This is a genomic window from Amycolatopsis sp. TRM77291, from assembly GCF_054166285.1.
The window spans coordinates 2,312,402-2,367,581 of the sequence record NZ_JBSZHF010000001.1; the positions used below are offsets into that span (position 1 = coordinate 2,312,402).

The window sequence follows — 55,180 nt, forward strand, 5'->3', positions numbered from 1 at the left end:
CATGTCGCGAAAGCCACTTTCGAGACATCAGACGTCTCGAAAGTGGCTTTCGCGACCCCGGCCCCAGACCTCTCGGGCCCTCACAGACCGGGCCCGGGATCAGGGCGGCCGGAAGCCGGTAGGTACCCGAGACCCCCTCGGCCCGAACCGTCCTCGTCACTTGCGAACGGTTCGTGCGGGCGGATGGATCGAGGGGTCCGGATTCGTCGCGCGGTACGAACGGACGCCCGCCGAAACCTCCTAGTGTCGCCATGAACGAGGCGATCCTAGGAGGCGAAGCATGCGGACACTCTTGCGTGGCGGTCGTGTCATCGATCCGGCGACGGGGTTCGACGGCACGGCCGACGTGCTGGTATCCGACGGGGTGGTCACCGCCGTCGGCGAGGGGCTGACCGCGGAGCCCGGCGACGTGGAGATCGACGTCGCCGGGCTCGTCGTCGGGCCGGGTTTCATCGACCTGCACAGCCACGTGCACACCATCGCCGGCCAGCGGCTCCAGGCGATGGACGGGGTGACGACCGCGCTCGACCTCGAGGCCGGGTTGATGCCGATCGAGCGGGCCTACGCCGAAGCGGCGGCCGCGGGACGCCCGCTGCACTACGGTTTTTCCGCGTCCTGGGGTGCCGCGCGGGCGCAGGTGCTCGCCGGAATCGAGCCGGACGCGAATATCGACAGTGGCCTCGCCGTGCTCGGGAACCCGGTGTGGCAACGGTCTTCGTCACCGACGGAGCTCGCCGCCTGGCTGTCCCTTGTGGACGGTGAACTGGCCGCGGGCGCGCTCGGCGTCGGCGTGTTGCTCGGCTACGCGCCCGACACCGACCCCGGCGAGTTCCTCGCGCTGGCCCGGCTGGCGAAGGAGGCCGGGGCACCGACGTACACGCACGTCCGTGAACTGGTCGAGGTGAACCCGGAGACACCGATCGACGGCTCGGCCGAGATCGCGATCGTCGCGGCCGAGACCGGTGCCGCGATGCACCACTGTCACGTGAACAGCACGTCCGGCCACCAGATCGAGCGGGTGCTCGCGGCGCTCGAAGCGGGACGGGCGGCCGGGTCGCGGGTGACCGTCGAGGCCTATCCGTATGGGGCGGGCAGTACAGGGATCGGCGCCGCCTTCCTTTCGCCCGAGCGGTTGAAGATGAAGGGGCTGTCCCCGTCCAGCGTGATCATGCTGGAGTCGGGGGAGCGCATCGCCGACGAAGGCCGCTTGCTCCAGGTGCGGGCCGAGGATCCCGGCGCGCCGTGCATCCTGGAGTTCCTCGACGAGAGCAGCCCGCACGACCTCGGCCTCCTGCGGCAGGCGCTCGCGTTCCCGGACGCCATCGTCGCCAGCGACGCGCTGCCCGTGTACTGGAAGAACGGCACCAGCGAGAGCACCGAATGGCCGCTTCCGCCCGGCGGCGCGACCCATCCGCGCACGGCCGGGACCTACGCCAAGACGCTGCGCCTGATGGTGCGCGAGAGCAAGGCCTGGACCTGGCTGGAGGCGTTCCGGCGCTGCTCCTACCTGCCCGCGCGGGTACTCGACGAGGTCGCCCCCGCGGCGCTGGCCAAGGGACGGCTCAACGTCGGTGCCGACGCCGACATCGTCGTGATCGACCCGCACGCGATCACCGACGCGGCCACCTACTTCGATTCGACCAGGCCTTCCGTCGGCGTCCGGCACCTGTTCGTCTCGGGTGTCCCGGTCGTCACCGACGGGAATCTGCGTACGGACGCCTTCCCCGGCAAGCCGCTGCGGGGTGAGCCGCGATGAGCGACCTGCTCGCGGACATCGAGACGCTCGTCCGCTGCGAATCGCCGTCGTCGGACCACGAAGCGGTGGCCCGCAGCGCTGAAGTGGTGGCCGGACTCGGCCGGAGACTGTTCGGCGTGGATCCGGAGAGGATCGTCGTCGACGGCGTCACCCATCTCCGCTGGAGCTTCGGCGCGGGACCGCCGCGTGTCCTGCTGCTCGGTCACCACGACACGGTGTGGCCGCACGGTTCTCTGGAGACCCATCCGTTTTCCGTGCGGGACGGAGTGTTGCGCGGACCCGGATGCTTCGACATGAAGGCGGGAGTCGTGATGGCTCTGCACGCCGCCGCGACCGTGCCCGATCGCGACGGACTGTCCATTCTGGTCACCGGCGACGAGGAGATCGGCTCGCCGTCCTCCCGCGCGCTGATCGAGGAGACCGCCGCGGGGTGCGACGCGGCCTTCGTGCTGGAGGCCTCGGCGGACGGCGGCGCGCTGAAGTGCCGCCGTAAGGGCGTTTCCCACTACCGGGTGGAGGTGACCGGCCGCGCCGCGCACGCCGGGCTCGAACCGGAGAAAGGCGTCAACGCGGGAATCGAGATCTCCCACCAGATTCTCGCGGTGGCCGCGCTCGCCGACCCCGATGCCGGGACCAGCGTGACCCCCACCGTCGTGTCGGCGGGTACGACGGTCAACACCGTTCCCGCCGCGGCGAGGGTGGCCGTGGACGTCCGTGTCTGGAACGAGGCGGAACAACTCCGTGTCGACCGGGCCATCCGGGAACTTCGCCCGGTCTTGGCGGACGCCGAGGTCCGGGTGACCGGCGGGATCAACCGGCCGCCGCTCGAAGCGGGCTCGTCGGCGGGATTGTTCGCCCTGGCTCAGGACCTGGCGGAGGAACTGGGTCTCGGAGAACTGATCTCCGCGTCGGTCGGTGGTGCTTCGGACGGCAACTACACCGCCGGGATGGGGGTCCCGACCCTGGACGGCCTTGGCGCCGTCGGTGGCGGGGCGCACGCGGATCACGAACACGTCGTCGTGGCCGAACTGCCGCGCCGGACCGCTTTGCTGGCCGCGCTCGTGGAGAACGTCCTCGCGAAGCGGGGTCCGTCCGGCGCGACGAATCCCGCGGGCGAATCTGGTAGGGCACGACGGTGACTCGGCCGACGCGCCGGGAAAGGATTGCCCCGTGACGAATCTTGCTACGAACGCGGACAGCCCGGCGCCGGCGGTGGTGCGTGACGAGGCTGTCGCCGCCGCGCGGGCCGCGGCCGTGGCTTCGGGCGTCGAAATCCGCGAACTGACCGAAATCGCCGATCTGGCCGCGGTGGTCGGCCTGTTCGAGTCGATCTGGCGGTCCGGGCCGGGCGGCAGACCGGTGAGCACGGAACTGCTCCGCGCGATGTCCACGGCCGGGAACTACGTCGCGGGCGCGTTCGCGAACGGTGAACTGCTTGGTGCCTGCTTCGGTTTCTTCGGGAGCCCTGGAAAGGCGAGCCTGCACAGCCATATCGCCGGTGTCGCCAAGGCGGGCGCGGGCCGCGGGATCGGGCACGCGCTCAAACTGCACCAGCGCGGGTGGGCACTGCTGCAGGACGTTTCGGTGATCACCTGGACGTTCGACCCGCTGGTGCGGCGCAACGCCTACTTCAACCTCGGCAAACTCGGCGCGCGACCGATCGGTTACCTACGCGACTTCTACGGTCCGATGGAGGACGACATCAACGGTTCGGGCGACACCGACCGGCTGATGGTCGGCTGGGACCTCCGGAGCCCGGAGGTCCGCGCCGCCGCCTTCGGCGAACCGGTCCTGATCGACGCGGAAGCGCTGGGCGCGGCGAAGGCGCTCACGGTCGGCCCCGACGGCGGCCCGAGCATCGGATCCACCGACGGGCCGACCGTCCTCGTCGCCGTCCCGCCCGACATCGAACGGTTACGCCGCACCGATCCCGGTCGCGGCAACGCGTGGCGCGCCGCCCTACGCGAAGTCCTCGGCGGACTGATGGCGGACAACGCCCGGGTCGCCGGTTTCGATCGTGCCGGCTGGTACGTGATCTCCAAGGAGCAGTCGTGAAACTCAGCGGTGTGGAACTGCGCCGGGTCCGGATGCCGCTCGTGGCCCCGTTCCGGACGTCGTTCGGAACGCAGGCCGAACGGGAGCTGCTGCTCGTCCGCGCGGTGACCCCGGCGGGCGAGGGCTGGGGCGAATGCGTGGCGATGGAGGCGCCGCTCTACTCGTCGGAGTACAACGACGCCGCCGAGCACGTGCTGCGCCACCACCTCATCCCGGCTCTGCTGGCCGCCGAGGACGTCACCGCGCACAAGGTGACGCCGTTGCTGGCGAAGTTCAAAGGCCACCGGATGGCGAAGGGCGCGTTGGAGATGGCGGTCCTCGACGCCGAACTCCGCGCGCACGAACGGTCCTTCGCGGCCGAACTGGGGTCCACCCGGGACTCCGTGGCCTGCGGGGTGTCGGTCGGCATCATGGACTCGATCCCGCACCTGCTCGACGTCGTCGGCGGCTACCTCGACGAGGGCTACGTCCGGATCAAGCTCAAGATCGAACCCGGCTGGGACGTCGAGCCGGTCCGCCGGGTGCGTGAGCGCTTCGGTGACGACGTGCTGCTGCAGGTCGACGCGAACACCGCGTACACCCTGGGCGACGCGCCGCTGCTGTCCCGGCTCGACCCGTTCGACCTGCTGCTGATCGAGCAGCCGCTCGAAGAGGAGGACGTGCTCGGCCACGCCGAACTGGCGAAACGCATCCGGACACCGATCTGCCTCGACGAGTCGATCGTCTCGGCCAAGGCCGCCGCGGACGCGATCAAGCTCGGCGCCTGCCAGATCGTCAACATCAAACCGGGCCGGGTCGGCGGGTACCTCGAAGCCCGCCGGGTGCACGACGTCTGCGCGGCGCACGGGGTCGCGGTGTGGTGCGGCGGGATGATCGAGACCGGGCTCGGCCGGGCGGCCAACGTCGCGCTGGCCTCGCTGCCCGGGTTCACGCTGCCGGGTGACACCTCGGCGTCCGGCCGGTTCTACCGCACCGACATCACCGAACCGTTCGTGCTCGACGCCGGGCACCTGCCGGTGCCGACCGGACCGGGACTCGGGGTGACTCCGATTCCCGATCTTCTGGACGAGGTCACCATGGAGAAAGCGTGGATCGGTTCGTAGCGGACTACGAAATCCGAGGCTAGATTTGGTCGGATCGGACCAGTCGGTTCGGCGAGGCCGGGTTTAACTTCGGGGGGTGCTGACACCGGTGCCCAGCAAGCCGCACACGAGCTTGGGACGCGTCCTCGAAGACCTCGGGGACGTGCTCCTGGAGCCGGTCGTGGTCGGCCGGACCACCCGCAAGCAGCTCGGCGGGGTGGTCATCCACGATCCGCACGACGAATCCGAAATCCCTGGCGGGGCCGTCGTGCTCGGCGTCGGGGTGCGGGACCGGGACGAGGTCGTCCGCCTCTTGCACGACGTGGGTGCGCGAGGAGCGGCGGCGCTCGTCGTCCGGTCTCCCGTCACCCCGGCGCCGGAACTCCGGCGAGCCGCGGAGTCGTCCGGCGTCGCCCTGCTCGGGCTCGCGCGCGGCGCGTCCTGGGCGCAGCTCGCCGCCATGCTGAGGACCTTGCTCGCCGAAGAGGACGTCGGCGAGGTCTCGCCGCAAACCCTCGGCGGAATGCCTTCGGGTGATCTGTTCGCGCTGGCCAACGCGATCGCCGCGCTCATCGACGCGCCGGTCACCATCGAGGATCGCAACAACCGGATTCTCGCGTTCTCCGGGCGCCAGGACGAAGCGGACCCGTCGCGGGTGGAAACCATCCTCGGCAGGCAGGTGCCGGAGCGGTTCGCCCGCGGCCTCGAACAGGACGGCGTCTTCGAAAAGCTGTACCGGGACCACGCGCCCGTGTACGTCGATCCCCAGCGGTACGACGACAACGCCATCGCGCTTCCCCGCGTCGCGCTCGCCGTCCGCGCCGGCGACGAGGTACTCGGCTCGATCTGGGCGGCGGTCCGGGAACCGCTCAGCGCGGAGCGCACGCAGGCCTTGATCGACGCCGCCAAACTCGTCGCGTTGCACCTGCTCCGGTTGCGCGCGGGCGCCGACGTCGAACGGCGGCTGCGCGCGGATCTGGTGAGCACGGCACTCGAAGGAGGCTCCGGTGCGCCGGAGGCCATCGCCCGGCTCGGATTGCTCGGCCAGCCGTCGATCGTGCTCGCGATGGGCCTGCTCGGCGCACCCGACCCCGAGGACGATCTCCGGCTGGTCGCGGACCGTCAGCGGGTCGCAGACGCGCTGGCCATGCACCTGAGCGCCGTCCAGCCTCGTTCGGCCGTCGCGCTGGTCGGCGACGTCGCTTACGGCATCCTCCCGATGCCCGGCGGTCAGACCGACTGCCAGGAGCGTTCGGTGCGGGTCGCGTCGACCTTCCTGGAGCGCACGGGCCGCCGGGCGGCCGCCGCGATCGGCATCGGACCGCTGGCGCTCGACGCGTCCGGACTCCACGCCTCCCGCGACGGCGCGGACCGGGCGTTGCGCGTGCTCCTCACCAACGGTGGCGCCAAACGCGTCGCGACCGCCGAAGACGTCCACGTCGACGCGCTCATGCTGGAGCTGGCCGACCTCGCCGCGGCCAGAGGGGACGTCGCGACCGGACCGGTCGCGCGGTTGCTCGCCTACGACGCCCAGCACCAGTCACAACTGGTGCACACCCTTCGGTGCTGGCTCGACGCCTTCGGTGACATCGGTGCCGCGTCCGCGTCGGCCTACGTCCATCCGAACACCTTCCGCTACCGGCTGCGGCGCCTCGCCGAAGTCGGCGAGATCGACCTCGACGACGCGGGGGAGCGGTTCGCCGCGATGCTGCAATTGCGGCTGCTGCCACGTGACGCGCGGACCGGGCCGCCGGGCGCCGAAGACTGACCTTGGTCTCCCGTCCCGAAAGGACGGCCGATGTTCGTGTGATCGCACGAACTCCGTCCGGCGACCGCGTTTCAGAATGAGTGATCGGCGCCACGCTCGCGCCGTTCTCCCTTCCTCTCCCGAAGATCCCGCGGAGGCGCCATGACGGCAGTGGTCAACGAGGACACCTGGACAGCACGGCGGATCAACCGGACGGCGCTCATCACGATGGTGGTGATGGTGTGCGCGTGGGCGGTCGACTACATCGACCGGTTCTCGATCGGGATGGCGCTGCCGATGATCGGCGCCGAATTCGAGCTCAGCAAGACCGAACAAGGCTGGCTCGTCACCGTGTTCGCGCTGGTGTACATGGTCTGCCAGATCCCGGCGGGTTTCCTCGCCGACCGGTACGGTTCACGCGGGCCGATGCTGGTCACGCTGCTGCTCTGGTCGGCGTTCACCGCGATGACCGGGATGGCGGGCACCTTCGGCATGCTGCTCGTCGTCCGTGGCCTTTTCGGTGTGTGCCAAGGACTCTTCCCGGCGGCGTCGTTCAAGGCGATCGCCGAACGGACCACCCCCGGCAATCGCGCGACGGTGACCGGCGTGATGCTGTCGGCGGGCGGTATCGGCGCCGGCCTGGCGCCGCTGATCGTCGGCCCGCTGCTGATGGCGGTCGGCTGGCGGCACACGTTCTTCTGGATGGCCGGGGTCGGCGCGCTCATCGGCGTGGCCGTGTGGACGATCCTGCCCAAGGCACTGCCCGAAAGGCTGAGCAGCCTCCCGCGCGACGAGGTCAAAACCCCCGAGGTGTCCCGGAAACAGGTCCTGAAGTCGCCGGTGATCTGGAAGTTCACCCTGCTGTTCTGCGTCACCAACATGCTCAACTACGGGATGATCACCTGGGTGCCCAGCTACCTGCTGGAGTCGAGGGGTCTGTCGTTGAGCCAGACCGGGATCCTGGCCGCGATCCCGATGCTGGTCAGCATCGGCACGACCATTCTCGGCGGCTGGCTGTTCGACCGGTACTTCCACGATCACGGCCGCTGGTACCTCGGCTCGATCTCGCTGGTGACCGTGGTGCTGCTGACGTTGATGGTGAACGCGGACAGCACCGCGGAGTTCACCCTCTACGAGACGCTCGCCCTCGCGGTGTTCGGTATGGCGACGATGGCCGTCTTCGGCCTGCCGCTGCGGGTTCTCCCCACCGCGGTCACCGGGATCGGCATGGGAGTGATGAACTTCGGCGGCCAGGTGGCGGGCGCTGTCGCCCCGGTCGCGATGGGGTGGCTCGCCGACACCTTCTCCTACACGGCCGCGTTCGGATTCCTCATCGGTACCACGTTCCTCACCGCCGTGATGGCGTTCTGGGTGCCGCAGAACCCAGGGCAGTTCTCCTTCGCTCCAGCGAAATCCAGCTCGTCCTCATGAGTGATCGGTAGCTCGACGCGTGTCGCGAAAGCCACTTTCGGGACACCTGACGTCCCGAAAGTGGCTTTCGCGACACGGCGCGCCCCCTGCCCACCTCGCCTCGAACAGACAGGAGTCCCATGCCCACCGAGTCCGAAGTCGTCGAAACGATCACCGAACGAGCGAAGGAGGCCGGNCCCCCCCCCCCCCCCCCCCCCCCCCCCCCCCCCCCCACGGCGCGCCCCCTGCCCACCTCGCCTCGAACAGACAGGAGTCCCATGCCCACCGAGTCCGAAGTCGTCGAAACGATCACCGAACGAGCGAAGGAGGCCGGTGTCCGCGTCCGGTTGCACGCGGCCGAAATCGACGGCACCCGGCGGATCGGCGTCGACGAGCACGCCCCCGTCGTCACGGCGTCGGTCTTCAAGGTCCCGATCGCGCTGGAACTGGCGAAGCAGGGCGCCGAGGGCGGGCTCGACCTCGGCGAGCGGGTCACCGTCCCACCCGGACACCCCACGCCGAGCCCGTACGGCCTCGCCACCTTCCGGCACGAGATCTCGATGTCCTGGTACGACCTCGCGATCCTGATGATCGGGATCAGTGACAACGTCGCCACCGACCTGATCCTCGACCGCGTCGGCAAGGAAGCGACGGAGAAGACGTTGCGCGGCCTCGGTTTCGAGTACACCACCGTGGCACAGGACTGCGGGGAGGTGCTCCGCGGTATCGGCGACGACCTCGGGATCTCCTACGAGGACGACGAAAAGGTGCTGACCGAGCTCCCGATGGAGCGCATCGCGGCGTTGCGTGCGCTCCAGCCGGAGCACACCTGTGCCACGACGGCCGAGGAGATCACCCGGTTGCTCGGGATGATCTGGCGTGACGAGGCCGCGTCGCCGTCCGCGTGCGCGGACGTCCGGCGCTGGATGGAACTCCAGGTGTGGCCGCACCGGCTCCGCTCCGGATTCCCGGACGACGGGATCCGCGTCAGCGGCAAGACCGGGACGCTTCCGTCGGTGCGCAACGAGGTCGGCGTGGTCGAATATCCCGATGGCGGCCGTTACGCGGTCGGAGTCTTCACCGACGCCGTCGACGCACGGTCCCGGGTGCCGGAGCGGGACGCGTTCATCGGGTTCGCCGCGGCGCGGGCCGTCGAATGGCTCAGGCTTTCCGGCGAGCCAGATGGCGAATGATCAGCAGCACGATGCACACGATCGCGATGCCGCCGGCGATCATGCGTAAGGTCCAGTCCATCCCGACGAACTGGCCGATCGCGTTGGTGGCCGCGCTGACGAGGAGGACGAGCCAGAGGGAGGCGGCGACCAGTGCGCCGCCGGACTTTTCGGTGTCGTTCATGAGAAAGACGCTACGGTCGGGCAGCGCGGGCGAACAGGGGAGTGGCCCCCGTCGCGAGGTGGTGCTGGCGCTACCACCGCGCCGAGCGAAGGAGACCCAGCGTGGCGATCCAGCGGATGGACAACGTGCTCATCGTCGTCGAAGACCTTGACGCGGTCATCGCGTTCTTCGTCGAACTGGGAATGGAACTGGAGGGCAAGGGGCCACTCGATTGGCCGGGGGCGGAACGGGTGGTCGGGCTCGAAGACGTCCGCCAGGACGTCGCGATGCTGCGGGTCCCGGACGGTCCCGGCCGGATCGAGCTGGCGAAGTTCCATCGGCCCAAGGCCATCACGCCCGAACCGAAGGACGCTCCGGCGAACACGCTGGGGATCCGCCGTATCATGTTCGCGGTGGACGACATCGAGGACGTCGTCCACCGCCTGCGTGGCCACGGCGCGGAACTCGTGGGCGCGGTGGAACGGTACGAGGACATCTATCGGCTCTGCTACGTCCGGGGTCCCGAGGGCATCGTCGTCGGGCTGGCGGAAGAACTCCGACGACCTCAGCCCTTGCCGCCCAGGTAGGCCAGCACCGCCAGGACCCGCCGGTGCCCGCTGTCCTCCGGCAGCCCGAGTTTCGCGAAGATGTTCCGGATGTGCTTGTGCACCGCGCCGTCGCTCACCACGAGCAGTTCGGCGATGGTCGTGTTGTTGTAGCCCTCCGCCATCAGCCCGAGCACTTCGCGCTCCCGCGCGGTCAGTCCTTCGAGCGGGTCGGTCGCCCGGCGGTGCGCCATCAGCTGGGTGATGACCTCGGGGTCCATGGCCGTCCCGCCCTTGACGACGCGGTCCAGCGCGTCGAGGAACTTCTCCACCTTCCCGACCCGCTCCTTGAGCAGATACCCGACGGCGCCCTTGCCGTCGGCGAGGAGTTCCGCCGCGTAGCCGGTTTCGACGTGCGCGGACAGCACGAGCACGGGCAGCCCGGGGTACATCTTCCGTGCTTTGACCGCGGCCCGGAGGCCTTCGTCGGTGTGGGTCGGCGGCAGCCGGACGTCGGTGATCACCGCGTCGGGCCGATCCTTGGCGACCAGTTCGAGGAACTCTTCCACGTCGTCCACCGCCGCGGCGACGTCGATGCCCGAGGTGTTCAGCAGCATCACCAGGCCTTCGCGCAGCAGCGCGTCGTCCTCGACGATCACGACCCGCATGGCAACTCCACTTTCAGTACGGTCGGCCCACCGGCGGGGCTGGACAGTTTCAAGGTCCCGTCGAACGCCTCGGCCCGTTTGCGGATCCCGGACAGACCACTGCCCGCGGCTTCGTCCGCGCCGCCGTGGCCGTCGTCGCGGATCTCGATGAGCAGGGTGTCGGCGGTGCCGTCGAGGGTGATCCAGGCGTGTTCGGCGCCGGAATGCTTGGTGATGTTGGCCAGCATCTCGGCGACCACGAAGTAGGCGGCCGCTTCGACGGCGGCGGGACGGCGGCTGCGGCCGCGCACGTCCACGCTGCACGGCACCGGGCAGCGATCGGCCAGCGCGGTGACGGCGCCGTCGAGACCGCGGTCGGACAGCAACGGCGGGTGGATGCTGCGCACGACGGTCCGGAGTTCGGCCAGCGCTCCGGTCGCGGTGTCCTGCGCCTTGCCGAGCAGCTCCCGGGCCCGCTGAGGGTCCTTGTCGAACAGCGAATCGGCGATCCCCAGCTGCAGGACCACCGCGGCGATCCTCGCCTGCGTCCCGTCGTGCAGGTCTCGTTCGAGGCGGCGGAGTTCGGCGCCGTGCGCCTCCAGCGCGGCGGCACGCGACGCGGCCAGTTCGACGACGCGGTCGGTCAGCACCACGCCGGGAGCGGGTGCGAGCAGCCTGCGCGCGACGAAGGCCTGCCATCGAGCCACGCGGGGGTACAGGAAGATCAGCGCGACCATGCCGACACCGGTGATCGCGCTGAGCGCCGCCATGGGCCACGACGTGACCATGAACCCGAGCGAGCTTTCCACCCCGCCGGGCACCATCGGCCAGATGAACGCCGTGACGATCTGCCGGAGCCCGCCGAGCGGCAGGGCGATGGCGAAGATGCCGACGACGAAACCGGTGGCGCCGTGGAAGAGGAGCCAGCCCAGGTCGCGGCGAGACGCCGGATCGGTCACCGGGTTGCCGGACCGGTACGGCTCGGGGATCGGCTCATCCAGCAGGCGGGCGGCCCGGCGGCGTTCGAAGTTGACCGGACGGCGGATCAGCTGGAGCGCGATCGGCAACGCCGGGATCCCGACGCCGAACGGGCACATCAGCAGCACGAACAGCATGCCGACGAGGACGAACCAGGCGATCATGGAGGAGGCCGCGCCGACCGCCAGGTACCGGATCGCGGACCAACAGGACTTGAGCCGCGTGATCACCGGGACAGTCTTTCATCCGGCCTCGGAGCGGAGCGCGCGAAGGCCCGCTTTGCGATACTCGGACCATGATCCTCATCGTCCTCAAAGCACGGATCCGTCCCGAGAAGCGTGCCGAATGGCTGGCGGGTATCGAGCGCTACACGCAGCAGGTGCGCAGCGAACCCGGGAACATCTCGTTCGACTACTACCAGAACGCCGGTGACGAGAACGAGTTCGTCCTGGTCGAGGTCTTCGCCGACAGCGCCGCGGGCGACGCGCACGTCGCCACGCGGCACGCCCAGGAGTTCTTCCCGTTCATGGCGACCGTCGTCGCGGAGAAACCGCGGATCAACTACCAGAACCTCGACGGCGACGCGTGGTCGGAGATGGCCGAGGTCACGCCGGTCGACTAGCGGTGCCCGTGGCGGTGCGGTCGATGATCGCGGCGAGTGCCGTGGCCGCTTCCTCGGGGACCCAGTGGCTGACGCCGGTCAGGATTTCGAGCCGGTAGGCGGCGTCGACGTACTGGCCGGCGAGTTCGGCACTTCGCCGGGAAAGCGCGGTGTCGCCATCGCTCCAGACGTGCGTGGTCGGCACGGTGACCCGGGTGCGAAGGGCGCCCGGGTGCTGGAAGGGCATCGCGCGGTACCAGTTCAGCCCGCCGGTGAGGGCTCCGCCGTGGACGATGTCCCGGCGGACCTGCTCGACCTGGGCGGGCGTCATCCCGGTGCCGGTCAGCGTGCGGTCCAGTACGCGTGGCCGGCGCCGGAGGACGAATTCCGGCAGCCAGGGGAACTGGAACAGGAACATGTAGTACGACCGGACGAGCTGGTCGCTGGTGAGCATCGCGCGGAGGAACGCTCCGGGATGCGGGACCGAAACGGTGGTCAGCGAACTGACCAGGTCCGGTCGTCGTGCCGCCGTCGACCAGGCGGCGACGGCCCCCCAGTCGTGTCCGACGAGGTGGACCGGCCCGGCGCCGAGGGTCTCGATGAGGGCGACGGTGTCGGCCACGAGACGGCCGGACCGGTAGGCGTAGCGGCCTCGTGGGCGCGCGCGAGGTGAGTAGCCGCGCTGGTCGGGCACGATCGTGCGGTATCCCCGCTGGTGGAGCAGGGTGGCGGTCTCTGTCCAGGAGGCACCGGTCTGCGGGAAACCGTGCAGCAGGACGACGAGGGTGCCGTCGATTGGGCCGGTGTCCCGCACGTCGAAGATGAGTCCGTCGTGGTCGAAGGTGGCGATGCGGCGGGGTGCGGTCATGGGCGGTTCCCCTTCTTTCGTGGACTGCTCCTATATGTTACCTTGAGTAACAGTGAATCGCGGTAACAGGTAGCCGCGCACTCTGTCGACGTCGTCAGGGAGGTCCGTATGACCAGCACCGATGTGCCACGCACCGCGGCAACGGCCGGGGCAGGCCGCCACGAGACCGCGCAGCGGCTCCTCGATTCGTCCGCGATGCTGTCCTACGACCCCGCCACCGAGGTGGACTGGGAGACGCCGCTGGACAAGAACTTCCACGGCGCCAGCCCGGAGTGGAGCACGCTCTACGGCACGAGTTACTGGGCCGAGATGAGCACGGAGCAGCAGAAGGAGCTCACGCGCCAGGAAGCCGCTTCGGTCGCGAGCACCGGCATCTGGTTCGAGATGATCCTGCAGCAGATGGTGCTCCGGGATTTCTACGCCAAGGACCCGACCGACCCGGCGTTCCAGTGGGCGCTCACCGAGATCGCCGACGAATGCCGTCACTCGATCATGTTCGCCCGCGGCGCCGAGAAGCTCGGCGCGCCCCCGTACCGCCCGCGCAGGCTCGCCGTCGAACTCGGCCGGATCTTCAAGGCGACGGCCACCGGCGAAGCGGCGTACGCGGCCATCCTCGTGGCCGAAGAGGTCCTCGACGTGATGCAGCGCGACTGGATGCGTGACGAGCGCGTGGTCCCGTTCGTGCGCACCATCAACAACATCCACGTGGTCGAAGAGTCGCGGCACATGAAGTTCGCCCGTGAAGAGACGCGGGAACAGCTGGAGGGCGCGGGTTTCGTGCGCCGCCGGATCAACGCGCTGGTCATCGCGATCGCGTCGTACTTCATCGTCAGCAGCATGATCAACCGCGACGTCTACAAGAACGCTGGGCTCGACACGAAGCGCGCCCTGCGTGAGGCGAAGGCCAACGAGCACCACAAGGCGATGATGCGGTCGAGCTGTGCGGGCCTGATGGAGTTCCTCGGCTCGTGCGGTCTGCTCACCCGCCCCGCACTGGTGTTCTACAAGCGGGCGAACCTGATCTGACATGGCCTTCGCGATCACCCAGACCTGCTGCAACGACGCCACCTGCGTGTCGGTCTGCCCGGTCAACTGCATTCACCCGACGCCGGACGAGCCCGACTTCGGCACCACCGAGATGCTCTACGTCGATCCGGCCTCGTGCATCGACTGCGGAGCCTGCGCGGACGCCTGCCCGGTGGACGCGATCTTCCCGGCGGATCTGCTGACCGGGCCGCTGGAGGTCTACGCGGGGATCAACGCGGCCTTCTACGCCGGCCGTGAGACCGCCCCCTCGGCGGATCCCGCGCCGAACTTCCACCGGTGGGCGCCGCCGACGTTCGACCGGGCCATCCCGAGCGATTTCGCGCCGCCCGACATCGCCGTCGTCGGCACCGGCCCGGCCGGCATGTACGCGGTGGAGGACCTGCTCCTCCACACGAACGCGCGGGTCACCCTGATCGACCGGTTGCCGGTCGCGGGCGGGCTCGTCCGCTACGGCGTCGCCCCGGACCACCCCGCCACGAAGCGGATCGGCGAGACGTTCTCGCGTCTTCACGAGCATCCGCGGCTGCGGATGCGCCTGGGCACCGAGGTCGGCCGTGACGTGTCCGTGGACGAACTGGCCGAGCGCCACGACGCGGTCGTCTACGCGGTCGGTGCCTCATCCGCGCGAGGTCTCGGCATCGAGGGCGAGGAACTGCCCGGCAGCATCGCCGCGACCACCGTCGTCGCCTGGTACAACGGGCATCCGGACGTGCCCGCGAACGCGGTGGACCTGTCCGCGGAACGGGTCGTTCTGGTCGGTACGGGGAACGTCGCGCTCGACGTCGCCCGGATCCTCACCGCCGACCCCGACGACCTCGCCGGGACCACGATCGCCCCGCACGCGCTGGAATGCTTGCGTACCAGCAAGATCCGGGAAGTCGTGCTGCTCGCCCGGCGTGGGCCGGAGGACGCGGCGTACACCTCGCCGGAGCTGCTCGCGCTGGCGGGGCGCGCCGGTGTGCCGCTCGTCGTCGACGACGCGGACCCGCGCACCGCGGCCGCGATCGACGCGGGCACCGGCAAAGCGGCTCTGCTGCGCGAACTCGGCCGCGAGACCGTGGACTGGACCGTTCCGCCGGGCTCAGACGCACGCCGGATCGTCCTGCGCTTCCACTCCGCGCCCACCGGGATCATCGGCGACACCCAGGTGCGGGGCCTTCGCGTCACGGGCCGGGACGAGCCGGTCGAGATCGCGGCGGGTCAGGTCGTCCGCGCGGTCGGCTATCGGGGTGTTCCGGTGCCGGGTCTCCCGTTCGACGACGACCGCGGCACGATCCCGAACACCGCGGGCCGCGTCGACGGGCTCAGCGGCGCCTACGTGGTCGGCTGGATCAAACGTGGTCCCTCGGGCGGTATCGGCGCGAACCGCACTTGTGCGCGGGAGACCGTGGCGACGCTGCTGGAGGACATCACGTCCGGCAGGCTGCCGGTGCGGGCACGGCGGTCGCCGATGGCCGCGCTGGCCGCACGGTTCCGGCGGCGCTGACGCCCTGGCGGCTTCGGGAGCACGTCGCGAAAGCCACTTTCGGGACATCAGACGTCCCGAAAGTGGCTTTCGCGACANCGTTCCTGAACCGCAAGTCGAAGAGGACGTGACGCGGTCCGGTCAACGGCGCCTTCACGTACGGCAAAGATGTCGCGAAAGCCACTTTCGGGACATCAGACGTCCCGAAAGTGGCTTTCGCGACGCGAGCACCAGGACTGAGCTACGAGGCGGCCACCCGGCGGTTCAGCATCACCGGCAGGGCGCGATGCCCGTTGGAGATGAACGAGTCGAGGTGCCGCAACGCGTCCGGGGAGGTCGCGAGGCTCAGGTCCGGGAATCGTGCGAACAAGGCCGGAAGGGCGATCGCCGCTTCCAGCCGCGCCAGCGGAGCGCCGATGCAGTAATGCGCGCCGTAGCCGAACGCGACGTGCGCCTTGTCGTTGCGGGTGACGTCGAAGGCGCCGGCGTCGTGCCCGTGCACCGCCGGGTCGCGTCCCGCGGCGGCGTAGCCGGCCAGAATCGCGTCGCCCTGCCGGATGACGACATCGGCGACGGCGATGTCGTCGACGGCGTAACGCAAGGGCAGGTTGGCCACGGGTGCTTGCCAGCGCAGCGTTTCCTCGATCGCGTCGCTCCACGTGGCCCGGCCGTCGCGGATCATGGCGAGCTGGGCGGGATGGGTCAGCAGAGCGGTGATGGCCTGGTCGAGCAGGTTCACGGTGGTCTCGTGGCCCGCCGAGATGAACAGGATCAAGGTATCGATGAGTTCGGTTTCGTCCAGCCGCGCGCCGTCGTCCCGCGCGGCGATGAGCGCGGTGGTGAGGTCCTCGCCGGGATTCGCCCGCTTCTCGGCGACGAGTTCGGTGAAGATCGAGTGGATGTCCTGATACGCCGCCAGCATCGCCTCCTGGCTCGCCGAGGTCCGGAAGAAGACGTCGACGGAGTGGCGCAGTCTGCCGCGCGCCGAGTCCGGTACGCCGAACAGGTGGCAGATCACTTCGATCGGCACGGGATAGGCGAAATTCTCCCGCAGGTCAACGGGTTCGCCGGCGGGCAGGGCTTCGAGCCCGGTCAGCAACCCGTCGACGATCCGGGTGATCCAGGGCTCCAGCGTGGCGATCCGGCGCGCCGTGAAGGCCTGTGTCACGAGCGAGCGCAGCCTTTTGTGGTCGGCGCCGTAAGCGGTGAACATGTTCCGCACCGAGACCCACACCAGCAACGGCCAGTCCGCGCTGACCTCCGCCAGCGCCGGCCAGTGCTGACGCGCGTCTTTGGACACGCGCGAGTCGCTGAGCAGGTCTCGCAGGAGTTCGTAACCCGTCACCGACCACGCCACCACACCGCCCGGCAGCTCCACCCGGGTGATCGGGCCGAGCTCGCGTAATCGCTCGTTCTCGGCGTGGATGTCGTGGCCGTTCGGGTCCAGCACCAGGGGACGCGTCACCGGGGATCACCCTTTCTCGGCGGAGCGGACCGAATCCACCCTGCCAGCGGACCCCTTCGCCCGGCTATTCGCCATTCGGTGACGAGTTGCGCTCAGTACAGCTCGATGACAAGCCTGTCGGTGAGGGCGCGCGAGACGCAAAGCGCCATCTGGCTCTCACGATCGGCGGCGGTCAGGCAGTTGTCCCGATGGTCCGGGGTGCCCTCCAGCACGCCGGACACGCACGAGCCGCAAATGCCCTCCTCGCAGGACTTGAAGACCTCGATGCCGTTGTCCTCGAGGACCGACAGGATGGATTTCCCTGCCGGTACCTCGAATTCCTCACCGGTGTCGAGTTCGACGGTGAGCGGGCGGTCGGCCGACGTGTCCACCTCCGCGGCTTCGAAACGCTCGACATGCACGTGGTCCGCGCCTACGACCGGCCCGAGCACGTCACCGACCTGCCGCATGAAACCGTCCGGCCCACAGGTGTAGACGTGGGCCGACGGCGTCAGGTCTTCGGCGATCGTCCGCAGGACGGCGGGATGTTCGCCGCGGGGGACGCCGAAATGCGGCCGGATCCGGTCGGCGAACTCCACGCGTTCTTCCAGCAGTTCCACGAACGCCGCGGTTTCCCGCGAGCGCGCGAAATAGTGGAGCTCGAACTCGCTGCCCCAGGTGTAGAGCTCGTAGGCCATCGACAGCAGCGGGGTGATACCGATACCGCCGGCGACGAGGACATGCCGGTCCGCGTCTTCGGCGACGGTCAGCAGATTGCGCGGCTCGCTGATCTTCAGGTGATCACCGACCGAAACCTGATGCATCGCCGCGGATCCGCCCCGCGAATCCGGTTCCCGTTTGACCGCGATCAGGATCGAACGCGGATCGTCGGGGGCGCCGCACAACGAATACTGCCGCAACACCCCCGTCGGGCCGACCACGTCGACGTGCGCCCCCGCCCGGTACCGGACGCGCAGCGGCTCGTCGTCCTGCCGGACCAGCCGCAGGGTACGGATTTCCGGCGTCTCTTCGGTGATTTCTACGACGCGGAAGAGGACGTTCGTCATCCAGGTGCCTCCAGGTCAGCGCATGAACAGGCCGCCGTTGGCGTCCCAGCAGGCGCCGGTGACGGAGGCGGCTTCGGGGGAGGCGAGCAACGCCACCATTTCGGCGATGAACGTCATACTGCCCAGCCGCCCCACCGGGATCCCGGCTGTCAGCCGGTCGAGGTTCTCCTCGCCGACGAGCCGGTGGACCATGGGGCTGTCCTGCGGGCCGGGGGAGACCGCGTTCACGGTGACGCCCCTGGCGGCGAGCTCGCGGGCGAACACCTTGGTCGCCGTCAGGACCGCGCCTTTGGACGACGCGTAGTGCCCGCCGGTCGTGGTGCCGCCGTTCTGCCCCGCGAGGGAGGCCATGTTGACGATCCGGCCGTACCCGGCCTCGGCCATATGCGCGCCGAACAGCTGGCAGGCGTGGAAGGTGCCGTTGAAGTTCACCGCCATCACCTCGTCGAGCTCCTGCGGCGTGATCTCCAGCAACGGCCGCGCCTGGGTGCGCGCGGCGTTGTTGACCAGCACCTGGACACCCCCGAAGTCACCGAGCACCGACGCGAGCAGCTGGTCGATGTCGGGACGGCTGGCGACGTCGACGCGGTAGCTCTGGGCGTGTGCCCCGCTCCGGGCGAGTTCGGTCGCGAGGCGTTTCGCGGCCGCTTCGTCGAGATCGGCGATCGCCACCCGATGGCCACCGCTGTGCAGGCGCCGGGCGATCCGCTCGCCCAGCCCGGTCGCCCCGCCGGTGACCACGGCGACCGGCGCGGTGCCGCTCACAGCAGGAATCCTGCGGCGGGAACGGCTTCGTCGGCGTTGACGAGCCGGACGACCTTGCGGGCGAAGCGGTCCTCGTCGCCGTTGGCGCCGAGGCGGACGACGTAATCGACGTCCGCGGCCCACAAGTCGTGGCGGCCGCGCTTGTACGCCACGATGATCTGGGCGGCCCTGAGCGTGACCGACCGGTCGCCGACGTCGGCGGGGATGAAACGCGAGACGGTCCGCGCGGTGATCGCCGAGTCGACCGCGGCGAGCGCGTAGCCCTCGGTCATCCGCCGCACCCGCAGCCCGCGCATCCGGGCGTCGTCGTGGACCATGTTGAGGACGTCGTCGAAGTCCTCGGCGTCACGGTCGATCGGGATGATGTACATCCCGTCGTCGGCGTAAAGCCGTTGCCAGGCCTCGTAGTCCTTGGCATCCAGCAACGCGGCCTCGCGCCAGGCCAGCTCGATCGCGCGGACCACCCGCGGATCGGTGAGGGTCTCAGTCATCGCTCATCATCCGCTTCCATTGGGCGTACGCCGCCCGCATTCCGGTCTCGTCGGTGACGTGGCTGGTCGGCCAGCCCTCGGCGGAGGGCTTTTCGCGGCCGAGACCGCGGTTGACCATGATCGGCATCTCGGGCGCGCCCTGTGCGCCGCGCTGGACCCGGTCCCAGCCTTCGGAGTCGTCCGGCGTGCCGAAACCGAACGGGCCCTGGAAATGCTCGTGGGCGCGCAACCGCTCCCGGTTGACCGGGCCGACGATCTCGGGCGGGCCGTCACTGCCGAGCGCGACGTGCTCGATGACGGTCTCGTCGACACTGATCGGCCGCAGTACCCGGAAGAACGAGATCGACATCGACACGTTGGGGAACAGGTTGAGGTTGAACCCGGTGCCGTGCACGGCATGGACGAGCCTCCGGACTTCGGCTTCGTCCGCTCCGGCGGCTTCCAGCTGGGCGACCAGTCCGTCGAACCGCGGCTGGAGCGGCTCGCTGCCGTCGTCCGCCTCCAGATCGGAGTGCTCGGGGACCATCTGCATCACCGAGTGGCCGTTCCCCAGATCGTGGGTGACCGCCGTCGGATCGGTCATGAACGACATCATCTCGGCGGTTTCCGCGTCGACCGACGCCATCCAGGAGCGGTGCACGATGGGGAAGTGGTACCCGTCGGTGGTGTTCTCCAGCTGGATCTTCCAGTTGCCGCGGTAGGTGAACCGGTGTGTGCCGAGCACCTTCACCGGGTAGCCGCCGCCCTGCGCCATGAAGCGGTCGATCCACAGTTTGACGTCGCCGAGGAAATCGGCCAGCGGTTCGGCGTCGGCGTTCAAGGTCGCGAAGATCATCCCGCCGTAGGACTCGGTGCGCAGGGTCTTCAGGCCGAGATCGGCCTTGTCCATGACGCCCTCGTACCCGTCGGGGTACGGGATGCCGCGCAGTTTGCCGTCCAGGCCGTAGGACCAGGCGTGGTACGGGCAGGTGAACCCGTTGGCGTGGCCCGTCTTCTTCTCGCAGAGCGACGCGCCCCGGTGACGGCAGCGGTTCACGAGCGTGCGGATCTCGCCCTTGCGGTCCTTGGTCACGATGACCGGATGACGTCCGACGTGGGTCGATTTGAAGCTGCCCGCCTTGGGCAGTTCCGATTCATGCGCGACCCAGATCCAGGACCGCTCGAAGATCTTCGTCATCTCCTGGTCGAAGATGGCCGGGTCGGTGTACACCCGGCCGGCGACGCGGTCGCCGAGGACGAGATCGGCGGGCGGCAGGTCGTGCACGGTGGCGGCGGTGAATTCTGTCGTCATCGCGATCAGCCCCGGTATTCGCGCGGGGTGAGGGCGCGGCCGATACGCGCTTCGATCTTGGCGTACTTCCACAGCTTCCACGGGCTGTCGCCGACCGGCGTGGAGCGCAGGAAGTCGCACGCCTGCTTGACGGTCTCCTGCGTGTCGACGTCGCAGAGCAGGTAACACGTCCACGGCCAGCCGTCGGACGGGCCGACCATATGCGAGTCGTCGTCGATGTCGCCGATGAAGTCCACGCCGGGAAGGCCCTTGATGCCGTCCATCAGCGCGACGAAGGCGGTCCAAACGTCGCCGGCGGCGACGCCGCCTTCGGGAAGGTCGAAGAAGTTCTGGTTGATACCGATGCAGAACAGCACGCGCAGCGGGGTATCGCTCATGGTGGTGGTCCAACTCCTCGTCGGTCGGTGGTGGTCACTGGAAGCCGGGAACGGTGGGCGGATGCCCCATCAGCACGGCACCCGCGGCGTCGTACATGGCCGGCCCGAGGAAGGCGTGCTGCTGGGGGACGAGGGCGTCGCCGAGCAGCCACTGCAGCGGGTGGTCGTTGGCGATGGCGCCGGTACCGGACAAGCCGATGACCCGGTTGACGGTCTCCGCGGCGGTCTTGGCGAGATGGGTCGAGGCGAGGCGGAGATGCGCGTTCTGCCCCCGCGTCACCGGGTCGCCGTCCAGCACCGTTTGCCATGCCTCATGGGTGACCTCGTAGAAGTACGCGCGCGCCGAACGCATCGTCGCCTCGGCTTCGGCAAGGCCTGTCCGGTAGTAGGCGCGGTCGGCGAGTTTCGGCGCGCCCGTGACACCCGAACGGCCGCTGCCGACCTCGGTCGCGAAGTCGAGCGCGGCGCGGGCGACTCCCGCGCCGACGACCGCCAGCACCTGGGAGGCGTAGGCGAGGGTGGGGTAGCGGTACAGCGGCTCGTCGATCGTGGGTTCACCACCGCGGATGAACGTCCATTCGCGCGGAACCTCGACCTTGTCGACGACCAGGTCGAAGGAACCGGTGCCCTTCATCCCGACGACGTCCCACTCCTGGATGATCTTGACCTGCTCGGGCCGCAGCAGCGCGGTGCGCGGCTTTCCGGCGGTCGTGTCGTCACCGGGGATCCCCACGCCGAGGACGTCCGCGCCCATGCAGCCGCTCGCGAACTTCCAGCGTCCGTCGACCAGGAAGCCGGACGCGGTGGGTTCGGCCCGCTGCACGGGGAAGAGACCACCGGCGAAGCACACGTCCGGACCGTCGGCGTACAGCTCGGCCTGCGTCTCGACGGGCAGCGCCGCGAGATAGACCAGCGCGGAACCGAAGCTCGCCACCCAGCCGGTGGATCCGTCGACGACGGAGATCCGCTCCACGATCCGGAGGAAGTCGGCCGGGGGAAGGGGCTCGCCGCCGAACCGTTCGGGCGTCGCGGAGCGGTAGACGCCCGCTTCCTTGAGCCGGGTGACGAAGTCGCGGGGCACGTACCGCTGGTCGCGGAACTCCTGACGGCGCTCGAGGAGTTCGGCCAGGACATCCTCGAGCGTCGTGGCCGGGCTCTCCTGGATCTGGGCCATCTGGCGCTCCTCGCGTCGTAGGGAAGATGTCTCCGACGCTAGGGACCACCGCCACGCGTGGCCATTGGTCATTGCCTGCCGGCGGCGGGGGATTCCCACGCAGGGCGGTAGGGGAAATCCTTACCCGGGGGTCCGGCGGCGAACTCCTATGCTGAGGCCGTGGACGTCGATCCGATCGCGCCCGAGCCGGCCACCGGCGACTTCGTGGCGATGATGAACGCCTCGAAGGTGTGCGTGCTCGTCCACGACGCGGCGACCAAGAACATCCTGTGGGCCAATCCCGCCGCGTGCGAGATGCTCGAATTCAGCCTTTCGGAGCTGCGCCCGCTCAAGGCCAACCACATGAGCAGTTCCGCGCAGCAGTACGACCGGGTCATCGGGCGGGCCTGGCTCCAGGCCGCGGTGGAACACGGTTCGAGCCGCATCGTGTGGCACTACCGGAGCAAATCCGGCCGCGTGATCCCCACCGACGCGGTGGCCATCCGGGTCGAGCTGGAGCGGGGCCCCGCGGTGATGGTCCAGTTCCGCGACATCCAGCGCGCGGAGGAGGTCGAACGGGAGCTGAAGCTGACGACGTCGTACGTCGACGCGCTGGCGCGGCACACCTCGACCGTGGCGTTCATGCTCGACGCCGCCGGAGCGGTGCGGTTCGCCACGGACAGCGCGCTGACGTTCCTCGGCCTGACCGGTGACGACGATCGACTGGCCGGGGAGCCGCTGACCGCGTACGCGCGGCTGCATCTGGGCGGCAGGCCGGTGCGCTGGACCGAGGTGGTGGCCGGCGCGGATCCGGTCGGGCCGGTGCAGCTGGAGTTGCCGGGGGAGAACGCGACCTGGCTGGAAGGGAGCCTGGAGCGGCTGTCGGAGTCCGAGGTCGACGCGTATCTGATGATCCTGCACGACGTCTCCGAGCGGGTGCGCGGCGAAGTGCGGCGAGAGCTGGAACTGCGGCACGAGAACTATCTGGCCCGCTACAACGCCATGGGGGACATGGCGATGGCGATCGCGCACGAACTCGGCCAGCCGCTGGCCGCCGCCGCGAACTTCATCGCGGGCATCCGCGCGCGTGCCGCCACGATCGCGACCGGCGGCGACGTGCGTGAGCAGATGGGCTACGGCCTGGACAGCGTCGCCCGCCAGATCGACCGGGCGAAGGACATCGTCGGTTCGTTGCGGTCCTTCGTCGGGCATCTGGAGCAGGTCGAGCAGATGGTCGATCTGAACGAGATCGTCCGGGAGTGCCTGTACTTCATCGAGCTGAGCGCCGCGCCGCACGCCGTGGAGGTTCGCGTCCGGCTCGATCCGGCGCCGGTGCTGGTGCGGTGCGAACGCGTCCTCACCGGTCAGGTGGTGATGAACCTGTGCCTCAACGCGATCGACGAGACCGCGGAATGCGAACCGGTGCAACGGCGGATCACGGTGGGCACCCGCGCCAAGGAGGGCGTCGGGGTCCTCACCGTGGACGATCACGGCCGTGGCGTCGCCAGGGATCCCTTCGCCGAGTCGTTCACCAGCAAACCCGGAGGCAGCGGTATCGGGCTGGCGCTGAGCCACCGCATCATCACGCGGCAGCACGGAAGCATCTGGGCCGAGCGGCGCGACGGCGGCGGCTCCCGGTTCGGGTTCGCGCTGCCGCTGGCCACGTAAGGGAAATCCTCAGGCGGCGCGGTGGAACTCGGGATATCGCCGGTTTCGGCCACGGCTCTAGCGTCGGGGTATGCCCGATGAGCTGACCACGACCCAGCGACGGTTTCGCGCGGCGATGGCGAACCTTTCGACGGCTGTCAACATCGTCACCACCGACGGCGTCAGCGGCCGCGCCGGCATCACGGTGAGCGCGGTCTGCTCGGTCACCGACTCACCCCCGACCCTGCTGGTCTGCGTCAACCAGTCGAGCTACACGCACGACATCTTCCGCACCAACGGGCGGATGGCCATCAACGTCCTGGCGCCCCAGCACAAGGACCTCGCCCTGCAGTTCGCCGGTGCGACGGACGTGCCGATGCTCGACCGGTTCCGGTTCGAGGTCTGGGATCACGACCGGTTCCGCATCCCCGTCGTCCGCGACGCGGCCGCCGTCCTGATCGGACAGGTCGGCGCCGAGTTCACCCAGGGCACGCACACCGTGCTCTTCGTGGAGGTCGAGGACGTCTTCGTCGACGAGGAGGCCGGGGGCCTCGCCTACTTCCGCCGCGAATTCCACCGGATCACGCCATGAGCGAACGCACCACGTTGATGTGTTACAACGACAACCACGGGTACGGCTGGCGTCATGTGGACCTGTTCGTGCACGACGCCGAGGGCCGCGAACTGGAGTGGGTCCACTGGCAGGTCCCTGCCGACGGTCCCGACGCCGCCGACGAGGTGACCGCGCGGGTCGAGCCCCTGCTGAGGCGAACCTCGGAGTGGCGGCACGGGGTGAGCGCCGGCGGCGTGGACTTTTGGGAAGCGGACGCCGCGTGGGTGGAGCGATGAGGCTCGCGCGCCCGTGGTCGCTGCGGGAACTCGTCCGGGATCTCCGGGAGGGGCGGACCACTCCGGAGGACGCTTACCGGCGCGCACTGGGCCGGATCGCCGAGACGGAAGCGGATCTGCACGCCTGGGTCGACCGGACGGACTTCCCGCCGGGCGCGGGCGTGCCACTCGGGGTCAAGGACATCATCGATCTGGCGGGCGTGCCCACCCGGTGCGGTTCGGCGCTGCGCGCGGAAGCCGCTCCGGCGGCCTCGGACGCGGCGATCGTGACCGCGTGGCGCGCGGCCGGCGCCGTGCCGCTCGGGAAGACGGTCACCACCGAGTTCGCGTTCTTCGCCCCCGGCCCGACCCGCAATCCCGTGGCGCCCGGCCATACCCCGGGCGGTTCGTCGAGCGGATCGGCCGCCGCCGTCGCGTCCGGGCAGGTCCCGCTGGCGCTGGGCTCGCAGACCGCCGGATCGGTCACCAGACCGGCGTCGTACTGCGGGGTCGCGTCGCTGGTCATGAGCCATGGCCGGTATCCGGTCACCGGGGTGACGGGGCTGAGCCCCAGCCTGGACAGCCACGGCGTCTTCGCGGCCACTGCCTCCGACCTCGCGATCGCCTGGTCGGCGCTGACCGCCGATCCCGATCCCGAACCTCGGCCGCCGCGGATCCTGGTGTGGTCCGCCGACGCGCTCGACGTCGTCGAAGCGCCGATGCGGCACGCCGTGACACAAGCGGCGAAGCGGCTGCGGGAGGCAGGGGCGACCGTCTCGGCCTTCCTCGACGAACGGCTGATGGCCGAGCTCACGGCCGCACATCCCGTGGTGATGGCCTACGAGGCGGCCCGCGAAAGGGCCGCCGAGCTCGCCGCGGCCGAGCGGTTGAGCGCTCCATTGGCGCAGCTGCTCCGGACCGGTGCCGCGACCTCGTCCGACGAGTACGAGAGCGCCCGCGCGACCATCGCCGGCGGCGGGATCCGGCTCGCCGAGGTGTTCGACTCCTACGACGTCGTGCTCGGCCCGGCCGCTCCCGGCGCGGCGCCACGAGGACTGGACGCGACCGGGAACCCCGTGCTGAGCCGGGGCTGGCAGGCGCTCGGCCTGCCCGCGGTCGCGCTGCCCGGATTCACCGACCGGGCGGGCCTGCCGCTCGGGCTTCAACTCGTCGGGCGCCACGGCGGGGATGCCGAACTGCTCGGACACGCCTGCTGGGTGGAACGGACGCTCGCCGGGAATTCATGGTAAGGAGCTCTCCATGGTCACCACCGATTCCGCGCCCGGCGGCGAGACGTCGCCGGTGGTCTACATCGTCGACGACGACGAGGCCATCCGCCAATCCCTGGTGTTCCTGCTGGAGAGCGTCGGCATCCAGGCGCTCGTCTACCCGGACGGGCCGACGTTCCTGGACGAGTTCGACCCCGACGAGCCGAGCGTGCTGATCATCGACGTCCGGATGCCCGGGCTCAGCGGGCTGCAGCTGCAGGAGAAGCTCGTCGCGCGCGAATTCCCGGCCCCGGTGATCTTCTGTTCCGCGCACGGCGACATCCCGATGTCGGTGCGGGCGCTCCGGCTGGGCGCCGTCGACTTCCTCGAGAAGCCGTACGAGCCGCAGCGGATGCTGGAAGTCGTCCAGGCGCAGCTGGTGGTCGCGTCGGAACGGTTCTCCGCGGCGGCTTGCCGCAAAGCCGTCGCCGAGCGGATCGCGACCCTGACCCCGCGCGAGCGGGAGGTGCTGCGGCTGGTGATCGACGGCCTGCCCAGCCAGCTGATCGCGCGGCAGCTGGGCACGAGCGTGAAGACCGTCGATGTGCACCGGGCCCGGATCAAGGCCAAGACCGAGTCGGACAGCCTCGGCACGCTGGTGCGCGACGTCCTCCAGCACCAGGTCACCGTCTAGGCGCGATTCTCGTGTTTGAGGGCGTAACTCGCGTGTTTGAAGGCGTAACTCGGAGATACGCGTCTGATCACGCGAGTTACGCCTCCAATCACGCGAGTTACGCTCTCGATCACGAACCCTCAGCGGAGCCCGGCGCCATCAGCACCGACGACACCGGGAAGTCCGACGCGAAACCTGCGGGCAGCGGCGCGATGAAGACGTTCTCGGTCCGCGTGCGGCTGATGAGCCAGCGGCCGTCCTGGCGCCGGAACGCGTTGTTGAGCCTGCTCGATCGCAGCAGGCCGGTGCCGTCGGCGTACAGCCACGGCTGGACGTGGATCCATTGCCCCTCGGCCCGGTCGCCGTCGACGTGGATCTGCTCGGACGTCAGGTAGTGGGCGTTGAGGACCAGCGCCGGATCCCGCTTCTCGCCCCAGAACCGTTCGAAATGCGCCCGGATCCCGTCCTTGCCCATCGCGCGGCCGAACTGCCCGTCGTAGTACTCGCCGACGCCCTCCCACACGGCGTCCTCCGTGTACAGCCCGAGGATCAGCTCGATGCGGTGGTCGTCGCCGGTGACGCCGTACTCCGGGCAGGGGGTGTCGCAGAGGAACATGTAGCGGGCCTGGATCCGGCGGATCTCGGCCTCGGCCTCCAGCACCTCGACGCGGTGACGCAGTTCGGCGAGTTCGTCCTTCATCGGCGGGTCCTCACTGGTGCGGTTTCGGGGAGGGCCAGCAGGCAGACGACGGTCAGCGCCATCCCGCCGGCGAGGTAGTAGCCGACCGACGTCGAGGAGCCGGTCCATTCGATGAGCCGGTTCGCCATCGACGGCGCGAGGCCACCGCCGAGCACCGCGCCGAGCTGGTAGGCCAGCCCGGCGCCGGACTGCCGTTGTTCGGGCGTGAACAGCTCCGTCAGGTAGGTGATCAGCGGGCCGAACAGGAACCCGGTGAGGGCGAAACCGACGGCGATGGCGAGTGCCCACGCGGTCAGCGTCCCGATCCGCGCGATCGGGAACAGCAGGAACATGTACGCCAGTACCGCGACGGCCGACGCGAGCATCACGGGTTTGCGGCCCAGTTTGTCGGAGAACCGGGCGCCGATCACGACCGTGACCGCGTGGAGCGCGAGACCGGGCAGGGTGCCCCACAGCACGTCCTGGATGTCCAGGCCGAGGCCCTTCGGCGCCGGCCCGGCGGCGTAGGAGAGCATGAACCCGGCCAGGACGAACATGACACCGTTGAGCCCGGTGTTCGCGCCCGCGGCGAGCAGCAGTTTGCCCCAGTTGTCCCGGATGACGTTCCAGATCGGCAGCTTGACGATCTTCTTGTCCAGTTTGCTCGCCGCGAGCTCGTGGAACACGGGCGATTCCTCGAGCGCACGCCGCGCCCAGACACCGATGGCCAGGACGACCGCGCCCGCGATGAACGGGATCCGCCAGCCCCAGCTGGTGATCACCCCCTGCGGCAAGTAGAAGATCAGCACGAAGGCCAGGTTCGCCAGCAGCGCCCCCACCGGCGATCCCAAGGCGACGAACGCGCCGAACGCCGCCCGCCGTGACGGTGGCGCGTGCTCCACGGCGAGCACCGAAGCGCCGCCCAGTTCCCCGCCTCGGGAGAACCCGTGCACGAGGCGCAACAGGACGAGCAGCAACGGCGCGGCCACCCCCATCGTGGCGTAGCCGGGCAGCAGTCCCATCAGGACGGTGGCCGCGCCCATGAGGTAGAAGGTGATGAGCATGGCGCGGCGGCGGCCGTAGCGGTCGCCCACCCAGCCCATCACGATCGCGCCGAGCGGCGCGACGACGTAGCCGATCGTGTAGGTCGCCAGGCTCATGAACGAGGCGAACCAGGGATCGGTGTCGCCGGAGAAGAACACCTTCGGGAAGACCAGCGCGGAGGCGACCGTGTAGATCGAGAAGTCGAAGAACTCCAGCGAGGTTCCGGCGCCCGCGCCGATCGCGAGCCTGCGGGTCTGGGCGGAGGTGGTCTTGGATGGAGCGGTGGATGCTGTCATGCGCTCTTCCTTGAACGGTGACGGGACGGTCGACGTTGCGCCCCTCCCCGGCAACGTTCGTCCCAACGTAGGAAGCTCCGTGTGCCCCGCCTATTGGAGGAACCCGCTGCCGGACTGAAGGATTTCCCTACCGAGTCCCCGACCCCGAGGAGGTCCGCGCGTGAGCGCGATCAACGATCTGCCCGCCACCACCCAGGCCCGGATGCTCGCCTCCGGCGAGTTGTCGGCGAGGGAATTGCTCCACGCCACCCTGGACCGCGTGGCGGAGCTGAATCCGGTGCTGAACGCCGTCGTCAGTATCGACGAGGAGAGCGCGCGGGCCGCCGCCGCGGCGGCCGACGAAGCGCACGCGGCCGGCCGGTCGCTCGGGCCACTGCACGGGCTCCCGCTCGCGGTGAAGGATCTCCACGCGACCGCCGGGATGCGCACCACCTTCGGCTCGCCCGCGTTCGAGGACAACGTGCCCGACGCGGACGAGCTCGTCGTCGCCCGGATGCGGGCGGCGGGGGCGATCGTCTTCGGCAAGACGAACGTTCCCGAGTTCGGCGCGGGTTCGCACACCTTCAACCCGGTGTTCGGCCTGACCCGCAACCCGTACGCGCCGGACCGCTCCGCGGGCGGTTCGAGCGGAGGCGCCGCCGCCGCGCTCGCGGCGGGGCTGACGTCGCTGGCCGACGGCAGCGACATGGGCGGTTCGCTGCGGAATCCCGCCTCGTTCTGCAACGTCGTCGGCCACCGGCCGAGTCCGGGGCGAGTGCCCGCGTGGCCGGCGAAAGACGCCTGGTTCACCCTCGGCGTCCAAGGCCCGATGGGGCGCACGGTCGCCGACACGGCCCTGCTGCTGTCCGTCCAGGCGGGACCGGACGAGCGCGCGCCGCTGTCGCTGCCCGAATCCGGGGCCGTGTTCGGCTCCGGATTGCCGTCCCGGCTGGACGGCCTGCGGATCGCGGTCTCACCCGACCTGGACGGCCGGGTGCCTGTCGACGCCGAGGTCGCGGCGATCGTGGAAGCCCAGGTGGACGTCCTGCGCGGCCTCGGTGCCGAAGTCGTCTCCGGCTGCCCCGACCTGACCGGAGCAGAGGAGGTCTTCCAGACCTTCCGCGCCCTGTACTACGCGCAAGGTGTCGGTGACCTCGTCGACGGCGAACCGGACAAGGTGAAGCAGGCCATCCACTGGAATGTCGCGAAAGGACGCGCGCTCACCGGCGCCGACGTCGCGACGGCCACCCGGCTGCGCACCGAACTCTTCCATCGCGTCCGCGCCTATTTCTCCGATGTGGACGCCGTCGTTCTTCCCGCCAGCCAGGCACTTCCGTTCGACGCGGAACTGGAATACCCGAAGACGGTGGGCGGGTCCGAAGTGGAGGATTACCTGCACTGGATGCGGGCGGCCTACCTGATCTCCGCCACGGAATGCCCGGCGACCGCCGTCCCGGCGGGCTTCACCGCCGAAGGACTGCCGGTCGGGGTCCAGGTGGTCACGGCACACCACGCCGACCTGAGTGCTCTCGGAATCGCGCACGCGCTGGAGAAAGCCGGTGGCCACACCGCCCGCAGGCCGGGGTGACCGGCGTCATGGTGGTGCCAGCGCTACCACGAGTCTTCCCTCACGCGGGATCGATCCGGACCCTCGCCGGCCGTAGGTTTCATCGAGAGAGATCACCACCGGTTAAGGGGAAATGATGAATTCAGGGGGCACACGCGCCTTGGCGCTGGAATCCGTGAGCAAGGTCTACGGATCCGGTGACGGCGCGGTCACGGCCTTGAACGGGGTGACCGTCGAGGTGCGCAAGGGCTCGTTCACCGCGGTGATGGGACCGTCGGGATCGGGCAAGAGCACCTTCCTGCACTGCGCGGCAGGGCTGGACAAGCCGAGTTCCGGCCGGGTGCTGCTGGGGGACACGGAGCTGAACAGGCTGCGTGAGAAAGCGCTCACCGAGCTGCGGCGGACCCGGATCGGGTTCATCTTCCAGGCCTACAACCTGTTGCCGTCGCTGAACGTGCTGCAGAACATCACGCTGCCGATGCGGCTGGCCGGGAAGAAGCCGGATCCGCAGTGGCTGCGCGAGATCGTCGAGGGAGTCGGGATCGCGAAGCGGCTCGAACACCGCCCGTCGGAGCTCTCCGGCGGCCAGCAGCAGCGGGTCGCGATCGCCCGTGCGCTGATCACCCGGCCCGAGGTCGTCCTCGCCGACGAACCGACCGGGGCACTGGACACGCGCACCGCGCGCCAGGTCCTCGATCTGCTTCGCTCCATTGTGGACAGCATGGGCCAGACCGTGCTGATGGTCACCCATGATCCGGTCGCCGCTTCGGCCGCGCACGGCGTGCTGTTCCTCGCCGACGGCAAGCTGGCGGGCCATCTCCCGCAGCCGACCCCGGAACGGGTCGCTGAGCGCATGACCCACCTCGGGGAGTGGTGACGTCATGTGGGATTTGGCTTGGCAGACGATCAAGACCCGCCTGAGCGGTTTCGTCGGCGCGTTCGTCGCGATCCTGTGCGGGACGGCGCTGGTCGCCGGCTGCGGCATCCTGATGGAGTCCGGTCTGCGCGCGGGTGTCCCGACACAGCGGTACGCGGACGCGGCGGTCGTCGTCGGCGGTCAGCAGAAGGTCGACCCGCCTGGCTCCGGTCCGCTCGAAACCCAGCAGGTCGCCGAGCAGGCTTCGGTTCCGGTGAGCCTCGCCGGGGCGATCTCCGCGGTGCCGGGGGTCCGTGGCGTGGTGGCGGAGCAGAGCTTCCCGGCCACCGTGGTGACGGCCGACGGCCGGACGCTGAACGGTCCCGAAGGCGGCCAGTCGCTGGGCCACAACTGGGACGCCGCGGCGCTGGCGCCGTTCTCGCTGCGTGAGGGCCGGGCGCCCGCGGGCGCCGACGAGGTCGTCCTGGACGCCGACCTGGCGTCGCGGAGCGGGGTGTCGGCTGGTCAGCGGGTGAAGATCGCCGTCCGCTCGACGCCGGTGGAGTTCCGGGTCTCCGGTATCGCCGCCCCGAAGTCGGGCGACGGCCTCGCCAGGCAATCCGCGGTGTTCTTCTCGCCGGAGAAGGCCGCCGAGCTCGCCGGGACACCCGGACAGGCGCACGCGATCGGTGTGCTGGCGGACCCGGGTGTCACGCCGGGCGACCTCGCCGACCGCGTCCGCGACGCGATCGGTACCGACAAGGTGACGGTGACGACCGGGGTCGAGCGCAGCACGGTCGAGTTCCTCGACGTCAGCCAGACCCGGATGCTGCTGATGGCGCTGGCCGGCTCGTTCGGCGGCTTCGCGCTCCTCATCGCGGTGTTCGTCGTGGCCAGCACGCTGGCGCTGGTCATCAACCAGCGTCGCCGGGAGTTCGCGTTGCTGCGGGCGATCGCGGCGACCCCCCAGCAGATCCGCAAGCTCATCGGCGCCGAAACGATGATCGTCGCGGTGGTGGCCGGGGTACTGGGCAGCGGCCTCGGTGTGGCCGTGGGATTCGGGCTGAGGAACGCGTTCGGGGCCATCGGTGTGATCCCGCCCGACTTCGAACTGGCGATCAACCCGATCCCGCTCGTCGCCGCGCTGGCGCTCGGCCTGGGCACGGCGCGCCTGGCCGCCTGGTCGGCTTCGCGGCGCCCGTCGTCGATCCGCCCGGTGGAGGCGCTCGGTGAGGCCGCGGTGGAGCGGCGTGAACTCGGGCGCGTCCGCGTCCTCATCGGCTGCGCGCTGGTGGTGGCCGGTCTCGGCGGATCGATGGTCCCGATCTTCCTCAGCGGTGACGCGGGGCTCGCGGCTTCGGGCAGTTCGTCACTGATCATCGTGATCGGGCTCGCCGTGGTCAGCCCGAAGGTGGTCGCGGTGATGACGCGCCTGATCGCTCCGGTGCTCAACCGGACGTCGCGGATCAGCGGCTACCTGGCCGCGGCGAACAACCAGGCCAACGCGCGGCGCCTCGCCGCCGCGGTCACCCCGGTGATGCTGGCGGTCTCGTTCGCGTTGACGATGTTCTACAGCCAGACCTCCGCGGCCGCCGCGCGCCAGGAGGAGACCGTCGCGTCGACCACCGCGGACCACGTGCTCGCCAGTGCCACGGGCGGGCTCTCGCCGGAGGTCGCCGAGGCGGCGCGGCGGATCCCCGGCGTCGCGGCCGCGACCCCGGTCGTCCGCACCGAGGTGATCAACACGGTGCAGGAACAGGACAGCCTGCGCGTCGAGCGGTACGCGGCGCAGGGACTGGACGGCGCGCAGATCCGCGGGAACCTCGAACTGGGCGTCGTGTCGGGCAAGATCACCGACCTGACCGGGAACACCGTCGCGATGAGCGAATCGGAGGCAGGCTGGTACGAGAAGAAGGTCGGCGACGAGGTCGAGTTCTACTTCGGTGACGGCGCCCCGGCCAAACTGCGGCTGGTCGCCACCTACACCCGCGACCAGGCATTCGGCCGCTACGTGCTGCCCGCGGACCTCGCCAGGGCGCACACCGGGGACCGGATGGACGACGCGGTGCTGGTGCGGCAGCAGCCCGACGCGGACGCCGCCACCGTCACCTCCGCGCTGAAAGATCTCGCGACCCGCTACCCGGGATTGGCCGTGACACCGGGATCGGCGGTGGCCGCTCCCGCCGGCGGGCAGCAGCAGGCCCAGTTCTACGTGAACCTGGTCGCGGTCGGCGTGATCCTCGGCTACGTCGTCATCTCCGTGGCGAACACGCTGGTGATGAGCACGGCGCAGCGCTCCCGGGAGTTCGCTCTCCTGCGCCTGGTCGGCACGTCGAAACGCCAGGTGGTGCGGATGATGCGCTTCGAAGCGCTGACGACCGTCGGTGTCGCGGCACTGCTGGGGACCGTGGTGGCCGGGGTTCCGCTGGTACTGCTCAACCTCGGCCTGCGCGGCACGCCGCTCCCGTCCGGCACGATCACCGTCTTCGGCGGTGTCATCGCCGGGGCGATCCTGCTCGGCGTCCTGTCTCTCGGCCTCGCCACCCGCGTGGCCTTGCGGTCGAAGCCGATCGAGGCGATCGGCCTCCGCGAGTAGCGCGTTCCCCGTCGTCCGGTCAGCCCTCCGCGGCGGGCCGGACGGCGGGGATCTTCCCGCCGCGGAAGGCGTCCACGAACAACCGGTGGTCGTTCCGTGACTGCTCGGCGTAGGCCATCCCGAACTCGGTCAGCGTGCGGACGAATTCCTCCTCGCGGTCGCCGATCACCGCGGCGATGGCCGCTTCACTCTGGAAGTCGACGAGCGTCTGCTCGGAGTCCGAATCGGACACACAGTGCATCTTCGCGGTGGCCCGGCCGAGGTAGTCGAGGACCGGCCCCATCTCCGACGGTTCGGTCAGATCCGACCAGTCCAGGTCGTCGACGTAGGGCGAGAGCTCCGAGACGACGAACCCGGTCCCGTCGATCTCCGTGTAGCCCAGCCAGGGATCCGCGTGCGCCTGCAACGCTCGCTGGGAGACGGCGGTGCGGTGCCCCTCGTTGGTGAAGTAGCCGCGGATGCTCTCCTCGGACACGATCCGGCTCGGCGCCGCGACGTTGCCTTGTTTCATCGAGAGGACGACGTCGTTCTCCAGCGCCTGGGTGCGGCCTTCGACGAGGATGTTGTACGCGGGCAGCCCGGCCGAGCCGATGCCGAACCCCGTCCGGCCGACGATGTCCTTGACCCGGTAGGTGATGCTGCCGAACCGCTTGTTCTCCGGAATGGTGTCCAAATAGGACTCGAAGGCCTTGGCCGCGATCTCGTGCTCGGCCTTGTCCAGTACCCGGACGCCCGGGCCGTGCCGGAACCTGCGGTCGTAATCCTCCACGGTGGTCAGCTCGTCGAGCAGGTCGATCCGCGTCTTGAGCCGGGCCCTCAGCAGGACCTGGTGCAGCGCGCCCTCGGTGCTGTCCAGCTGGAGGCGGACGAGTTCGTCGCCGGGACGCTCGGCGTACTCGCGGACCTGTTTGACGTAGGCGCGCAGGTAGGTGCCGATCAGCGTCTCGATGTCGTCGTCGGAGATCGCCTTGCTCCACGCCAGCAGCGCGACACTGGCGGCGAGTCGTTTGAGGTCCCAGGTGAAGCAGCCGAGGTACGCCTCGTCGAAGTCGTTGACGTCGAACACCAGCGTCCCCGAAGAATCCATGTAGCTGCCGAAGTTCTCGGCGTGCAGGTCGCCCTGGATCCACACGCGGCCGGTCTCCGCGTTCGCCCACGGGTCGTCCTCGTGCGCCATGTCCGCGTAGAAGAGGCACGCCGAACCGCGGTAGAAGGCGAACGGTGCGGCGGCCATCTTGCGGAACTTGCGGCGGAACGCGTCGCCGTCCGCGCGCATGAGGTCCTCGAAGGCGTCCACCAGCACTTCGACTATCCGCGCTTGACGGTCGTCCTCGCCGCCCTCGCGGATCAGTTCGATCACACCTGCCATCACGACCTCCAGACGTCGTTCACGGTGCCACAGGTCGAGCGGGCGGGCAGATCAGATCTTGCGGAAACGCGCGTCCAGCAGCGCGAAGACGCCGAACGCGGCGATACCGGCCGCGAGCGCGAGGAGCATCGGGCCGCCGTACGGCTGGGCGGAGAGCGTCTTCAACGCGGCGTCGAGGCCGCTCGCCTTGGCCGGATCGAAGGTGACCGCGGCGACGACCGTCAGCACGCCGATGGTGCCGTACGCGGTGGAGAGCGCGATCCAGCCGATCTGCCCGAGCCGGATCGTCGTCGTGCGGGTCGGCCCGGACGCGCCGCCGAAGTCGAGCTCCCGCACGAAGGTCTTCCGGAATCCGCGCTGGGCGAGGAACACCGCCACCGCGACCACGGCGATCCCGGCGGCGGTGATCAGGACCGGTCCGTACGACTCCGCGAGGATCCCGGCGACGAGGGAACCTTGCCCGTCGTCGGCGCCCGCGGTGGCGAGCTTCACCGCGCTGTAGGACACGAGGCCGTACAGCACGACCTCGATGGCGCTGACGATCCTGCGCACGGTCCGCCGCCGCGCCTTGACGTGCCGGTGCCCGGTGATCGCCTCGCTGAGCTGCCACAACGCCAGGACGGCGAGACCGGCCGCGATCAGCCACAGCAGCCACGCGCCGCCCTCGGCGACGACCATCTGCAGTGCGCCCGCCTTGTCCGCCTTCGCCTTGTCGCCGAGCGCGACCTGCGCCGCGAGCCAGGCGACGAGCAGGTGCACGATCGCGTAGCAGACGAGCCCGCCTCGGGCGATCAGGCCGAACGTCTTGCTCTCGCGCATCGGCCGATCCTTGTCGAGTGGGCGTCCGTCCGCCAGACCCGGCCGGAGGAACATGTCGGGCAGGTCACTCTTGATCTCCACCGAGGTCGAGGGTGAAGGCTCGGGTTCACCATCTGCTTCGAGGAGTGAACATGAGTGAGGACAAGGGTTTCTACTCGATCATCGAGTACGCGGTCGACGGACCGGAGACCCAGGCGGCGTTGGTCGAGGCCTTCGCGGAGATCCAGGACCGCTGGGTCCGGTTCTACCCGGGCTACGTTTCGGCCCGCTTCCACGCGAGCGTGGACGGGACGAGGGTCGTGAACGTCGTCAGCTGGGCGAGTGAAGCGGACTACCGGCATTTCGAAGAGACCTCGGATACCGCGGGACGGCTCGCGGCCATCCAAGCCGCGCTCGACGGCCTGCCCGGCGAGGTCGAGTCGCTGGTCAGCGCGAATCCCCGCTACCGCGTCGTCCGGGAGACGGGCCCTGGCCCGCGAATCGCCGGCTGACGGCGCGGATCCCGAAGGCCGTGAGCAGGCCGAGGGCGGCCAGCCCGAACGGCCGGAGCGTGACCGACCACGGCCACGCCTCGCCGCCGGCCGCGAGGTGGGCGGGCCGGTACTCCAGCGTCCTCGACGTCCATCGCGTGGTCGCGGCGTCCGTCGTACGGGCCAGGTCTTCGAGCACGGCGTCGAACGGGAACCCCGGTCCGGCGTGCAGGTACACCGGTGAGAGCCCGGAGTATCGGTCTGCGGCGTGACTCGCGGCCGCGTCGGTGCCGGGCACGATCAGCCGGTCGAGCTCGGTGGTGGGGGTCCCGCGCGGCGCGAAGGTCAGGCCGTGCCGGGACCGGATCGGCGTGCCGTCGAGACCGACCGCTCGCGTTTCGACCGCGAGGGACTGGCCGTAGGTGTCGAACACCGCGGCCAGTTCCAGCTCACGGATCCCGGTCGTCAGCAGGACTTCCAGCCTGGGCTTGTCCCACCGGAAGGCGGTGTTGAACCCGACCACGGTGTCCGCCGCTTCGAAGCTGTTCTGCTCCATCGGCGGGCTGGAGCCGGGGGAGTAGCGGGCCCATCCGACGGCTTCCGCCGCCCTCCGCGCGGCCTCGGTGCCGGCGAAGCGCTCGGTGAGCCGGAGCGCCCCGTCGATCCCGGAGAGGATCCCCGCCGTGGTCAGGATGTTCCCGTCGTCGACGTAGCGCGTGCCGCGAATCCAGTCCACGGAGGGGAATTCGTCGTCGAAGCCGTCGATGCGGATCCAGTGCGCGGTGGCCTTCCGCCCGTCGAGGAGCCCGGCCTTGGCGAGCACGCCCGAACCGTTGCAGACGCTCATGAGCAGCGAGCCCCGAGCCGACTGCCGCTTCAGCCAATCGGTCACCGGCCGCGTGGTCGGCTCGCCGAGATCCGGCAACGCGGGCACCACCACGACATCCGGCGCGGCCGACGAGAGCAGCCTGTCGAGGTCGGCGAAACCCAGGTCCGGGATGAGGTCGAGCCCGCCGGTCAGCGTGACCGGCCGGACCTCCGGCGCGACGGTGTAGACGTTGAACGCGCCGGACGCGGCCAGGACCTCGTAGGGCGCGAGCGCGTCGGAGACGACAGCACCCTCGTTGCCCACCACGACCACCGCGGTCGGTTTCGCGGGATCGTGCGGCCGGTGAGCCGGGCGCGGCGCGATGCCGTCGCTTCTCGGCGTGTAGCGGTCTTCGAAGCTGGCGTTGAGGGTGACCGCGCCGAAGGTGACCGGCAGGGCCAGTGCGGCGACGGTGAACGTCAGCGCGGTCAGCGTGACACGCAGGAAGGATCGCATGGTCAGAGCCCGTACTCGGCGCGGCGGCGGAGCATGGCGGCGAGCATCGCGGGCACCATCAGCACGTGGCCCGCCGTCATCAGCGTCGATCCCGAGATCAGGCCGGTCCAGAAGAACGGCATGAACAGCAGATACGGCACGTACATCGCGGCCGACATCTCGGCGATCGAAGCCCAGCCGTGGCGCCGGATCCGCATCCACAGCGCCATCCCGAGCGACATGTTCGTCGCCATCACCAGCGCGTTCGCGGTCACGTTCCCGGGAAGGCCCGGCCACACGAACGACCAGACCGGTTCCAGGACGATCATCCCGGCCACCATCGCGATCAGCATCTCCACGGCGTGGCGGACGAAGTGCAGAACGGCCTGCTTGCGGGTCTTCGGTTCGGTCGTGTGCTTCATTTCCAGCTCCCTCGTTCGGTGCGACGGGAGCAATGTTCGGCCGGGTCGGGTCACGGGGGCAGGTGCCGGAAGTCATGTGCGAGGTCATGTGACCGTGTCGTCCGTCCGATCACGCGTGTCGTCCATCCGGTCACGACCCACCGCTCAGAACAGGCCGAGTTCCTTCGCGCGCAGCGCCGCCTGGGTGCGATCCCGCACCTGGAGCTTGGACAGGACACTCGTCACGAGGTTCTTCACGGTGCCCTCGGCGAGGAACAGCGTCTTGGCGATCTCGCGGTTGCTGCGGCCGTCCGCCAGGAGCCGGACGACCTCCAGTTCACGCTCCGAAAGCGGCGTCGTCGACGGCCGGGGTGCCTCGGCGGGGAGCCGCGCCACGTGCGCGACGAGTTTCGCCGCGACCGACGGCTGCAGCACCGATTCGCCCCGCTGGGCCGCGACCAGCGCTTCGACCAGCCGCGTCGAGGAGACGTCCTTGAGCAGGTAGCCGACCGCGCCCGCGCGCAAGGCGGCGAAGACGTCCTCGTCGTCGTCGAACGTCGTCAACGCCAGGACGCGCACGTCCGGTTGTTCGGCCCGAAGCCGGGCTGTGGCGGCGATTCCGTCGAGCACCGGCATCCGCAGATCCATCAACGCGACGTCGGGGCGGAGTTCGGCGCAGAGCCGGACGGCCTCCTCGCCGTCGCCCGCCTCACCGACGACGTCGATCTCCGGCTGGACCTCCAGCAGGGTCGCCAAGGCTTCGCGGAACAACGCCTGGTCGTCGACGATCAGCACCCGGACGCTCACCCCGGCACCTCCACGGTGAGCGTCGAGCCACGCCCCTCTTCGGAGTCGACCGAGACGCTGCCGCCGAGCCCGGCGATCCGCTCGCGCAGTCCCACGAGACCGAAACCCTTGTCCGGCGGGGGATCCCCGGCGAATCCGACCCCGTCGTCGCGGACTTCGAGCCGGACCCGATCGGTGACATCGTAGTCGAGCACGACTGTCGCGGCGGTCGCCCGCGCGTGCTTGCGCACGTTGGTCAGTCCCTCCTGAGCCGCCCGGAACAGCGACTCCTCCACATCGGCGCGGGTGTCCCTCGCGGTGCCCTTGATCTCGAACCCGGTCGGCACGCCCGCCGCGGAAGTCTCCTCCGACAGCGCCCGCACCGCGTCCGCGAGCGGTTCGGAACGCGGCTCCCGCAACGCCGACACCGACCGGCGGACCTCCGCCAGCGCCTCGCGCGACTGGTCCTGTGCCTTGGCGAGCATCCCGTCGGCCCGTTCCGTGTCGCCGGTGCCGATCACCGCGCGGGCGGCCTGCAACATCATCTGGACGACGGTGAGATGGTGACCGAGCCCGTCGTGGATGTCGCGCGCGACGCGGTTGCGCTCCTGGATCGTGGCGAGTTGTTCGGCCTGCGCGGCCTGGTCGCGGAGACGTTCGTGCGCCTCGGCCAGTTCCTCCCGGGCTCGCTTCTCACGGACGGCCAGCTCGGTCACCACGGCGGCGAAGACCATGACCGCCAGCGTCCCTAGTCCCTCGCGGAGCCCGTCCAGCGGCGCCATCGGCAGGTGGATCAACGGGATCACCACCGCGACCCCGAAGGCCACCGGCAGCGGCAGCAGCAACACGGTGTGGCAGACGAGGACCACGAGAAGGAGGACGGCACCGACGGCGGCGCCCGACAGCGAGAACAGGGTGAAACCGAGCGGTAACTGAACGCAGACGTACGCGATCGCCCACGCGCGCCCGTGTTTCTGCACCCAGGGGAAGCCGGCGATCGCGATCGCCGCGTAGACCAGCCCGGTGAGGAGCGTCGGCAGCACGAGCGTCTCGTATCGGGCCGAGCCGAGCGGCAACGTCACGTACGCGACGAGGGTCAGCACGGCCAGGGCCCGGTTCACGGACACACAATGCCACGACTCCCGCATTTAGTCCTCTGAATGCGGTCCTTGCACACGCAACTACCGCATTCAGAGGACGAAATGCGGGGGTTAGGCGATGGTGCTGTTCCGGATCTCCAGCGAGAACGGCGTCTGGACGTCTTCCGGTTCCAGGTCGCTCCCGCCGGCGATACGCCGCCGAAGCAGGTCGACCGCGGCCCGCGCGATCGCCGCCTTGTCCGGCGCGATCGTCGTGAGCGAAGGCAGGCTGTACGCGCTCTCCTCGTTGTTGTCGAAGCCGACGATCGCCATGTCCGACGGCACTTGGACGCCGCGTTCGGCCGCCGCGCGCAGGGCGCCGATGGCGAGAAGGTCGTTGAAGCAGAAGACCGCGTCGGGCGGTTCCGGCAGCGCGAGCAGATGCGCCATCGCCTCGGCGCCGTTGGCACGGTGGTAGCGCAAAGCGGGCAGGACCAGTTCGGGAATGGGCGTGAGACCGGCCTCTTCGAGCGCGGAGTGGTAGCCCTCCAGCCGTTGCGCGGCGGTGTGGCGTTGCGGATGCGCGCCGATGGCGGCGATCCGGCGGCGGCCGAGCGAGATCAGGTGCCGCACCGCGATCCGGGCGGCCTGGACGTTGTCGATGCCGACGTGGTCTATCGGGACGTCGACGACGTGCTCGCCGAGCATCACCAGTGGCACGCCTGGCGCCAGATCCTCGAAGTCGTTGGTGTGCAACGCTTCCGGGCTGATGATCGCGCCGTCGATCAGATGCGGGCCGAGCGCGGACAGCGCGTTGCGCTCGCGCTCCCTGGTGCCGAGGGTCTGTTCGATGAGGACGTTCCACTCGTGTTCCTGCGCCGCCTGCAGCACCAGACCCGCCAGCTCGCCGAAGTAGGGGATGCTCAGCTCGGGCAGCATCAGCCCGAGGAAGCCGGTGCGGCCGCGGCGGAGGTTCCGGGCACCGAGGTTGGGCCGGTATCCGGTCGACGCCAGTGCTTCCTCGACGCGCTTGCGGTTCTCCGGCTTGACGAAGTCGTAGCCGTTGACCACGTTCGACACGGTCTTGACCGAGACGCCCGCAAGCTTGGCGACGTCCTTGAGCGTGGCCACCCTCGCTCCCCTCTGCAGTGCTCCGGCACAGATCCGGCACAGCCTAGCCGCGCGAACGGCGGATTTACAACGTTGTACCAACGATGTAAATCTGGCATCGTCCCTATGAGTGACATGGGTCACCGCAGATCCGTGTGCTCGACTTCCCCGAGGAGCGATCGATGTCCCTGCCCATCCGCCGCACCCTGCTCCTGGTGACCGGCCTCGCGCTCGCGCTGACGGCCTGCACCAGCCGCGAGAACCAGCAATCCGCCCCATCGGGGGCGGGACCGGCCGCCTCGGCGGCGCCGAGCCAGGCCGCGGGGCCGGGATGTGCCCGCGAGAAGACCGGCTACCCGCAGGTGGACGTGAAGAACGCGGTCATCGGCTTCTCGCAGTCGGAGAAGGAGGCGAACCCGTTCCGCATCGCCGAGACGCAGTCCATCAAGGACGAAGCGACGAAACTCGGCGTCCCGGCGGACAAACTCCTGATCACCAACGCGCAGAGCGATCTCAACAAGCAGGTCAGCGACATCAAGTCGCTGCTGGACCGGGGAGCGCAGCTGCTCATCGTCGCCCCGCTGAACTCCGACGGTCTCCAGCCCGCCCTCGACGCGGCGAAGGCCAAGAAGGTCCCGGTCGTCACGATCGACCGCAAGGTGACCTCCCAGCCGTGCACCGACTACCTGACCTTCATCGGCTCCAACTTCGTCGAGCAGGGCAAGCGCGCCGCGCAGGAGATGGTGAAGGCCACCGGCGGCACCGGCAAGGTCGCGATCCTGCTCGGCGCGTCCGGCAACAACGTGACCACCGACCGCACCAAGGGGTTCAAGGACGAGATCGCCGCGACCACGGGGATCCAGATCGTCGCCGAGCAGACCGGCGAGTTCGACCGGTCCAAGGGCCAGGCGGTCATGGAGCAGCTCATCCAGAGCAACCCGGAGATCACCGCCGTCTACGCCGAGAACGACGAGATGGGCATCGGCGCGGTCACCGCGCTCAAGGCCGCGGGCAAGACACCGGGCAAGGACGTCAAGATCGTCTCGATCGATGGCACCCGCAACGCCGTCCAGCTCGTCGCCGACGGCAGCTACAACGCGGTGATCGAGTCCAACCCGCGCTTCGGCCCGCTCGCCTTCTCCACGCTGCAGGACTTCGCCGCCGGCAAGGAGATCCCGCCGACCGTGGTGATCTCCGACGACCAGTACGACTCGGCGAACGCGGCCCAGAAGCTCGGGAACGCGTACTGACGATGGAACCGGTTCTCGAGGTCGAAGGCGTGACGAAGACGTTCGCCGGGGTGCGCGCGCTCGACGACGTGTCGTTCGCGCTGCGGCCGGGCGAGGTGCACGCGCTGGTTGGCGAGAACGGCGCCGGGAAGTCGACGCTGATCAAGGTGCTCACCGGCGTGCACAAGCCGGACTCCGGCACGATCCACGCGCGGGGCGCGATCTCCACGATCTACCAGGAGGTCAACCTCATCCCGCTGATGAGCGTGGCGAGCAACGTGTACCTCGGCCGGGAGCCGCGGAAGCGGTTCGGGCTGGTGGACTGGGCGCGGATGAACGCCGCCGCGGCGGCGCTGCTGAAGGACTACGGCATCGACGCCGACGTCCGCCGTCCACTCGGGACACTCGGGGTCGGCGCGCAGCAGATGGTGGCGCTGGCCCGCGCGGTGTCGGTCGACGCCGACGTCGTGATCATGGACGAGCCGACGTCCTCGCTGGAGCCGCGTGAGGTCGAGACGCTGTTCGAGGTCATCGGCAGGCTGCACGAACGCGGGATCGCGATCGTGTACGTCAGCCACCGGATGGACGAGCTGTACCGGATCTGCGAACGGGTGACGGTGCTGCGGGACGGCAAGCGGGTCCACACCGGACCGCTCGCCGACCTGCCGCGGCTGGATCTGGTGTCGATGATGCTCGGCCGCAGTGTGGGCGACATCCGCTCGCACGGCGCGACGGCGTTCGAGGGCGACCACGAGGCGGGCCGGGAGCCGGTGCTGCGCGCGGAGGGCCTCACCAGCGGCAACCGGCTCAGCGGCGTCTCGGTCGAGATCAAACCCGGCGAGATCGTCGGCCTCGCCGGGCTGCTCGGCTCCGGCCGGACGGAGACCGCGCGGGCGATCGTCGGCGATCTGCCGCTGTCCGGTGGCACCGTCCTCGTCGGCGGAAGGCAAGTCCCGCAAGGGAACGTGGCCGCCGCGATGCGCGCGGGGGTCAGCATGCTCGCCGAAGACCGCAAGACCGAGGGCATCATCCCGCATCTCTCGGTACGGGAGAACATCGTGCTCGCCGCGTTGCCGAAGCTCTCCCGGTTAGGCCTGGTCAGCCGGGGGAGGCAGGACAGGATCGTCGACACGTTCGTGAAACGCCTGCGGATCAAGGTGTCCAGCCCGGATCAGAAGGTCGCGGAGCTCTCCGGCGGGAACCAGCAGAAAGTGCTGCTCGCCCGCTGGCTCTGCACCGAACCGAAGGTGCTGCTGCTCGACGAGCCGACCCGGGGGATCGACGTCGGCGCGAAGGCGGAGGTGCAGGCGCTCATCGACGAACTCGCGAAGGACGGGCTCGCCGTCCTGCTGATCTCGTCGGAGATGGACGAACTCCTCGACGGCGCCGACCGGCTGATCGTGCTCAAGGACGGCGCGGTGGTCGGGGAACTGGCGGGGGAGCAGCTGACCCAGGACCACGTGCTGGCCGCGATCGCTTCGGGAGGCGCGGATGACTAGCACCCGGCAACGAACAGAGGATCCGGGAAGCACCATGACGGATACCGCGAAAACGGTGGACCGGACCCGGGCGGCGCGGTGGCTGCAGGAGTACGGCGTGTACGTCGCCGTCGTCGCGCTCGTGCTGTTCAACATCGCGTTCACGGCGAACTTCCTGACCGTCGGCAACTTCCGCACCCAGCTCATCCAGGCCGCGCCGGTACTGGTGGTCGCACTCGGGATGGCGCTGGTGATCGGCACCGAGGGCGTCGACCTGTCGGTGGGCGCGGTGATGGCGCTGTCGGCCGCGCTCGTCCCGCTCTATCTCGGCTACGGAACGCTGCCCGCGGTCGCCATCGCGCTCGCCGCGGGGCTGGCGGCGGGGGCGTTCAACGGGGTTCTCGTGGCCAGAGTCGGGATCCAACCCATCGTGGCGACGCTGGCGTTGCTCGTCGGCGGGCGCGGCCTCGCGCTGGTGCTCGCCGACGGCCAGCTGATCCAGCTGCACGATCCGGGTTTCCTCGCGCTCGGCACCGGCGAGGTGCTCGGGATCCCGGTGAGCGTGCTCATCGCGGCCGTCCTCGCCGTGCTGATGGCGGCGCTGGTCGGGAAGACGGCGTTCGGCAGGCGGCTGGTCGCGATCGGCGGCAACCGGCGGGCCAGCGTGCTCGCCGGACTGCCGGTCACTCGCGTCCTCATCGGCGTCTACGCGATCTGCGGGCTGCTCGCGGCGCTGGCCGGAGTGCTCTCCACGGCCCGGCTCGGCGCGGGCGACCCCGCGGACGCCGGCCTGCTGATGGAACTGTCCGCGATCACCGCGGTCGTGGTCGGCGGCACCCCGCTGACCGGTGGGCGCGTCCGCATCCTCGGCACGGTGATGGGGGTCCTGCTCATGCAGCTCGTCCGCGCCACGCTCATCAAGCACAACCTGCCGGATTCGACCGCGCAGATGATCCAGGCCGCGATCATCGTCGGCGCGGTGTACGTCGCACGGGAACGGAGCAGCCGATGACCGCGGCGCCCACGATGGCCGCCCAGGACTCCACCCGGCGCGAGCTGATGACCGGGGTCCTGCAGAAACAGGGCGCGGCGATCGCGCTGGTGCTCATGGTCGCCGTCGCGTGGCTGCTGTTCCCGCGCTTCGGCAGCCTGGACAACCTGCGCGACATCGCGTTGCAGAGCTCGTTCCTCGCCATCATCGCGCTCGGGATGACGTTCGTGATCATCACCGGCGGGATCGACCTGTCGGTGGGGTCGGTCTACGCGCTAGGCGGGGTCCTCGCCGCCTACGGGTCGCAATGGGGATTCCTCGTCGCGCTGCTGCTGCCGCTGGCGGTGTGCGGGCTGATCGGCCTGATCAATGGGCTTTTGGTCGCGAAGACCGGGATGGCGCCGTTCATCGTCACGCTGGCGTCTCTGCTGTTCGCCCGCGGGCTGCTGCTCGCGATCACCTCCGAGGGCGCGACGACGTACAAGATCCCGGAAGGCGAGGCGTTCGTCGAACTCGGGCGCGGCACGCTGCTCGGGTTCGGCTATCCGGTGTTCATCGCGGCGGCGCTCTGCCTGATCGGCGGGCTGCTGCTGCGGCGGACCCGGTTCGGGCAGTCGGTGTTCGCGACCGGCGGTTCGGAGCAGTCCGCGAAACTGATGGGGCTGCCGGTGGCCCGCACCAAGGTCACCGTCTACGTGATGAGCGGTGTCCTGTCCGGGCTCGCGGGCGCGCTCACCGCGGCGTACCTGCAATCCGGTGTCACGGTGATCGGGGTCGGCCTCGAACTGGACGCCATCTCGGTCGTCGTCATCGGCGGCACCCTCCTGACCGGCGGAATGGGCACGATTCTCGGAACCGTCATCGGCGTTGGCATCCGAACGGTGATCCAGAACGTCATCAACCAGATAGGAACTCTCGACAGCAACTACCAGTCGGTGGTCAGCGGCGCGTTCCTCTTGGTGGTCGTTGTGCTGCAACGGTCATTGGCCCGTACGACCGCCCGGAGATAGGGAGATCGCATGCACCGAAGAACCGCGCGCGCCCTGAGCGTCGTGGCCGGTCTGCTGGCCGCCGCGACGACACTCGTCCCCGTCGCCCAAGCCGCCCCCGTCCCGCTCCCGACGCCGTGGACGGACCAGGTCTCCCCGTCGAACGCGCTGCCCGAGTACCCGCGCCCGCAACTGGTGCGGTCGGAGTGGCTCAACCTCAACGGGACCTGGGGTTTCACCGGCGCGCCGAACCTGAACTCGCCGCCGATCGGCAGGCCGCTGAGCGAGAACGTCCTCGTGCCCTACCCGATCGAGTCGATGCTTTCGGGGATCAAACGGCATGAGGACAACATGTTCTATCGCCGGACGTTCACCGTTCCGTCCACTTGGGACGGTCGTCGGGTGAAGCTCAACTTCGGTGCCGTCACCTGGGAGACGCGGGTCTGGGTCAACGGGACGTCGATCGGGAGCCACACCGGTGGTTTCGACGCTTTCTCGTTCGACATCACGCCGGCGCTCAAGGCGGGGGAGAACGAGATCGTCGTCGGCGTGGCGTCGCCGGTCGACGGAAGCCGGTACCCGGTGGGGAAGCAGCGCAAGACGCCCGACGGCATCTTCTACACGGCCGCGTCGGGAATCTGGCAGACCGTCTGGCTGGAGCCTGTGCGAGCGGAGCACATCACGCGGCTCGACACCACTCCCGACGTTCCTGGTGGCGCGCTCGACCTCGTCGTCCAGGGCACACCCGGGCAGCAGGCGACCGCCGAAGTGCTTTCGGGTGGCCAGGTGGTCGGGACCGCCACCGGCGCGGTCGGCTCCCACCTGCGGGTCCCGGTACCGAACGCGCGGCTGTGGTCACCGGACGATCCGTTCCTTTACGACCTACGCGTCCGGCTGCCGGGAGGCGACGTCGTCACCGGGTACTTCGGCATGCGGTCGCTGGGCAAGGCGATGGTCGGCGGCGTGATGCGGCCGCTGCTCAACGGGAAGTTCGTCTTCCAGCTCGGCACGCTCGACCAGGGATACTGGCCGGACGGCATCTACACCGCGCCGACCGACGAGGCACTGCGGTTCGACCTCGAACGGCAGAAGGCGCTGGGCTTCAACATGGTCCGCAAGCACATCAAGGTCGAGCCCGCGCGGTGGTTCTACCACGCTGACCGGCTCGGGCTGATGGTCTGGCAGGACATGCCGTCGCTCGACTCGGTCGACGAGGTCCCGAACGGGCACGCGAACTTCGAGTCCGAACTGCGGCGGATGATCGAGCAGCACAAGGGCATCACGTCGATCGTGCAATGGGTGCCGTTCAACGAAGGCTGGGGCGAGTACGAGGCCGGGCGCATCGTGGACCTGGTCCGTTCGATCGACGACACCAGGCTGATCAACCACAACTCCGGATCGAACTGCTGTGTGTCCGATCCGGACCCGGGCAACGGCGACGTGATCGACGATCACGCGTACCAGGTCTCCACCGGTACGAGGCAACCCGACGCGCGCCGGATCGCCGTGCTGGGTGAGTACGGCGGCCTCGGGCGACGCGTCGTCGGGCACGAATGGGAGCCAGGCAAGGGTTTCGCGTACGGCGCGCTGTATCCGGACGAGACGTCGCTGACGAACCGGTACGTGGAGATCACCAAGCAGGTCGGGCGGTTCGTGCACGGCCGCGGGCTTTCCGCGTCGGTCTACACCGAGCCGTACGACGTCGAGAACGAGGTCAACGGCTTCTACACCTACGACCGCCGCGTGCTGAAGATGACCGAGGCGCGAGTGCGCGAGATCAACCAGAAGGTGCTCGCCATCGCCAAGGGCACCGAGGTGGGCCGGGGCGAACTCGTGTCGTTGCGGGTCACCACGGCGGGGTACACGGATCGCTATCTTCGGCACCAGGACGATTTCGTGAGGACCGACGTCCTCGGCGAGGGCAGCGCGGACCTCGCCAAGGAGGACGCGACGTTCTGGGCCCGCCAGGGGCTGGCCGACGCGTCGTGCCTGTCGTTCGAGTCGCGGAACTACCCCGGGCACTTCCTGCGGCACGCGTCGTCGCGGATCCGCAAGGACGCGAACGACGGCTCGGCGCTGTTCGCCGGGGACGCGACCTTCTGCGCGAGGGAAGGCTCAGGCGGAACAGCGTTGGAGTCCTTCAACCAGCGTGGTGCGTACCTGCGGCACTACGGCGCGACCGTCTATCTGGCGCGCAGCGGCGGGCCGAACCCGTGGGACACGCCGTCGAGCTTCGCGGCGGACACGACGTGGGCGGCGTCTGTCCCGCTTTGGCGCAGCGGTGCGGATTTACCGCTGGACCAGGCGCGATCGTTCAAGGTGACCACACCCGGCTTCACCGACCGGTTCCTGCGGCACCGTGACGGCCTCGCGCGGACGGACGTGGTGAACGCGGGGAGCGCGGCGTTGCTGAAGGCGGACGCGACGTTCGTCGTGCGGCGCGGTCTCGCGGATCCGTCGTGCTACTCGCTGGAGGCGCGCAACTATCCGGGCCAGTTCCTGCGGCACGCGGACTTCCGGGTGCGGCTGGGCGGGAACGACAACACCGACCTGTTCCGGAAGGACGCGACGTTCTGCGCCCAGCCCGGGGCCGGTGGAGTGCGGCTGGCGTCGGTGAACGAACTGGGCACGAACATGCGGCACTACGCCGAGGAGGTGTACGTCGCCGTCAGCGGCGGTGGCCACCCGTTCGACAACCCGGTCTCGTACGACCAGGACGTGACCTGGGCGGTCTCCGCGGCCTGGGCGCCGTAGCGGGTCTCGCGCCGTGGGTGCGCCGGGTTCCCAATGTCGCATTTGAGACGCTCAGTGTCCCTGATGCGACATTGGGGACACCGGCTCGCCCACGATGACGGTGCTCAGCCGCAGCTCACCACAGCGTAAGCACCGGAGCTGCTGTTCTCGGCGATGGTCGTGCCGTCACCCCTGCTGATCCGGCAGGTGATGGTGCCCCCGCCCGCGTTCTGCGCGTTCATGTTGATGCCCAGAGCCGATTCGTCGGACTCGATGGTCTTGGACCACTTCTTGCCTTTGACGTTCGTTTCCTGGGAAATATTGAAGCCGGGCTTCAGGTAGGTGACGGACGAGATGCCCGATCCCGTGGTGGTCACGCTGTAAGTGATCTTCCGGGCTTTGCTCGCCTCTTCTTCGTCCGCCTTTCGCTGCGCGATCGCGGCTTCGGAGGACTTCCGTTCCGCCTCGGACGAGCGGCCGGCCGACTCGGCGATCGAACGTGAGACGGACTCGCGGGCCGCTTCGGCCGCGGAGCTCACCGATGCCGCGACAGCGGGATCCGTGGTGGTCACGATGGGTGGGCTGGACAAGGTCGAACCACTGATCGCGGTGCGCCCGGGATCATCGGTCTTGCCGCCATCGGCGATCGCGACGATCAACAAGACCGCGACGACGGCGCCGGTGATCCAAGGCCATTTCTTCCGCTTATTCGGAGATTCCGGAGCGGGCGGCATCGTGGGCGGAAGGCTCATGTGAATCGCTCATTTCGTTCCAGCGTCCCCGTGGACGCCCTGCACCACGAGTCGAGCCGTTCGCGGCCACCGTTACCTCAAGCACCGAATACAGGTCGAAAGACCCTAAGGGCCATGGTCGAGCATCGCGGGCCCCGGAGTCCTCCGTCGATACTCCCGGTAACCTTGCGCTCATGACCGGCCCGGACACACCCGCCTCCTTCAAGCTCGCGTACGTCCCCGGCGTGACGCCCTCGAAGTGGGGCCGGATCTGGAACGAGCGGTCGCCCGACGTGCCGCTCGAACTCGTCCAGACGACCGCGGCCGAGGCCGCCGGGCTGGTCCGGGAGCGCGAGGTGGACGCCGTCCTGTTGAGGCTTCCCATCGATCGCGAAGGGCTGCACGCGATCCCGCTCTACACCGAGACGACCGTCGTGGTCGTCCCCAAGGACCACCTGGTCGCCGCCGCGGACGAGGTCTCCGTCGACGATATCGCCGACGAAATCGTGCTGCACCCGCTCGACGACACGCTGGACTGGGAGCGGCCGCCGGGGAAACCCGCGCTGGAGCGCCCCGCCACCACGGCGGACGCCATCGAGCTGGTCGCCGCCGGTGTCGGGCTCCTCGTCGTCCCGCAGTCGCTCGCACGGCTGCACCACCGGCGCGACCTGACCTACCGCCCGATCTCCGGCACGCTCGAATCCGGTGTCGCGTTGTCCTGGCCGGACGAAGAGACCTCCGACCTGATGGAGCAGTTCATCGGGATCGTGCGCGGCCGCACGGTCAACAGCACGCGCGGGCGGCAGCAGGCCCAGGAAAAGCCGGCGCCGGAGAAGAAGACCCCCGCGAAGGCCAAACGCCCTCAGCCCGCCGGCCGGAAGCCGCAGGTCGGGAATCGCCGCGCTCCTCAGGGCGGGAAGCGCGGCAAGCCCCGTCGTCGCGGTTAGCACCGGTGGCCGGGGCCGCTCTTGGTCGCGGAAGACGTCGCGAAAGCCACTTTCGGGACATCAGGCGTCGCGAAAGTGGCTTTCGCGACGTCCTCCGGCACGGCCTGAACTGAGGTCAGCTTTCGCCGCGGGTGGCCTTGAGGCGCGCCTCCTCCTTGCGCACCTCGGCCTGCGTCTCACGCTCCCGCTGCAGCCAGTCGGGGTTCTCGTTCTTGATCGCGTCGATCTCCTCGGTGGTGAGGGCGCCGGTGATCCCGCCCCGCGCCAGACCGCTGATGGAGACGCCCAGCTTCGCCGCGATGACCGGACGCGGATGCGGCCCGTTGCGGCGCAGTTCCCGCAGCCACTCGGGCGGCTCGGCCTGCAGCGCGTTCAGCTCGTCGCGGGAGACGACACCCTCCTGGAACTCCGCCGGGGTCGCCTCGAGGTACACACCCAGCTTCTTCGCCGCTGTCGCGGGCTTCATGGTTTGAGGGGTTTTCTGCGACGTCATTCCCTCAGGGTAACGAGCGGCCCGGGCACCGCCGATCACACCCGGTGATCAGCCCTCGGCCTGGTCTTCGAGCAGGTTCGGCAGCGGCCGACGCGGCTCACGGACGCCGGCGGGGTCGCCGCCGCCGGTGATCCAGACGGTCACCACGCTCCATCGCGACAGCCGCGTCCCGGCCGCGGGCACCTGCGCGACGACCTGGCCGTTCAGCAGGGGATGGGGGCTGTCCGGATCGGGGCCTTGCAGCGACAGGCCCGCGTCGTGCCCGGCCAGCCAGGCGTCAAGAGCCTGCTTTCCCACGAAGTCCGGCACCACGGCCACGGTTCCTCACCCACGGCCAGGGTACCGTCAGCCGCTCTTCGCCGGGAGGATCACGACGCCGAGCCCGGCGAGCAGCCCGGTCACGGCGACCGCGGCGAGCACGACCCAGGCGATCGGATGCCCGAGATTGAGCGTCCAGTAGGTCCCGACCCGCCGGTGCACCAGGAGCGCGGGATCGTTCCGGTTCAGGTAGACCATTCCGGCGGCGTGCCAGTAGCGGTCGTCGTCGCGTTGTTCGTACCGGGTCTCCGGTTCGTCGCCGGTTGGCGACAACCGGTGCCCGGCGTCGCCTGCCCGGACGGAGAAGACGGTCCACGCGATGAAGGCGGCGACGAGGGGCAGGTAGGCCACGATCGTGGTCGGCACCGTCGTCTCCACGACCTGCCAGAGCTGGAGCGAAACGACGAGCATGGTCGCGTTGACACAGCCCACGGAGATCAGGAGCAGGCTGAGTACCCCGTGCAGGTACTCCCGGTAGCGCGAAGCCGACGCGGACGGCTGTGCGGCGTCGATCTCGGGCCGGGCCCGTGAGATGGCGATGGTCAGGATCGGGACGAGCACCAGGACCAGGATCTGCGTGAGGACCGTCGAGAAGTTCGCCGTGCCCGCGAACAGGCCGATGATCGCCGTGACGACGGTGAGCAGCGCCGCCGGCGCCAGCAGGATCCACTGTGGACGGACCGGATCCGAGCGCAGCGACGTGTCGGCGGTGACCGCCTGCGGTGTCCCGGTGTACCAGCCCTCCTCGCGTTTCGCGGCGGCGATCGAACGACCGGCCAGGCCGCCGAGCAGCGAATAGGCCGCGACGAGACCGATCAGGACGATCTCGGGGTCGAGCCCGCCGATGAGAACGACGCCGCAGGCGAGGACCGCGCCCACCGCGATTCCCCGGTTGTAGCGACGGCGCGCGAGGCGGATGACGGCCTCGCCGGTGCGCCGGGCCGGGACCCGGACGCCGAAGGGAAGGGTCGGCCGTGCCAGCGCGGGTGCGGACGCGAAAGTGGCCGCCGTGAACGCGATCAGGGCCAAGTTCAGCCAAAGCGGTCCGGTCATCGCCGGGCGCTCACGGCGAAAGAGTCCAGCACGGACTCGCACCGGCTGGTCACGTCGCGCGGGCCGAGACCGAGAGCGACGGCTTCGGCGAGCAAGGTGCGCAGGCGCTCCTGCCATTCGTCCGCGTAGCCGTCTTCCGCCGGACCGGAGGACGCGTCCCGCCGGACGACCGCGCCGGTCTTGCGGTTGATCCGGATGAAGCCCTGCGTCCGCAGCAGGTCGTAGGCCTTGTTGACGGTGTGGAAGTTGATCCCGAGATCGGCGCCGAGCTGCCGGGTGGAGGGCAGGGCGCTGCCCTCGGCCAGCACGCCGTCGGCGACGGCTTCGACGATCCGGTCGCGGATCTGCTGGTAGATCGGAACCTCGCTGTCGAGGTCGAGAGTCAGCAACACCCCACAAGGATATCTGCTATACACTTGCTATAACAACTACATCAGCTGGCTATGGAGGGAAGTGGTCACGATGGCGACGATGGACATCACCGATGGCGGAGTGCGGGTGAGGTTCTCGGCCTGGGAGCGACTGGCCGTGTGGCGCGACGAAGTCGTCGTGCCGCGGGCGGCGATCAAGGTCGTCGAGTACGTCGACGCGCCCCTGCGGCGAACGCGCGGGGGACGGGCCGGCGCGCTGATCAGCGGGGTGCTGAAGGTGGGTTATTGGGGGCTGGGCGCAGGGGTCCGTCAGTTGGTGTCCGCCCGCAGGGGTATGCCGGGGTTGCGGATCGAGATCGATCGCGCGGCCGCCGGGCTCCCGTTCGACGAGGTGCTCGTCAGCGTGCCGGACGCGGCGGAACTCGCCGGCGCGCTCGTGCCGAGCAATGCTTAGAGGTACTCGAAGAACCGGTCCCACCACGACGGCGGCCGGTCCGGGGGATAGAGGGCGTCGAATCCGCTGATCCCGGTGTACTTGGTCCACAACGGGTGTTCGGAGACGGGCAGGTAGCCGAGCGCTTCCAGCTCGTCTTCGACCTGTTCGCGGACCGGCGCCGGAAAGAACTCACGTTCCTCGTCCTCGTCGTAGCTGCCCGGATTCCCCAGTGTCACCGCGACGAGGCCACCGAAATTGCTGACCGTGACGGTCACCAGATCTCCGGCTGAGGTCGCGCTCGCCGGAATCGCGATCCTGCCGAGGTGGCTGGCGTCCTGGACGTTGCGGTCGACTTCGCAGGTGCAGCCGAATCGGTGGCCCAGCCGTTCGGCCAGTCGCTCGAAGCGGGCCCGTTCGGCCGGTCCGTCGAAGTCGTGCGGCACCTCCCAGTGGCCGGGTTGGTCCAGCTCGCGCAGCAGTGCCCAGGTCTGCTGTTCGTCGAGGGGCATCGTCGCCTCCCGGCCTCGGGTGGTCTAGTCCACTTTCCGAACTGACCTTAGTCAGCCGCATCCCGCGCCGACAATGGTGGGACGAATTCTGGTCCGAAAATTTTCGGCGGGGTAGCGCCAGCGCTACCCGGGATTCGGCAGTCAGCACTCCTGATCTTCGTGCCCGGTTCGGCCAAGGTCGTAGATGTCGATCCGATCGAGCGAGGAGTGCGAATGACGGTACGCAAGGGTGTCGTGGTCCTGACGGTGGCGGGCCTGATGGGCGCCGCGTGGACCACGGCGGCGGACGCCGCCCCGGCCAAGGGGACGGAGCTGCAGAAGAGCCTGGACTCGTTGGTGCGTCAGGAGAAGTTCCCGGCCGCGCTCGCCTACGTTGCGGAGGGAAGGCGGACGGCGTCGCTGGTCGCGGGGTCTTCGCGGATCGATCGCCAGGTCCCGGTTCCCCGGGACGGCACGGTCCGGGCGGGCAGCAACACCAAGACCTTCACGGCGGTCGCGGTCCTGCAACTGGTGGCCGAGGGCAAGGTGGAGCTGGACGCGCCGATCGAGAAGTACCTTCCCGGGATCGTGCGCGGCGAGGGCATCGACGCCACCAAGATCACCGTCCGGCAGCTGCTTCAGCACACGAGCGGGCTGCCGAACTACACCGAGTACCTCGGCCTGGAGAACTTCGAGCAGGTGCAGCACCGGTACATCCCGAACCACGAGCTGCTCGCCGCGGCCCTGAGCCACCCGGCGAAGTTCGCGCCCGGCACCGAATGGGAGTACAGCAACACCGGCTACCTGCTGGCGGGCATGCTGATCGAGAAGGTGACCGGACGTCCGATCCAGGAACAGATCACCGAACGCGTGATCAAGAAGGCGGGCCTGAAGCACACCTACTGGCCGCAGGTCGGCGACCAGACCATCCAGGGACGGCATCCGCAGGGCTACGCCATCGGCAACGCCGCCACCGGAAAGGTGATCGACGCGACCGAGCTCGACCCGTCCTGGGGCGGCGCCGCCGGGCAGCTGATCTCGACACCCAGTGACCTCGGCAAGTTCTTCAAGGTGTTGCTCGATGGCAGGTTGCTGCCCGCCGCGCAGCTGGCCGAAATGCGGAAGACGGTCGACGCGCCGCTGTTCCCCGGCACCAAGTACGGGCTCGGCCTGATGAGCAATCCGCTCAGCTGCGGCGGCGTGTACTGGGGGCACGGCGGGGACATCCACGGATTCGAAACCCGTGGTGGGGCAACGGAAGACGGCCGGGTCGTCGGGCTCGCCGTGACCGCGATGCCGGGCACCTTCGGCGACGGGCAGAAGGGTTCCAAAGCGGTCATGGCCACTGTGGACGCCGCGTTCTGCAAGTGACGGGAGAAGGTGCGAAAGCCACGTTCGACGTCGCGAAAGTGGCTTCCGCAACCCCCTACAGCCTCTCGATGGCCGCCCGGAATCCCTCCAGGGCCGCGAAATAGAAGCGCGGGCCGTACGACACCCGGGCCACGCCGATCTCGCGGAGCGCGGCCATATCCAGTTCCTCACCGACGTTGCCGTTCACCGGGCACGCGAGTTCGGTGACCAGCGCGGCCATGTCGGCGCGACGTCGCACGCCGATCGGGTACACGCAGTCGGCACCTGCCTCCCGGTAGAGCCTGCCCCGCCGGATGGCCTCGGCGAGCCTTTCCGGCTCCGGGACCCCGCGATCACCCAGGAACGCGTCGACGCGGGCGTTGACGACGATCGGGACGCCCGCCTCGGTCGCGGCCGAACGGATCTCCGCGAGGCGCTGGGCGTGGTGGCCGGCGTCGATCAGCTCGCCGGTCCGGTGATCGGTGTCCTCCAGGTTGCAGCCGACGGCGCCGGTCTCCAGCAACCGGTCCACGAATTCCCGCGGAGCCAGGCCGTAGCCCGCTTCCGCGTCCACGGTGACCGGCAACGAGACCGCACGGGCGACCCGGCCCGCGGCCGCGAACATCTCCTGCCACGGCGCGCCTTCACCGTCGGGATGGCCGAGCATCGCCGACACGGCGGCACTGGCGGTGGCGATCGCTGGGAACCCCGCCTCCGCCACGACTTCGGCGCTCGCGGC

55 protein-coding genes (1 of these 55 only partly in view) are annotated in these 55,180 nt (G+C 69.5%); 28 read left to right on the top strand and 27 right to left on the bottom strand.

The features are described 5' to 3' along the window. Nucleotides 1–280 precede the first annotated feature (280 nt). The 7 genes from ACXIZN_RS10875 (at nt 281) to ACXIZN_RS10905 (ending at nt 9,243) form a co-directional block, all read left to right on the top strand. On the top strand, nt 281–1,756 hold the full coding sequence (locus ACXIZN_RS10875; RefSeq protein WP_457954059.1) for an amidohydrolase family protein: 1,476 nt from the start codon (nt 281–283) through the stop codon (nt 1,754–1,756). Beyond that, the gene (locus ACXIZN_RS10880) at nt 1,753–2,895 is read left to right on the top strand and encodes a M20 family metallopeptidase (RefSeq protein WP_457954060.1); all 1,143 of its coding nucleotides are present in this window, start codon (nt 1,753–1,755) and stop codon (nt 2,893–2,895) included. Before ACXIZN_RS10875 ends, ACXIZN_RS10880 begins: the two co-directional genes overlap by 4 nt. Before the next feature lie 31 nt (nt 2,896–2,926). Continuing rightward, the gene (locus ACXIZN_RS10885; RefSeq protein ID WP_457954061.1) at nt 2,927–3,811 is read left to right on the top strand and encodes a GNAT family N-acetyltransferase; all 885 of its coding nucleotides are present in this window, start codon (nt 2,927–2,929) and stop codon (nt 3,809–3,811) included. Further along, nucleotides 3,808–4,914 carry an o-succinylbenzoate synthase gene (gene menC, locus ACXIZN_RS10890; protein ID WP_457954063.1) on the top strand — a complete coding sequence of 369 codons (1,107 nt, stop codon included), beginning with the start codon at nt 3,808–3,810 and terminating at the stop codon, nt 4,912–4,914. The genes ACXIZN_RS10885 and menC overlap by 4 nt, the downstream gene beginning before the upstream one ends. A gap of 76 nt (nt 4,915–4,990) precedes the next feature. After that, nucleotides 4,991–6,661, top strand: a complete 1,671-nt coding sequence (locus ACXIZN_RS10895) for a PucR family transcriptional regulator (protein WP_457954064.1) — start codon at nt 4,991–4,993, stop codon at nt 6,659–6,661. Between the two features lie 141 nt (nt 6,662–6,802). Next, nucleotides 6,803–8,071 (top strand): MFS transporter, encoded by a 1,269-nt coding sequence (locus tag ACXIZN_RS10900; protein ID WP_457954066.1) that lies wholly within the window; start codon nt 6,803–6,805, stop codon nt 8,069–8,071. Between the two features lie 257 nt (nt 8,072–8,328). Next, a complete protein-coding gene (locus ACXIZN_RS10905; protein WP_457954068.1) occupies nt 8,329–9,243 on the top strand; it encodes a serine hydrolase in 915 nt (304 codons plus the stop codon). On the opposite strand, the gene ACXIZN_RS10910 is transcribed toward ACXIZN_RS10905, so the two are convergent. After that, nucleotides 9,212–9,406: a hypothetical protein gene (locus ACXIZN_RS10910; RefSeq protein WP_457954070.1), complete on the bottom strand. Its 195-nt coding sequence runs from the start codon at nt 9,404–9,406 to the stop codon at nt 9,212–9,214. The two genes, ACXIZN_RS10905 and ACXIZN_RS10910, sit on opposite strands and share 32 nt — an antisense overlap. A gap of 101 nt (nt 9,407–9,507) precedes the next feature. Here ACXIZN_RS10910 and ACXIZN_RS10915 point away from each other — a divergent pair, with 101 nt between their 5' ends. After that, entirely contained in the window at nt 9,508–9,972 is a 465-nt protein-coding gene (locus ACXIZN_RS10915) for a VOC family protein (protein ID WP_457954072.1), read from the top strand. Here ACXIZN_RS10915 and ACXIZN_RS10920 read toward each other — a convergent pair. Together ACXIZN_RS10920 and ACXIZN_RS10925 are read right to left on the bottom strand one after the other, a co-directional pair. Next, nucleotides 9,951–10,598, bottom strand: coding sequence for a response regulator transcription factor (locus ACXIZN_RS10920; protein WP_016334561.1), 648 nt, complete (start codon nt 10,596–10,598; stop codon nt 9,951–9,953). The genes ACXIZN_RS10915 and ACXIZN_RS10920 overlap by 22 nt on opposite strands. Beyond that, on the bottom strand, nt 10,586–11,785 hold the full coding sequence (locus ACXIZN_RS10925) for a sensor histidine kinase (RefSeq protein WP_457954074.1): 1,200 nt from the start codon (nt 11,783–11,785) through the stop codon (nt 10,586–10,588). The genes ACXIZN_RS10920 and ACXIZN_RS10925 overlap by 13 nt, the downstream gene beginning before the upstream one ends. Before the next feature lie 65 nt (nt 11,786–11,850). On the opposite strand from ACXIZN_RS10925, the gene ACXIZN_RS10930 reads away from it, so the two are divergent. Next, a complete protein-coding gene (locus ACXIZN_RS10930; protein ID WP_457954075.1) occupies nt 11,851–12,177 on the top strand; it encodes a putative quinol monooxygenase in 327 nt (108 codons plus the stop codon). On the opposite strand, the gene ACXIZN_RS10935 is transcribed toward ACXIZN_RS10930, so the two are convergent. After that, nucleotides 12,161–13,024 (bottom strand): alpha/beta fold hydrolase, encoded by an 864-nt coding sequence (locus ACXIZN_RS10935; protein ID WP_457954077.1) that lies wholly within the window; start codon nt 13,022–13,024, stop codon nt 12,161–12,163. The genes ACXIZN_RS10930 and ACXIZN_RS10935 overlap by 17 nt on opposite strands. Before the next feature lie 108 nt (nt 13,025–13,132). On the opposite strand from ACXIZN_RS10935, the gene ACXIZN_RS10940 reads away from it, so the two are divergent. Next, nucleotides 13,133–14,050 (top strand): AurF N-oxygenase family protein, encoded by a 918-nt coding sequence (locus tag ACXIZN_RS10940; protein ID WP_457954078.1) that lies wholly within the window; start codon nt 13,133–13,135, stop codon nt 14,048–14,050. A gap of 1 nt (nt 14,051) precedes the next feature. Then, nucleotides 14,052–15,557: an FAD-dependent oxidoreductase gene (locus tag ACXIZN_RS10945; RefSeq protein ID WP_457954079.1), complete on the top strand. Its 1,506-nt coding sequence runs from the start codon at nt 14,052–14,054 to the stop codon at nt 15,555–15,557. A gap of 220 nt (nt 15,558–15,777) precedes the next feature. Here the strand turns inward: ACXIZN_RS10945 and ACXIZN_RS10950 are convergent, their stop codons facing one another. The 7 genes from ACXIZN_RS10950 to ACXIZN_RS10980 all read right to left on the bottom strand — a co-directional run bounded on the left by ACXIZN_RS10950 (nt 15,778) and on the right by ACXIZN_RS10980 (nt 22,145). Beyond that, nucleotides 15,778–17,001 (bottom strand): cytochrome P450 family protein, encoded by a 1,224-nt coding sequence (locus ACXIZN_RS10950; RefSeq protein WP_457954080.1) that lies wholly within the window; start codon nt 16,999–17,001, stop codon nt 15,778–15,780. Nucleotides 17,002–17,093: 92 nt separating this feature from the next. After that, nucleotides 17,094–18,047 (bottom strand): PDR/VanB family oxidoreductase, encoded by a 954-nt coding sequence (locus ACXIZN_RS10955; RefSeq protein ID WP_457954082.1) that lies wholly within the window; start codon nt 18,045–18,047, stop codon nt 17,094–17,096. Nucleotides 18,048–18,062: 15 nt separating this feature from the next. Further along, on the bottom strand, nt 18,063–18,812 hold the full coding sequence (locus tag ACXIZN_RS10960) for an SDR family NAD(P)-dependent oxidoreductase (RefSeq protein ID WP_457954084.1): 750 nt from the start codon (nt 18,810–18,812) through the stop codon (nt 18,063–18,065). Further along, the gene (locus ACXIZN_RS10965; RefSeq protein ID WP_457954085.1) at nt 18,809–19,303 is read right to left on the bottom strand and encodes an aromatic-ring-hydroxylating dioxygenase subunit beta; all 495 of its coding nucleotides are present in this window, start codon (nt 19,301–19,303) and stop codon (nt 18,809–18,811) included. Before ACXIZN_RS10965 ends, ACXIZN_RS10960 begins: the two co-directional genes overlap by 4 nt. Continuing rightward, nucleotides 19,296–20,594, bottom strand: a complete 1,299-nt coding sequence (locus ACXIZN_RS10970) for an aromatic ring-hydroxylating oxygenase subunit alpha (protein WP_457954086.1) — start codon at nt 20,592–20,594, stop codon at nt 19,296–19,298. The genes ACXIZN_RS10965 and ACXIZN_RS10970 overlap by 8 nt, the downstream gene beginning before the upstream one ends. Nucleotides 20,595–20,599: 5 nt before the next feature. After that, nucleotides 20,600–20,971: a hypothetical protein gene (locus ACXIZN_RS10975; RefSeq protein WP_219151620.1), complete on the bottom strand. Its 372-nt coding sequence runs from the start codon at nt 20,969–20,971 to the stop codon at nt 20,600–20,602. A gap of 34 nt (nt 20,972–21,005) precedes the next feature. Beyond that, a complete protein-coding gene (locus ACXIZN_RS10980; RefSeq protein ID WP_457954088.1) occupies nt 21,006–22,145 on the bottom strand; it encodes an acyl-CoA dehydrogenase family protein in 1,140 nt (379 codons plus the stop codon). A gap of 159 nt (nt 22,146–22,304) precedes the next feature. On the opposite strand from ACXIZN_RS10980, the gene ACXIZN_RS10985 reads away from it, so the two are divergent. The 5 genes from ACXIZN_RS10985 (at nt 22,305) to ACXIZN_RS11005 (ending at nt 26,501) form a co-directional block, all read left to right on the top strand. Next, entirely contained in the window at nt 22,305–23,792 is a 1,488-nt protein-coding gene (locus ACXIZN_RS10985) for an ATP-binding protein (protein WP_457954089.1), read from the top strand. A 70-nt stretch (nt 23,793–23,862) separates the two neighbouring features. Beyond that, entirely contained in the window at nt 23,863–24,363 is a 501-nt protein-coding gene (locus ACXIZN_RS10990) for a flavin reductase (protein ID WP_457954091.1), read from the top strand. Then, complete coding sequence (locus ACXIZN_RS10995) at nt 24,360–24,620, top strand: hypothetical protein (RefSeq protein ID WP_257486389.1); 261 nt, start codon at nt 24,360–24,362, stop codon at nt 24,618–24,620. The genes ACXIZN_RS10990 and ACXIZN_RS10995 overlap by 4 nt, the downstream gene beginning before the upstream one ends. After that, the gene (locus ACXIZN_RS11000) at nt 24,617–25,849 is read left to right on the top strand and encodes an amidase (RefSeq protein WP_457954093.1); all 1,233 of its coding nucleotides are present in this window, start codon (nt 24,617–24,619) and stop codon (nt 25,847–25,849) included. The genes ACXIZN_RS10995 and ACXIZN_RS11000 overlap by 4 nt, the downstream gene beginning before the upstream one ends. A 10-nt stretch (nt 25,850–25,859) precedes the next feature. Beyond that, nucleotides 25,860–26,501 (top strand): response regulator transcription factor, encoded by a 642-nt coding sequence (locus ACXIZN_RS11005; RefSeq protein ID WP_457954094.1) that lies wholly within the window; start codon nt 25,860–25,862, stop codon nt 26,499–26,501. 109 nt (nt 26,502–26,610) lie between these two features. On the opposite strand, the gene ACXIZN_RS11010 is transcribed toward ACXIZN_RS11005, so the two are convergent. Both ACXIZN_RS11010 and ACXIZN_RS11015 read right to left on the bottom strand, forming a co-directional pair. Beyond that, nucleotides 26,611–27,180, bottom strand: coding sequence for a nuclear transport factor 2 family protein (locus tag ACXIZN_RS11010; RefSeq protein WP_457954095.1), 570 nt, complete (start codon nt 27,178–27,180; stop codon nt 26,611–26,613). Continuing rightward, nucleotides 27,177–28,499: an MFS transporter gene (locus ACXIZN_RS11015; protein ID WP_457954097.1), complete on the bottom strand. Its 1,323-nt coding sequence runs from the start codon at nt 28,497–28,499 to the stop codon at nt 27,177–27,179. The genes ACXIZN_RS11010 and ACXIZN_RS11015 overlap by 4 nt, the downstream gene beginning before the upstream one ends. Nucleotides 28,500–28,659: 160 nt before the next feature. On the opposite strand from ACXIZN_RS11015, the gene ACXIZN_RS11020 reads away from it, so the two are divergent. The 3 genes from ACXIZN_RS11020 to ACXIZN_RS11030 all read left to right on the top strand — a co-directional run bounded on the left by ACXIZN_RS11020 (nt 28,660) and on the right by ACXIZN_RS11030 (nt 33,497). Further along, entirely contained in the window at nt 28,660–30,066 is a 1,407-nt protein-coding gene (locus ACXIZN_RS11020) for an amidase (RefSeq protein ID WP_457954098.1), read from the top strand. Nucleotides 30,067–30,181: 115 nt separating this feature from the next. Next, on the top strand, nt 30,182–30,922 hold the full coding sequence (locus tag ACXIZN_RS11025) for an ABC transporter ATP-binding protein (protein ID WP_034319075.1): 741 nt from the start codon (nt 30,182–30,184) through the stop codon (nt 30,920–30,922). Nucleotides 30,923–30,926: 4 nt separating this feature from the next. Continuing rightward, entirely contained in the window at nt 30,927–33,497 is a 2,571-nt protein-coding gene (locus ACXIZN_RS11030) for an FtsX-like permease family protein (RefSeq protein ID WP_457954100.1), read from the top strand. Between the two features lie 19 nt (nt 33,498–33,516). Here the strand turns inward: ACXIZN_RS11030 and ACXIZN_RS11035 are convergent, their stop codons facing one another. Further along, nucleotides 33,517–34,866 (bottom strand): DUF2252 domain-containing protein, encoded by a 1,350-nt coding sequence (locus tag ACXIZN_RS11035; protein WP_457954102.1) that lies wholly within the window; start codon nt 34,864–34,866, stop codon nt 33,517–33,519. Between the two features lie 51 nt (nt 34,867–34,917). Next, on the bottom strand, nt 34,918–35,766 hold the full coding sequence (locus tag ACXIZN_RS11040) for a DUF1206 domain-containing protein (protein WP_457954104.1): 849 nt from the start codon (nt 35,764–35,766) through the stop codon (nt 34,918–34,920). Nucleotides 35,767–35,816: 50 nt separating this feature from the next. Between ACXIZN_RS11040 and ACXIZN_RS11045 the strand changes: the two genes are divergently transcribed. Next, complete coding sequence (locus ACXIZN_RS11045) at nt 35,817–36,176, top strand: antibiotic biosynthesis monooxygenase family protein (RefSeq protein ID WP_457954106.1); 360 nt, start codon at nt 35,817–35,819, stop codon at nt 36,174–36,176. Here the strand turns inward: ACXIZN_RS11045 and ACXIZN_RS11050 are convergent. The 5 genes from ACXIZN_RS11050 to ACXIZN_RS11070 form a co-directional block, all read right to left on the bottom strand. After that, nucleotides 36,112–37,479 carry a DJ-1/PfpI family protein gene (locus ACXIZN_RS11050; RefSeq protein WP_457954108.1) on the bottom strand — a complete coding sequence of 456 codons (1,368 nt, stop codon included), beginning with the start codon at nt 37,477–37,479 and terminating at the stop codon, nt 36,112–36,114. The genes ACXIZN_RS11045 and ACXIZN_RS11050 overlap by 65 nt on opposite strands. Nucleotides 37,480–37,481: 2 nt before the next feature. Then, a complete protein-coding gene (locus ACXIZN_RS11055) occupies nt 37,482–37,880 on the bottom strand; it encodes a hypothetical protein (protein WP_457954110.1) in 399 nt (132 codons plus the stop codon). 144 nt (nt 37,881–38,024) lie between these two features. Further along, nucleotides 38,025–38,666, bottom strand: coding sequence for a response regulator (locus ACXIZN_RS11060; RefSeq protein ID WP_457954112.1), 642 nt, complete (start codon nt 38,664–38,666; stop codon nt 38,025–38,027). Beyond that, entirely contained in the window at nt 38,663–39,766 is a 1,104-nt protein-coding gene (locus ACXIZN_RS11065; RefSeq protein WP_457954114.1) for a sensor histidine kinase, read from the bottom strand. Before ACXIZN_RS11065 ends, ACXIZN_RS11060 begins: the two co-directional genes overlap by 4 nt. A gap of 90 nt (nt 39,767–39,856) precedes the next feature. After that, nucleotides 39,857–40,855, bottom strand: coding sequence for a LacI family DNA-binding transcriptional regulator (locus ACXIZN_RS11070; RefSeq protein ID WP_034318806.1), 999 nt, complete (start codon nt 40,853–40,855; stop codon nt 39,857–39,859). A gap of 161 nt (nt 40,856–41,016) precedes the next feature. Between ACXIZN_RS11070 and ACXIZN_RS11075 the strand changes: the two genes are divergently transcribed. From ACXIZN_RS11075 to ACXIZN_RS11095, 5 genes are read left to right on the top strand one after another with little or no spacing between them, the layout of a single operon-like run. Next, a complete protein-coding gene (locus ACXIZN_RS11075) occupies nt 41,017–42,084 on the top strand; it encodes an ABC transporter substrate-binding protein (RefSeq protein ID WP_457954115.1) in 1,068 nt (355 codons plus the stop codon). 2 nt (nt 42,085–42,086) lie between these two features. Then, the gene (locus ACXIZN_RS11080) at nt 42,087–43,562 is read left to right on the top strand and encodes a sugar ABC transporter ATP-binding protein (protein WP_457954117.1); all 1,476 of its coding nucleotides are present in this window, start codon (nt 42,087–42,089) and stop codon (nt 43,560–43,562) included. A 34-nt stretch (nt 43,563–43,596) separates the two neighbouring features. Further along, nucleotides 43,597–44,553 (top strand): ABC transporter permease, encoded by a 957-nt coding sequence (locus tag ACXIZN_RS11085; RefSeq protein ID WP_126735093.1) that lies wholly within the window; start codon nt 43,597–43,599, stop codon nt 44,551–44,553. Further along, a complete protein-coding gene (locus tag ACXIZN_RS11090) occupies nt 44,550–45,542 on the top strand; it encodes an ABC transporter permease (protein WP_457954119.1) in 993 nt (330 codons plus the stop codon). The genes ACXIZN_RS11085 and ACXIZN_RS11090 overlap by 4 nt, the downstream gene beginning before the upstream one ends. Before the next feature lie 9 nt (nt 45,543–45,551). Next, nucleotides 45,552–48,275 (top strand): AbfB domain-containing protein, encoded by a 2,724-nt coding sequence (locus ACXIZN_RS11095; protein ID WP_457954120.1) that lies wholly within the window; start codon nt 45,552–45,554, stop codon nt 48,273–48,275. 104 nt (nt 48,276–48,379) lie between these two features. Here ACXIZN_RS11095 and ACXIZN_RS11100 read toward each other — a convergent pair whose 3' ends face one another. Continuing rightward, nucleotides 48,380–49,006 (bottom strand): MmpS family transport accessory protein, encoded by a 627-nt coding sequence (locus tag ACXIZN_RS11100; protein ID WP_457954122.1) that lies wholly within the window; start codon nt 49,004–49,006, stop codon nt 48,380–48,382. A 173-nt stretch (nt 49,007–49,179) separates the two neighbouring features. Here ACXIZN_RS11100 and ACXIZN_RS11105 point away from each other — a divergent pair, with 173 nt between their 5' ends. Continuing rightward, on the top strand, nt 49,180–49,932 hold the full coding sequence (locus tag ACXIZN_RS11105; protein ID WP_457954123.1) for a LysR family transcriptional regulator substrate-binding protein: 753 nt from the start codon (nt 49,180–49,182) through the stop codon (nt 49,930–49,932). Between the two features lie 115 nt (nt 49,933–50,047). On the opposite strand, the gene ACXIZN_RS11110 is transcribed toward ACXIZN_RS11105, so the two are convergent. From ACXIZN_RS11110 to ACXIZN_RS11125, 4 genes are all read right to left on the bottom strand, one after another. Next, nucleotides 50,048–50,398, bottom strand: coding sequence for a DUF5997 family protein (locus tag ACXIZN_RS11110; RefSeq protein WP_457960494.1), 351 nt, complete (start codon nt 50,396–50,398; stop codon nt 50,048–50,050). Nucleotides 50,399–50,473: 75 nt separating this feature from the next. Then, nucleotides 50,474–50,743: a PASTA domain-containing protein gene (locus tag ACXIZN_RS11115; protein WP_457954125.1), complete on the bottom strand. Its 270-nt coding sequence runs from the start codon at nt 50,741–50,743 to the stop codon at nt 50,474–50,476. A gap of 27 nt (nt 50,744–50,770) precedes the next feature. Continuing rightward, complete coding sequence (locus ACXIZN_RS11120; RefSeq protein WP_457954126.1) at nt 50,771–51,796, bottom strand: DUF1648 domain-containing protein; 1,026 nt, start codon at nt 51,794–51,796, stop codon at nt 50,771–50,773. After that, nucleotides 51,793–52,188 (bottom strand): GntR family transcriptional regulator, encoded by a 396-nt coding sequence (locus ACXIZN_RS11125; RefSeq protein ID WP_457954128.1) that lies wholly within the window; start codon nt 52,186–52,188, stop codon nt 51,793–51,795. Before ACXIZN_RS11125 ends, ACXIZN_RS11120 begins: the two co-directional genes overlap by 4 nt. Before the next feature lie 79 nt (nt 52,189–52,267). On the opposite strand from ACXIZN_RS11125, the gene ACXIZN_RS11130 reads away from it, so the two are divergent. Continuing rightward, nucleotides 52,268–52,621, top strand: a complete 354-nt coding sequence (locus ACXIZN_RS11130; protein WP_457954130.1) for a hypothetical protein — start codon at nt 52,268–52,270, stop codon at nt 52,619–52,621. Here the strand turns inward: ACXIZN_RS11130 and ACXIZN_RS11135 are convergent. Then, nucleotides 52,618–53,112, bottom strand: coding sequence for a hypothetical protein (locus tag ACXIZN_RS11135; protein WP_457954132.1), 495 nt, complete (start codon nt 53,110–53,112; stop codon nt 52,618–52,620). The two genes, ACXIZN_RS11130 and ACXIZN_RS11135, sit on opposite strands and share 4 nt — an antisense overlap. Nucleotides 53,113–53,325: 213 nt before the next feature. On the opposite strand from ACXIZN_RS11135, the gene ACXIZN_RS11140 reads away from it, so the two are divergent. Beyond that, nucleotides 53,326–54,462 (top strand): serine hydrolase domain-containing protein, encoded by a 1,137-nt coding sequence (locus ACXIZN_RS11140; protein ID WP_457954134.1) that lies wholly within the window; start codon nt 53,326–53,328, stop codon nt 54,460–54,462. A gap of 55 nt (nt 54,463–54,517) precedes the next feature. Here ACXIZN_RS11140 and ACXIZN_RS11145 read toward each other — a convergent pair whose 3' ends face one another. Beyond that, nucleotides 54,518–55,180: the 3' portion of an isocitrate lyase/PEP mutase family protein gene (locus tag ACXIZN_RS11145; protein ID WP_457954136.1), read on the bottom strand. The gene runs 81 nt beyond the window's last position; only the last 663 of its 744 coding nucleotides appear in the window; its start codon lies beyond the right edge, outside the window — the gene reads right to left on this strand; it ends in the stop codon at nt 54,518–54,520.

Excerpts from the sequence above, each read along its gene's own strand:
- ACXIZN_RS10875 (WP_457954059.1), top strand. The coding sequence starts at position 281 with ATGCGGACACTCTTGCGTGGCGGTCGTGTCATCGATCCGGCGACGGGG.
- ACXIZN_RS10880 (WP_457954060.1), top strand. The coding sequence starts at position 1,753 with ATGAGCGACCTGCTCGCGGACATCGAGACGCTCGTCCGCTGCGAATCG.
- ACXIZN_RS10900 (WP_457954066.1), top strand. The coding sequence starts at position 6,803 with ATGACGGCAGTGGTCAACGAGGACACCTGGACAGCACGGCGGATCAAC.
- ACXIZN_RS10905 (WP_457954068.1), top strand. The coding sequence starts at position 8,329 with ATGCCCACCGAGTCCGAAGTCGTCGAAACGATCACCGAACGAGCGAAG.
- ACXIZN_RS10910 (WP_457954070.1), bottom strand. The coding sequence starts at position 9,406 with ATGAACGACACCGAAAAGTCCGGCGGCGCACTGGTCGCCGCCTCCCTC.
- ACXIZN_RS10920 (WP_016334561.1), bottom strand. The coding sequence starts at position 10,598 with ATGCGGGTCGTGATCGTCGAGGACGACGCGCTGCTGCGCGAAGGCCTG.
- ACXIZN_RS10930 (WP_457954075.1), top strand. The coding sequence starts at position 11,851 with ATGATCCTCATCGTCCTCAAAGCACGGATCCGTCCCGAGAAGCGTGCC.
- ACXIZN_RS10935 (WP_457954077.1), bottom strand. The coding sequence starts at position 13,024 with ATGACCGCACCCCGCCGCATCGCCACCTTCGACCACGACGGACTCATC.
- ACXIZN_RS10940 (WP_457954078.1), top strand. The coding sequence starts at position 13,133 with ATGACCAGCACCGATGTGCCACGCACCGCGGCAACGGCCGGGGCAGGC.
- ACXIZN_RS10945 (WP_457954079.1), top strand. The coding sequence starts at position 14,052 with ATGGCCTTCGCGATCACCCAGACCTGCTGCAACGACGCCACCTGCGTG.
- ACXIZN_RS10955 (WP_457954082.1), bottom strand. The coding sequence starts at position 18,047 with ATGACGAACGTCCTCTTCCGCGTCGTAGAAATCACCGAAGAGACGCCG.
- ACXIZN_RS10965 (WP_457954085.1), bottom strand. The coding sequence starts at position 19,303 with ATGACTGAGACCCTCACCGATCCGCGGGTGGTCCGCGCGATCGAGCTG.
- ACXIZN_RS10970 (WP_457954086.1), bottom strand. The coding sequence starts at position 20,594 with ATGACGACAGAATTCACCGCCGCCACCGTGCACGACCTGCCGCCCGCC.
- ACXIZN_RS10975 (WP_219151620.1), bottom strand. The coding sequence starts at position 20,971 with ATGAGCGATACCCCGCTGCGCGTGCTGTTCTGCATCGGTATCAACCAG.
- ACXIZN_RS10980 (WP_457954088.1), bottom strand. The coding sequence starts at position 22,145 with ATGGCCCAGATCCAGGAGAGCCCGGCCACGACGCTCGAGGATGTCCTG.
- ACXIZN_RS10990 (WP_457954091.1), top strand. The coding sequence starts at position 23,863 with ATGCCCGATGAGCTGACCACGACCCAGCGACGGTTTCGCGCGGCGATG.
- ACXIZN_RS10995 (WP_257486389.1), top strand. The coding sequence starts at position 24,360 with ATGAGCGAACGCACCACGTTGATGTGTTACAACGACAACCACGGGTAC.
- ACXIZN_RS11000 (WP_457954093.1), top strand. The coding sequence starts at position 24,617 with ATGAGGCTCGCGCGCCCGTGGTCGCTGCGGGAACTCGTCCGGGATCTC.
- ACXIZN_RS11005 (WP_457954094.1), top strand. The coding sequence starts at position 25,860 with ATGGTCACCACCGATTCCGCGCCCGGCGGCGAGACGTCGCCGGTGGTC.
- ACXIZN_RS11010 (WP_457954095.1), bottom strand. The coding sequence starts at position 27,180 with ATGAAGGACGAACTCGCCGAACTGCGTCACCGCGTCGAGGTGCTGGAG.
- ACXIZN_RS11015 (WP_457954097.1), bottom strand. The coding sequence starts at position 28,499 with ATGACAGCATCCACCGCTCCATCCAAGACCACCTCCGCCCAGACCCGC.
- ACXIZN_RS11025 (WP_034319075.1), top strand. The coding sequence starts at position 30,182 with ATGAATTCAGGGGGCACACGCGCCTTGGCGCTGGAATCCGTGAGCAAG.
- ACXIZN_RS11030 (WP_457954100.1), top strand. The coding sequence starts at position 30,927 with ATGTGGGATTTGGCTTGGCAGACGATCAAGACCCGCCTGAGCGGTTTC.
- ACXIZN_RS11035 (WP_457954102.1), bottom strand. The coding sequence starts at position 34,866 with ATGGCAGGTGTGATCGAACTGATCCGCGAGGGCGGCGAGGACGACCGT.
- ACXIZN_RS11045 (WP_457954106.1), top strand. The coding sequence starts at position 35,817 with ATGAGTGAGGACAAGGGTTTCTACTCGATCATCGAGTACGCGGTCGAC.
- ACXIZN_RS11050 (WP_457954108.1), bottom strand. The coding sequence starts at position 37,479 with ATGCGATCCTTCCTGCGTGTCACGCTGACCGCGCTGACGTTCACCGTC.
- ACXIZN_RS11055 (WP_457954110.1), bottom strand. The coding sequence starts at position 37,880 with ATGAAGCACACGACCGAACCGAAGACCCGCAAGCAGGCCGTTCTGCAC.
- ACXIZN_RS11075 (WP_457954115.1), top strand. The coding sequence starts at position 41,017 with ATGTCCCTGCCCATCCGCCGCACCCTGCTCCTGGTGACCGGCCTCGCG.
- ACXIZN_RS11080 (WP_457954117.1), top strand. The coding sequence starts at position 42,087 with ATGGAACCGGTTCTCGAGGTCGAAGGCGTGACGAAGACGTTCGCCGGG.
- ACXIZN_RS11085 (WP_126735093.1), top strand. The coding sequence starts at position 43,597 with ATGACGGATACCGCGAAAACGGTGGACCGGACCCGGGCGGCGCGGTGG.
- ACXIZN_RS11090 (WP_457954119.1), top strand. The coding sequence starts at position 44,550 with ATGACCGCGGCGCCCACGATGGCCGCCCAGGACTCCACCCGGCGCGAG.
- ACXIZN_RS11095 (WP_457954120.1), top strand. The coding sequence starts at position 45,552 with ATGCACCGAAGAACCGCGCGCGCCCTGAGCGTCGTGGCCGGTCTGCTG.
- ACXIZN_RS11100 (WP_457954122.1), bottom strand. The coding sequence starts at position 49,006 with ATGAGCCTTCCGCCCACGATGCCGCCCGCTCCGGAATCTCCGAATAAG.
- ACXIZN_RS11105 (WP_457954123.1), top strand. The coding sequence starts at position 49,180 with ATGACCGGCCCGGACACACCCGCCTCCTTCAAGCTCGCGTACGTCCCC.
- ACXIZN_RS11110 (WP_457960494.1), bottom strand. The coding sequence starts at position 50,398 with ATGAAGCCCGCGACAGCGGCGAAGAAGCTGGGTGTGTACCTCGAGGCG.
- ACXIZN_RS11120 (WP_457954126.1), bottom strand. The coding sequence starts at position 51,796 with ATGACCGGACCGCTTTGGCTGAACTTGGCCCTGATCGCGTTCACGGCG.
- ACXIZN_RS11130 (WP_457954130.1), top strand. The coding sequence starts at position 52,268 with ATGGACATCACCGATGGCGGAGTGCGGGTGAGGTTCTCGGCCTGGGAG.
- ACXIZN_RS11135 (WP_457954132.1), bottom strand. The coding sequence starts at position 53,112 with ATGCCCCTCGACGAACAGCAGACCTGGGCACTGCTGCGCGAGCTGGAC.
- ACXIZN_RS11140 (WP_457954134.1), top strand. The coding sequence starts at position 53,326 with ATGACGGTACGCAAGGGTGTCGTGGTCCTGACGGTGGCGGGCCTGATG.